Source organism: Nonomuraea sp. NPDC050786 (assembly GCF_040654115.1).
Lineage (GTDB): Bacteria > Actinomycetota > Actinomycetes > Streptosporangiales > Streptosporangiaceae > Nonomuraea.
In genome coordinates this window covers 1-47,138 of record NZ_JBFAHJ010000052.1, presented here as the reverse complement: position 1 = coordinate 47,138, position 47,138 = coordinate 1, and the positions used below count along the sequence as shown (strand labels likewise).

49 protein-coding genes and 1 pseudogene are annotated in these 47,138 nt (G+C 68.9%); 22 read left to right on the top strand and 28 right to left on the bottom strand.

Features of this window, described 5'->3' with window-relative positions:
* Positions 1-291: 291 nt before the first annotated feature.
* Complete coding sequence (locus AB0H84_RS51075) at positions 292-1,368, bottom strand: winged helix DNA-binding domain-containing protein (protein ID WP_357621347.1); 1,077 nt, start codon at positions 1,366-1,368, stop codon at positions 292-294.
* A complete protein-coding gene (locus AB0H84_RS51070) occupies positions 1,365-2,489 on the bottom strand; it encodes an epoxide hydrolase family protein (protein ID WP_357621344.1) in 1,125 nt (374 codons plus the stop codon). Before AB0H84_RS51070 ends, AB0H84_RS51075 begins: the two co-directional genes overlap by 4 nt.
* A gap of 95 nt (positions 2,490-2,584) precedes the next feature.
* On the opposite strand from AB0H84_RS51070, the gene AB0H84_RS51065 reads away from it, so the two are divergent.
* On the top strand, positions 2,585-3,607 hold the full coding sequence (locus AB0H84_RS51065; protein WP_357621342.1) for a YafY family protein: 1,023 nt from the start codon (positions 2,585-2,587) through the stop codon (positions 3,605-3,607).
* Between the two features lie 458 nt (positions 3,608-4,065).
* Here AB0H84_RS51065 and AB0H84_RS51060 read toward each other — a convergent pair whose 3' ends face one another.
* Positions 4,066-5,118 carry an alpha/beta hydrolase gene (locus AB0H84_RS51060; protein ID WP_357621339.1) on the bottom strand — a complete coding sequence of 351 codons (1,053 nt, stop codon included), beginning with the start codon at positions 5,116-5,118 and terminating at the stop codon, positions 4,066-4,068.
* 92 nt (positions 5,119-5,210) lie between these two features.
* Between AB0H84_RS51060 and AB0H84_RS51055 the strand changes: the two genes are divergently transcribed.
* On the top strand, positions 5,211-5,807 hold the full coding sequence (locus AB0H84_RS51055; protein ID WP_357621336.1) for a TetR family transcriptional regulator: 597 nt from the start codon (positions 5,211-5,213) through the stop codon (positions 5,805-5,807).
* 594 nt (positions 5,808-6,401) lie between these two features.
* On the opposite strand, the gene AB0H84_RS51050 is transcribed toward AB0H84_RS51055, so the two are convergent.
* From AB0H84_RS51050 to AB0H84_RS51040, 3 genes are read right to left on the bottom strand one after another with little or no spacing between them, the layout of a single operon-like run.
* Entirely contained in the window at positions 6,402-7,154 is a 753-nt protein-coding gene (locus AB0H84_RS51050; protein ID WP_357621333.1) for an ABC transporter permease subunit, read from the bottom strand.
* Positions 7,151-8,110, bottom strand: a complete 960-nt coding sequence (locus AB0H84_RS51045; protein WP_357621330.1) for an ATP-binding cassette domain-containing protein — start codon at positions 8,108-8,110, stop codon at positions 7,151-7,153. The genes AB0H84_RS51050 and AB0H84_RS51045 overlap by 4 nt, the downstream gene beginning before the upstream one ends.
* Entirely contained in the window at positions 8,107-9,573 is a 1,467-nt protein-coding gene (locus AB0H84_RS51040) for an alpha/beta fold hydrolase (RefSeq protein ID WP_357621327.1), read from the bottom strand. The genes AB0H84_RS51045 and AB0H84_RS51040 overlap by 4 nt, the downstream gene beginning before the upstream one ends.
* 165 nt (positions 9,574-9,738) lie before the next feature.
* Between AB0H84_RS51040 and AB0H84_RS51035 the strand changes: the two genes are divergently transcribed.
* The 4 genes from AB0H84_RS51035 to AB0H84_RS51020 all read left to right on the top strand — a co-directional run bounded on the left by AB0H84_RS51035 (position 9,739) and on the right by AB0H84_RS51020 (position 14,059).
* On the top strand, positions 9,739-10,866 hold the full coding sequence (locus tag AB0H84_RS51035) for a sensor histidine kinase (RefSeq protein ID WP_357621324.1): 1,128 nt from the start codon (positions 9,739-9,741) through the stop codon (positions 10,864-10,866).
* A gap of 294 nt (positions 10,867-11,160) precedes the next feature.
* Positions 11,161-11,799: a response regulator transcription factor gene (locus tag AB0H84_RS51030; RefSeq protein WP_357621321.1), complete on the top strand. Its 639-nt coding sequence runs from the start codon at positions 11,161-11,163 to the stop codon at positions 11,797-11,799.
* A 223-nt stretch (positions 11,800-12,022) separates the two neighbouring features.
* Entirely contained in the window at positions 12,023-12,175 is a 153-nt protein-coding gene (locus AB0H84_RS51025; protein WP_357621318.1) for a hypothetical protein, read from the top strand.
* Positions 12,176-12,349: 174 nt separating this feature from the next.
* Complete coding sequence (locus AB0H84_RS51020; protein ID WP_357621315.1) at positions 12,350-14,059, top strand: lectin; 1,710 nt, start codon at positions 12,350-12,352, stop codon at positions 14,057-14,059.
* Between the two features lie 40 nt (positions 14,060-14,099).
* On the opposite strand, the gene AB0H84_RS51015 is transcribed toward AB0H84_RS51020, so the two are convergent.
* Complete coding sequence (locus AB0H84_RS51015; RefSeq protein ID WP_357621312.1) at positions 14,100-14,261, bottom strand: hypothetical protein; 162 nt, start codon at positions 14,259-14,261, stop codon at positions 14,100-14,102.
* A gap of 44 nt (positions 14,262-14,305) precedes the next feature.
* Positions 14,306-14,569 (bottom strand): annotated as a pseudogene (locus tag AB0H84_RS51010) (alpha-galactosidase); the annotation flags it as partial.
* A 133-nt stretch (positions 14,570-14,702) separates the two neighbouring features.
* Here AB0H84_RS51010 and AB0H84_RS51005 point away from each other — a divergent pair.
* Positions 14,703-15,614 carry a site-specific integrase gene (locus tag AB0H84_RS51005; protein WP_357621309.1) on the top strand — a complete coding sequence of 304 codons (912 nt, stop codon included), beginning with the start codon at positions 14,703-14,705 and terminating at the stop codon, positions 15,612-15,614.
* Between the two features lie 436 nt (positions 15,615-16,050).
* Here AB0H84_RS51005 and AB0H84_RS51000 read toward each other — a convergent pair whose 3' ends face one another.
* The 6 genes from AB0H84_RS51000 to AB0H84_RS50975 all read right to left on the bottom strand — a co-directional run bounded on the left by AB0H84_RS51000 (position 16,051) and on the right by AB0H84_RS50975 (position 21,686).
* A complete protein-coding gene (locus tag AB0H84_RS51000; protein WP_357621306.1) occupies positions 16,051-16,434 on the bottom strand; it encodes a VOC family protein in 384 nt (127 codons plus the stop codon).
* A complete protein-coding gene (locus AB0H84_RS50995; RefSeq protein ID WP_357621303.1) occupies positions 16,431-16,757 on the bottom strand; it encodes a metalloregulator ArsR/SmtB family transcription factor in 327 nt (108 codons plus the stop codon). Before AB0H84_RS50995 ends, AB0H84_RS51000 begins: the two co-directional genes overlap by 4 nt.
* 22 nt (positions 16,758-16,779) lie before the next feature.
* A complete protein-coding gene (locus AB0H84_RS50990) occupies positions 16,780-17,214 on the bottom strand; it encodes an SRPBCC domain-containing protein (protein WP_357621300.1) in 435 nt (144 codons plus the stop codon).
* A 434-nt stretch (positions 17,215-17,648) separates the two neighbouring features.
* A complete protein-coding gene (locus AB0H84_RS50985; RefSeq protein WP_357621297.1) occupies positions 17,649-18,701 on the bottom strand; it encodes a LacI family DNA-binding transcriptional regulator in 1,053 nt (350 codons plus the stop codon).
* A gap of 563 nt (positions 18,702-19,264) precedes the next feature.
* On the bottom strand, positions 19,265-20,473 hold the full coding sequence (locus tag AB0H84_RS50980; protein WP_357621294.1) for an MFS transporter: 1,209 nt from the start codon (positions 20,471-20,473) through the stop codon (positions 19,265-19,267).
* Between the two features lie 274 nt (positions 20,474-20,747).
* Positions 20,748-21,686 carry a hypothetical protein gene (locus AB0H84_RS50975; protein WP_357621291.1) on the bottom strand — a complete coding sequence of 313 codons (939 nt, stop codon included), beginning with the start codon at positions 21,684-21,686 and terminating at the stop codon, positions 20,748-20,750.
* A gap of 443 nt (positions 21,687-22,129) precedes the next feature.
* Here AB0H84_RS50975 and AB0H84_RS50970 point away from each other — a divergent pair, with 443 nt between their 5' ends.
* The 5 genes from AB0H84_RS50970 (at position 22,130) to AB0H84_RS50950 (ending at position 25,930) form a co-directional block, all read left to right on the top strand.
* Entirely contained in the window at positions 22,130-23,110 is a 981-nt protein-coding gene (locus AB0H84_RS50970) for a site-specific integrase (RefSeq protein WP_357621288.1), read from the top strand.
* The gene (locus AB0H84_RS50965; RefSeq protein WP_357621285.1) at positions 23,107-23,430 is read left to right on the top strand and encodes a helix-turn-helix transcriptional regulator; all 324 of its coding nucleotides are present in this window, start codon (positions 23,107-23,109) and stop codon (positions 23,428-23,430) included. The genes AB0H84_RS50970 and AB0H84_RS50965 overlap by 4 nt, the downstream gene beginning before the upstream one ends.
* Positions 23,431-23,684: 254 nt before the next feature.
* The gene (locus AB0H84_RS50960; protein ID WP_357621283.1) at positions 23,685-24,695 is read left to right on the top strand and encodes a hypothetical protein; all 1,011 of its coding nucleotides are present in this window, start codon (positions 23,685-23,687) and stop codon (positions 24,693-24,695) included.
* 156 nt (positions 24,696-24,851) lie between these two features.
* Complete coding sequence (locus AB0H84_RS50955; RefSeq protein ID WP_357621280.1) at positions 24,852-25,070, top strand: hypothetical protein; 219 nt, start codon at positions 24,852-24,854, stop codon at positions 25,068-25,070.
* Positions 25,071-25,174: 104 nt separating this feature from the next.
* Positions 25,175-25,930, top strand: coding sequence for a methyltransferase domain-containing protein (locus AB0H84_RS50950; RefSeq protein WP_357621277.1), 756 nt, complete (start codon positions 25,175-25,177; stop codon positions 25,928-25,930).
* Between the two features lie 433 nt (positions 25,931-26,363).
* Here AB0H84_RS50950 and AB0H84_RS50945 read toward each other — a convergent pair whose 3' ends face one another.
* Entirely contained in the window at positions 26,364-26,969 is a 606-nt protein-coding gene (locus AB0H84_RS50945) for a hypothetical protein (RefSeq protein ID WP_357621274.1), read from the bottom strand.
* 105 nt (positions 26,970-27,074) lie between these two features.
* On the opposite strand from AB0H84_RS50945, the gene AB0H84_RS50940 reads away from it, so the two are divergent.
* Positions 27,075-27,275 carry a site-specific integrase gene (locus AB0H84_RS50940; protein WP_357621271.1) on the top strand — a complete coding sequence of 67 codons (201 nt, stop codon included), beginning with the start codon at positions 27,075-27,077 and terminating at the stop codon, positions 27,273-27,275.
* Positions 27,272-27,754 carry a DUF6461 domain-containing protein gene (locus AB0H84_RS50935; RefSeq protein WP_357621268.1) on the top strand — a complete coding sequence of 161 codons (483 nt, stop codon included), beginning with the start codon at positions 27,272-27,274 and terminating at the stop codon, positions 27,752-27,754. Before AB0H84_RS50940 ends, AB0H84_RS50935 begins: the two co-directional genes overlap by 4 nt.
* A 140-nt stretch (positions 27,755-27,894) precedes the next feature.
* Here the strand turns inward: AB0H84_RS50935 and AB0H84_RS50930 are convergent, their stop codons facing one another.
* Complete coding sequence (locus AB0H84_RS50930) at positions 27,895-28,272, bottom strand: hypothetical protein (RefSeq protein ID WP_357621265.1); 378 nt, start codon at positions 28,270-28,272, stop codon at positions 27,895-27,897.
* Positions 28,273-28,682: 410 nt separating this feature from the next.
* Between AB0H84_RS50930 and AB0H84_RS50925 the strand changes: the two genes are divergently transcribed.
* Entirely contained in the window at positions 28,683-29,198 is a 516-nt protein-coding gene (locus AB0H84_RS50925) for a hypothetical protein (protein ID WP_357621263.1), read from the top strand.
* 187 nt (positions 29,199-29,385) lie between these two features.
* Here the strand turns inward: AB0H84_RS50925 and AB0H84_RS50920 are convergent, their stop codons facing one another.
* Positions 29,386-30,555, bottom strand: a complete 1,170-nt coding sequence (locus AB0H84_RS50920; RefSeq protein ID WP_357621260.1) for a tyrosine-type recombinase/integrase — start codon at positions 30,553-30,555, stop codon at positions 29,386-29,388.
* Between the two features lie 354 nt (positions 30,556-30,909).
* On the opposite strand from AB0H84_RS50920, the gene AB0H84_RS50915 reads away from it, so the two are divergent.
* On the top strand, positions 30,910-32,829 hold the full coding sequence (locus AB0H84_RS50915; protein WP_357621257.1) for a hypothetical protein: 1,920 nt from the start codon (positions 30,910-30,912) through the stop codon (positions 32,827-32,829).
* Between the two features lie 66 nt (positions 32,830-32,895).
* Positions 32,896-33,348 (top strand): hypothetical protein, encoded by a 453-nt coding sequence (locus AB0H84_RS50910; RefSeq protein WP_357621254.1) that lies wholly within the window; start codon positions 32,896-32,898, stop codon positions 33,346-33,348.
* On the opposite strand, the gene AB0H84_RS50905 is transcribed toward AB0H84_RS50910, so the two are convergent.
* From AB0H84_RS50905 to AB0H84_RS50880, 6 genes are all read right to left on the bottom strand, one after another.
* The gene (locus AB0H84_RS50905) at positions 33,343-33,720 is read right to left on the bottom strand and encodes a hypothetical protein (RefSeq protein WP_357621252.1); all 378 of its coding nucleotides are present in this window, start codon (positions 33,718-33,720) and stop codon (positions 33,343-33,345) included. The genes AB0H84_RS50910 and AB0H84_RS50905 overlap by 6 nt on opposite strands.
* The gene (locus AB0H84_RS50900; protein ID WP_357621249.1) at positions 33,693-34,133 is read right to left on the bottom strand and encodes a hypothetical protein; all 441 of its coding nucleotides are present in this window, start codon (positions 34,131-34,133) and stop codon (positions 33,693-33,695) included. The genes AB0H84_RS50905 and AB0H84_RS50900 overlap by 28 nt, the downstream gene beginning before the upstream one ends.
* Before the next feature lie 176 nt (positions 34,134-34,309).
* On the bottom strand, positions 34,310-34,954 hold the full coding sequence (locus AB0H84_RS50895; RefSeq protein ID WP_357621247.1) for a vWA domain-containing protein: 645 nt from the start codon (positions 34,952-34,954) through the stop codon (positions 34,310-34,312).
* Between the two features lie 135 nt (positions 34,955-35,089).
* On the bottom strand, positions 35,090-35,599 hold the full coding sequence (locus tag AB0H84_RS50890; protein ID WP_357621244.1) for a single-stranded DNA-binding protein: 510 nt from the start codon (positions 35,597-35,599) through the stop codon (positions 35,090-35,092).
* A 93-nt stretch (positions 35,600-35,692) separates the two neighbouring features.
* Positions 35,693-35,881 (bottom strand): hypothetical protein, encoded by a 189-nt coding sequence (locus tag AB0H84_RS50885; protein WP_357621241.1) that lies wholly within the window; start codon positions 35,879-35,881, stop codon positions 35,693-35,695.
* A gap of 632 nt (positions 35,882-36,513) precedes the next feature.
* Positions 36,514-36,915 (bottom strand): hypothetical protein, encoded by a 402-nt coding sequence (locus AB0H84_RS50880; RefSeq protein WP_357621238.1) that lies wholly within the window; start codon positions 36,913-36,915, stop codon positions 36,514-36,516.
* 167 nt (positions 36,916-37,082) lie between these two features.
* On the opposite strand from AB0H84_RS50880, the gene AB0H84_RS50875 reads away from it, so the two are divergent.
* Entirely contained in the window at positions 37,083-38,294 is a 1,212-nt protein-coding gene (locus AB0H84_RS50875) for a transcriptional regulator (protein WP_357621235.1), read from the top strand.
* 313 nt (positions 38,295-38,607) lie between these two features.
* A complete protein-coding gene (locus AB0H84_RS50870; RefSeq protein WP_357621232.1) occupies positions 38,608-40,827 on the top strand; it encodes an NACHT domain-containing protein in 2,220 nt (739 codons plus the stop codon).
* 93 nt (positions 40,828-40,920) lie between these two features.
* Here the strand turns inward: AB0H84_RS50870 and AB0H84_RS50865 are convergent, their stop codons facing one another.
* The 3 genes from AB0H84_RS50865 to AB0H84_RS50855 all read right to left on the bottom strand — a co-directional run bounded on the left by AB0H84_RS50865 (position 40,921) and on the right by AB0H84_RS50855 (position 44,059).
* Positions 40,921-41,691 carry a hypothetical protein gene (locus AB0H84_RS50865; protein ID WP_357621229.1) on the bottom strand — a complete coding sequence of 257 codons (771 nt, stop codon included), beginning with the start codon at positions 41,689-41,691 and terminating at the stop codon, positions 40,921-40,923.
* A 230-nt stretch (positions 41,692-41,921) separates the two neighbouring features.
* A complete protein-coding gene (locus AB0H84_RS50860; protein ID WP_357621226.1) occupies positions 41,922-42,527 on the bottom strand; it encodes a hypothetical protein in 606 nt (201 codons plus the stop codon).
* Between the two features lie 122 nt (positions 42,528-42,649).
* Complete coding sequence (locus AB0H84_RS50855) at positions 42,650-44,059, bottom strand: competence protein CoiA family protein (protein WP_357621223.1); 1,410 nt, start codon at positions 44,057-44,059, stop codon at positions 42,650-42,652.
* A 169-nt stretch (positions 44,060-44,228) separates the two neighbouring features.
* Here AB0H84_RS50855 and AB0H84_RS50850 point away from each other — a divergent pair, with 169 nt between their 5' ends.
* Entirely contained in the window at positions 44,229-44,690 is a 462-nt protein-coding gene (locus tag AB0H84_RS50850; RefSeq protein ID WP_357621220.1) for a hypothetical protein, read from the top strand.
* A 12-nt stretch (positions 44,691-44,702) separates the two neighbouring features.
* The gene (locus AB0H84_RS50845; protein WP_357621217.1) at positions 44,703-45,116 is read left to right on the top strand and encodes a hypothetical protein; all 414 of its coding nucleotides are present in this window, start codon (positions 44,703-44,705) and stop codon (positions 45,114-45,116) included.
* A gap of 455 nt (positions 45,117-45,571) precedes the next feature.
* On the opposite strand, the gene AB0H84_RS50840 is transcribed toward AB0H84_RS50845, so the two are convergent.
* Both AB0H84_RS50840 and AB0H84_RS50835 read right to left on the bottom strand, forming a co-directional pair.
* On the bottom strand, positions 45,572-45,838 hold the full coding sequence (locus tag AB0H84_RS50840) for a hypothetical protein (RefSeq protein WP_357621215.1): 267 nt from the start codon (positions 45,836-45,838) through the stop codon (positions 45,572-45,574).
* A gap of 238 nt (positions 45,839-46,076) precedes the next feature.
* Positions 46,077-46,262, bottom strand: a complete 186-nt coding sequence (locus AB0H84_RS50835) for a hypothetical protein (RefSeq protein WP_357621213.1) — start codon at positions 46,260-46,262, stop codon at positions 46,077-46,079.
* A gap of 104 nt (positions 46,263-46,366) precedes the next feature.
* Here AB0H84_RS50835 and AB0H84_RS50830 point away from each other — a divergent pair, with 104 nt between their 5' ends.
* Positions 46,367-47,020 carry a hypothetical protein gene (locus tag AB0H84_RS50830; protein WP_357621211.1) on the top strand — a complete coding sequence of 218 codons (654 nt, stop codon included), beginning with the start codon at positions 46,367-46,369 and terminating at the stop codon, positions 47,018-47,020.
* Positions 47,021-47,138 lie beyond the last annotated feature (118 nt).

The following is a 47,138-nucleotide window of genomic DNA, read 5'->3' as shown; positions in this document are numbered from 1 at the left end:
GGTCACATCGAAGCGTGCCACATCCGAGTTCTACCAGCCACGGCCAGCCCACCACCGACCCTCACCAAGATCCGAACCCCAAACAGCTCCTAGGGCGCCCTCTGAGGCACCCATGCGAATGCTTCCTGATCGGCGAGACATGCCTCAGGTCGAATGAGACCGAACACTCTGTCAGCGCGCCGAGCACCGCATGGCGGCAGCTCTGCACGGCCGTCCCGAAAACGGTGACTCTCGTTCTGATGCGTCCCGAGCTCCGGCACGGAGGGTGGTCCACGGCCACCGAGGAACCGATCAACGATCTACGTTTTCGAGGACTATGTCGTGCGTCGTTTGAGGCGCAAGGAACGCGCACAGCTGTGCGGCCTCGGTCAATAGCCCGTCGCAGTCCTCTCGGCGTAGCTTGGTGAACGGCTGGATGCGCAGTGATTGGTCGCGGATCTGCCAGGTGCCCTGCCACATGCCGTCGACCAGGAAGGTGCCGGTGGTCGCGCCGTTGCCCGGCGGGAGCGGCACCGGGCGGTTGCCGAGGATCACTCGGGTGCGGTCCTTGTGCGACAGCAGCAGGTTGTCGTACTCGGGCAGGAACCGTGGCGGGGCAGGCGTGTCCTCGGAAGGCCGGGGCGCCTCTGGCAGGTCGTACAGCGTCTGCCCTTCCGGTCCGCGGAACGTCCGCAAGGGCAGCCGCTCTACCACCTCGCGCAGCCGGGTCAGCCCGGACCACACCTGGATGTCCGCGACCTGCGCCGGACCGAACGCGCCGAGATAGCGCAGTACCAGCGCATCCACCGGTACGGATCGCAGCGGCGCGCCCAGCCAGCTCTGCACCGGTGCCCATGCCGCGGGACCGTTCTTGCCCCAGACGCCCCGCGGTGGCACCTGGCACAGCGCGATGTGATGCGTCGCCGCGTACGCCAGCGCGTTCGGATCGGCATCCGGCCAACGTTCCGCAAGCAGCTTGCCGAGCTCGGCGCGGGTGCGCGGCTGCTCCTCCAGCAGCCGCTCCGCCTGCCTGAGCAGCGCGTCCCGGTTCGTTCCATCGATGCGAAAGCGCGTGCTGAACTCGGCGGCGTGCAGCGGGTAGAACAGCGTGCGCCAGTCCAGGCAGTCGCGCGCGCTGACGAGATGCACGGTGTTGCGCATCAAGTGCAGCCGTACCACCTGACGCCGCTCGGTCAGCGTCGAAAGCTCGTCCGCCGCGAAGTCCTGGAGACGGGTCCATAATCCTACGTACGGGGCGAGCGGCGCCTGGGACTGCATCCCGCCCAGGCGCTCGATCACGTCGATCGCCGGTGCCGGCGCGCGTTCCAGCAGGTGCTGGCGAGCCGGCGTGGCCCGGTTGAGAGCACGCCGGCTCAGCACGTCGGTCATTTCAGCGGTCCGAAGAAGGCTTGCAGGTCTGCGGCCAGCTGGGCCGGGGCCTCCATCGCCGGGAAGTGCTTGCCGCGCTGGAACTCGGTCCAGTGCGCGTCGGCGGGTGCGGGGACCAGCTTGCGTACCGTTTCGTCCGCTCCGAAGACCGCGAACCCCTGCGGTACGGCCGACGGCGCGCCCCAGTCCGAGGAGTGCGCCTGCTCATACAGGGTGTGCGCGGCACTGGCGCCGGAGCCGGTGAACCAGTACAGGCTCACCGTGGTGAGCAAATGGTCGCGGTCGACCGGCAGGTCGGTCCACTCGTGGACCTTCTCGGCGATCCAGGCGAGCTGCAGCAGCGGTGAGTCGACCAGACCGTAGCCGATGGTCTGGGGCCGGCTGTTCTGGATCGCCAGGTAGCCGGAACCTTCCTTGGTGAAGGCGTCCATCCGGTCCAGGATCAGCTTGTCGACCGGGTCGTTCTCGTCGAGTCGGTCGGCCATCCCTGGGATGAAGGTGGCGACGTTCGCGGCGGTCAGCGGATCGGTCACCACGTGGACGCCGATGACGTGCTCGCCGTCGAGGCCGGCGACCATGCCGGACACGCCGGCGCCCACATCGCCGCCGTGCACGCCGTACCGCTCGTAGCCGAGCCGGCGCATCAGCTCAGCCCAGGCGCGTGCGGTGCGCCCCATCGCCCAGCCCGTCTCGCCCAGCGGGGTCGAGAAGGCGTACCCGGGCAGGGACGGGGCGACGACATGGAAGGCCTGACCCGTTGCCGGGTTGACCAGCGGCTCGATCAGGTGCAGGAACTCGGCGACGGAGCTGGGGAAGCCGTGGGTGATCAGCAGCGGTTTGGCGTCGGGCTGGTCGGATCTGACGTGCAGGAAGTGGATGCGCTGGCCGTCGATCTCGGTGGTGAACTGCGGGTACTGGTTGAGCCGCGCCTCCTGGGCGCGCCAGTCGTACTGCGTGCCCCAGTGCTCGGCGAGTTCCTTCAGGTAGGGCAGCGGTACGCCGCGATTCCACTCCGTGCCGGGCAGTTCGCCGGGCCAGCGGGCGCCTGCGAGCCGGTCATGCAGGTAGTCGACGTCGGCCTGGGGGATCTCGATGCGGAAGGGCTGGATGCCGTCGCTCACTGCGCTTCTCCTTGTGCGAGCTGTTGTGCTCATGCGGGGAAGACTAGGAACATTAGCGGAAAGGTTCGTTCCTAGATTGTCGTCAGGATCGAAGAATGCTGGAAACTTCGGCGCGGCTGCTGCGCCTGCTCTCCCTGTTCCAGGCCCGGCGCGACTGGACCAGTACCGAGCTCGCCACCCGGCTCGGCGTCACCACCCGCACCATCCGCAATGACATCGGCCGGTTGCGCGAGCTGGGATATCCGGTCGACGCGCGGCCGGGTGTGGCCGGCGGGTACCGGCTCGGCACCAGCAGTGCCCTACCGCCGCTGCTGCTGGACGACGAGGAGGCGGTAGCGGTCGCCGTCGGATTGCGTACCGCCGCGAACGGCTCGATCGCGGGCATCGAAGAGACCTCGGTGCGTGCGCTGGCGAAGCTGCAGCAGGTGCTTCCCTCGCGGTTGCGCCACCGAGTCAGCGCCCTGCAGTCGTACACGCTGCCGATGCCGTCGCGCGGCCCGCAGGTGGATCCGGACGTGCTGACCCTGATCGCGAGCGCGTGCCGGGACCGTGAGCGGCTCCGGTTCGACTATCGGGCGCATTCCGGCGCGGCCAGTCGGCGCTCGGTCGAGCCGTACCGCCTGGTGAACGACCGGCGGCGCTGGTACCTGGTGGCCTGGGACCTGGACCGGGACGACTGGCGTACCTTCCGGGTCGACCGGATCGAGCCGCACGGGCCGACAGGGCCGCGCTTCACGCCCCGCGCGCTACCGCCCGACCAGAAGATCACGGCACAGGTGGCACGCGGAGTCGGCGAGGCGACCTGGCGGTACCGGGCACGGGTGATCGTGCACGCGCCCGCGGCATATGTGCGGGGCCGGCTGCCGATCCCCGTGGAGGTGGACCGGTGCGCGTTCGAGCCAGGCTCGGACCATCCGGAGATGCTCGCCCTCTATCTGGGGTTGCTGGACGCGGACTTCACGATCGTGGACTCGCCGGAACTGGTCGACGCGCTGCAGAACCTGACGCAGCGCTATCAGCGCGCGATCGACGCCAGCCAGCAAACATCTGCCTGCTCCGCGCACAGAAGCCGCCATCACCAGCAGCACGAGTCTCCACCGGAATCGGGACAGAGTTGATCTTGGCCGCACCCGACCACCAGGTGGCGTGTTCAACCTGTCAGACCCTCCGCTCGGGCCCCGTGCGACCAGACATCCGAGCACGTTGGGGCGTCGAGCGGCTGCCACCGCGCGGGGCGGAAACGCGATTGATTCGTTGTAGGTTCGGCGGGTCTGGAGGCAGTGGAACAGGCAGCCGATGAGGCGGTTGAACACACGTCAGCCAGCACAGCACTGGGTCGCCGAACAACCCGGTTGCCGCCGAGGCGTCCCGCTGCCCTTTGCCTGTCCGCTCTCATCTTGGTGATCGAACTGCGATTTCCAGGCTTAGCGGCCCATGACACGCTGGTTAACGGCACCCCGTCATGGACGATGCTGAGGTGGTGGGCCGCATCGCCGGGCGGGTGATCCACTTGCCTCGGACGGCCGAGCGCTGCTTGTTCGAGGTTCGACCCGCAGCGACCGGATCAGCCGGTGGTTCACTCACGGCGGCGGGCCGTCGTCTCTCCTTCAACCGGCCCGCAGAAACCGGCCATCAACGGGTTGGCCTGGTCGGGGCACTCCTCATGGGCGTTGTGTCCGCATCCGGGGAGCACGTCGGCGGTTGCGCCCGGGATCCGCTGCGCCATGTCGGCAGCCTCGGAGGGCTTGTCGAACCGGTCGCTGCCGCCCCACAGGATCAGCGTCGGCGCGTGGACCTGCCCCATGAGGTTCTGGGTGACGGAGTAGTCGAGGTTTCGCTGGGACATCCACAGCGCGCGCCGGTTCTCGGGCCTGCTCATCGGGGCCCAGTCCTCGTCGACGGTCTGCGGGGTGATGCTGCCCGGCTTGGCGAAGGCCTTGCCGAGCACGCCGGCGGCGCTGTCCTTGGTCATCAGCTTGCCGATCAGCTCGCCGACGACGGGGAACTCCAGCGGCCGCCAGTCCCAGGTCGACGGGATGTCCAGACCGGTGGAGTCGATGAGGATCAGGCGGCTGACGCGCTCGGGGTGCCGCTCGGTGAAGTACAGCGACCAGGCGCCGCCCCACGAGTGGCCAACCAGCGCCGACCGCTGCAGCCCGACGGCGTCCAGGAAGGAGCTCAAGGCGCCGGACATGGCGTCCAGACTGTAGTCGAAGCCGCGCTGTTTGAGGGTGGTGTAGCCCTGGCCTGGGAGGTCGACGGCGTAGACGGTGTGGTCCTTTGTGAGGGCTCGGATGTTGTTGCGATAGCTGTACACCCACATGCCGCCGCCGGCGATCAGCACCACCGGGGAGCCCTGGCCGGTCTTGGTGTAGTGGAAGGTCGCGACGGGCGTGTCCACGTACCGGGACTCGATCTGCGCCATGTAGGGCGAGTCGTAGTGCGTCGCAGAGGGCTGCCAGATGTACGCGATGTACAGCGCCGTGCCCGATAGCAGGGTCAGGAACGCGGCTGTGACTGCCAGGGTCCAGCGCAGCCACCTACGGCGCCGCTTCGGCGCCGGGCCGGTGTCCGGGGTCGGTTCTTCGAGGCCGGCGCCCTCGACAGGCTCCACGGGCTTGATGGGCATGGCTACTTCCTTACTTCTGCAATTGTAGAAAATATTTCTACAAACGTAGGGATTTCTCCTGCGATCGTCAATTGGACTGGCATACTCGGCTCATGAGCACCCGGAGCAAGGCGCGGACCCTGCTGCTGGACACGGCGATCACGGTCATCGCCGAACAGGGTCTGCGCGGCCTGACGCACCGCGCGGTCCAGGAGGCCGCGGGGCTGAAGAACGGGTCGGTGACCTACCACTTCAAGAGCTGGGACCTGCTGGTCCTGGCGGTGATCGACCGGATGATCGAGATCGACGCCCAGCGGGCAGCACCGGCCACCCACGAGCTGTTGCGAGTCATGGCCGCGCCCGACGCCCAACCCGACTACGACCACCTCGCCGCCCTGCTGGCCGCCTGGTGGACGGAGAGCAGGCAGTTGCTGCTGGCGCGGTTCGAGCTGGAACTGGCCGGCGCCCGGGATCCGCGGATCCGGGAGGCGATGGCGCGCTGCGGCGCCGAGTTCCGCCGCCTGGCCGAACTGATCACGCTGTCCGCCGGCTCGGCGGACGCGGCGTTCGACGCCGAGGTGCTGATCCGGCTCATCGACGGCTTGATGTTGGACTTCGTCACCCGGCCGCCGCAGGATCCGGCGGTGCTGGCCGCGGGACTGCGGCGGGCTGTGGAGTCCGTGCGGCTGGCGGGGAAGTCAGCAATTTGATCGTCACACACGGTGCGGCCACCGTGCGAGAGCCGTACTTGCTGCGTCTCACACAGAGCCCGAACGCAGGCGGCGCCATCCGCTTCCAATGCCCGGCAGCAGGCACCTCCCCGTCGGTCACCTGCCCCGCTTCGACCGCCTCCACCAGCGCGGGCTCAGCCGATCCAGCGCGGTCGACCTGACGGACGCACGGCAGCGAGCCGCCCACCGACGGCGTGGCCGTCGCGACCTGCGAAGACGCCGTCTCAGATAGGCCGTCCGGTGAACGTTTCACTGAGCCGGGCCCATCCGGACAGGTCGCGCCTGACGCCGTCCCGGAACCCTCCGAATTTCCGCAGGTCGGAGCTATATCCGTTGGATTTTCCGCGATCACTACCGGGACCCCAGCAAGGCCGCCGCGTATGACGCGGCCGTTGCCCGCGCCGTGGAACGCTACCGGGCAGCGCTCGAGGAGAATGATCTTGCGCGACCGACCTCGATATGTGATCGCCCTACCTGGGGGGTTCGCGCAGCCCCGGCCCAAAGCGGAGCGGCGGGCGGCCATGCACGTGATGGCTGTCCTTTCCACGTGCATGGCCGTCCATAAGGGTTCGGTCAGGCGTCGCGGTGGTTGATCGCCAGGGTTGCCAGCAGGAGGGCCACCACGACGTAACCCGCCAGGATGACGGCGGCCGTTGAGGGACCGAAGGCACCTGCGTCGGGTACGGCGGCCAGTTGCCTGGCCAGCGACGGAATCGTCAGGGAGCTGATCCAGTCGTTCCACGGAGCCGGGAGGAAACGCTCGAGCACGGTCGGGGACAGCGGGAGGACGACCAGCGCGATGAGCGCTCCCGGCGTCGACCGTAGGACCGTCGCCAGGCCCAGCCCCAGCACCGCGGCGACGGCGGAGCCGGCGCCGGTGGTCAGCACCTCGGCCAGGGCCGCGGGTTCGGCGAACGAGGCGCCGATCGGACGCCCGGCCACCACGGCCTGTGCGGTGAAGTAGGTGGCGAACGCCAGCACTTGGCCCGCGGCAGCGGCCACGGCGGCCACCACGGCGGCCTTGGCCAGAAGGAGCGTCCACCGGCTCCGGATCGTGGTCAGCGTGAGTCTGATCATGCCGGTGGCGTACTCGCCGGAGATGGCGAACACGCCCAGCATGCCGAACAGCACAGGCGGAATGTCGGCACTGAGGCTGAGACCTGTGCCGACAGGATCGCCGCCGGGGCCGTGGGTGTCGAAGTAGTGCGAGATCGAGTAGGCGGCGAAGCCGGTGAGCGCAAGGGCCGAGAGCGTGGAGGCCAGGGTGTAGTAGGTGGCTCGGAGCGAGCGTAGCTTGAGCCATTCCGATGCGACGAGGTTGATCATTGGGTGATCTCCATGAAGGCCTCCTCCAGTGATGTCCGGCGCGACATCAGCTCGTGAACGGCGCAGCCGTTCGCCAGGGCGATGTCGCCGATGGCGGCTGCGGTCAGGCCGGTCACCAGCAATTCCTCTCCGGCGCCGGCGTCCCGCACGGGGCGCGCATCGACTCCAGCGCCTGCGGGCAGACCGGGCACCGGCTCCTCACCGGCGTTGGCGTCCTGAGCGGGGCGTATGGTTGCGCCGGCCGCTTCGAGTGCGCTGGACAGGCGGGCCGCGTGGGGCGATCGGACCAGTACGCCGCTCTGGAAACGGGCCAGCAGGTCCGCCGTCGAGGCGTCCTCGATCAGCCGGCCCTGGCCGATGATGATGAGCCGGTCAGCGGTGAGGGACATCTCGGTCATCAGGTGGCTCGACAGCAGGACGGTGCGCCCCTCGGCGGCCAGGGATCTGAGCAGTGTCCTGAGCCAGCGGATGCCGTCGGGGTCGAGGCCGTTGACCGGCTCGTCGAGGATGAGCACGCCCGGGTCACCGAGCAGGGCCGCCGCGATGCCGAGGCGCTGGCGCATCCCCTGGGAGAATCCGGCGATCCGCTTGCGGGCCGCCCCGGTCAGGCCGACCTCCTCCAGCACTTCCACGACCCTGCGGCGCCCGATCCCGCCCGCGTACGCCAGCGCCTGGAGGTGAGCGAACGCGCTGCGCCCGCCCTGCACCTCGGTCGCGTCGAGCATGGCGCCGACCTCGCGCATGGGGTCGCGCAGGTCCTGTTTGCGGACGCCGTTGATCAACGCCTGGCCCGATGTGGGTGTGTGGAGGCCGAGGATCATGCGCATGGTGGTGGATTTACCGGCGCCGTTGTGCCCGAGGAAGCCGGTGACCTGCCCGGGCTTGACGCGGAAGGTGAGCCCGGATACCGCGCGGGTGGAGCCGTACAGCTTCGTCAGTTCTGTGACCTCGATCATTTCCCCACCTTCTGGATGATCTCGGCCGGGCAGCGCGTGCCCGGGACAGGCAACTTCCCTGTGGTCAGGTAGGCGCGGACGTGCCGCCGCAGGCAGATGTTTCGCGCCCACGACGCGTGGCCGTCGCCGTGCCACAGGACGCGCGCGGACGGGATCTGCTCGGCCACGTGCGCCTGCCCGAGATAGTTGGTGTTGTTGTCGAGCTTCCCGATCGCGAAGAGGATCGGCGGGGCGTCCTTCACCCGCAATCGATGCGGCGCCCAGGACGCGCCCCCGTTGCGCCCCCAGCATCGCCCGAGCTCGAAGCGTCCCTCGAGCCAGCCCAACCTTGGCGCGATCTCACGCAGTCTGGCCTCGATGCCCTGGAACTCCTCGTACGTGGGCAGCGTCGGCATGAAGTCGTTGCACAAGGAGTCTTGGCTCACGGACGCGCCGCCCTCATCCGGGAGCAGTTCTTCCAGGAAGTCGCTGGCGTCGCCGTCGAGGGCCTTGCGGATGGCGGCGGCGAGCTGGGGCCAGAATGCCGGATTCATGCCTTTGATTGCGCCGGCGTACAGCTGCCCCTCATGCACCGTCCGTCCGGCCGACGCCGGCAGTGGCGCGCGGCGCACCCTGGCGACGAGCTCGTCCCACGCCTTGCCTGCGTCCGTGCCGCGGAGGGCGCAGTCGGTGCGGCGGGCGCACCAGTCGCGGAAGCGGGTGAGATGGCGCTCCTGCGTGAGCGCGTAGTTGCGGATCCAGGGCTCGAACTCCTGCTGGGTGTGATCGGCGGTGCCGTCGAAGTACATGCGGCCGACCCGCTGCGGGAACAGCTCCAGGTAGGCCTGGGCGTAGACGGTGCCGTAGGAGTTGCCCGCGTAAATGAGTTTGTCCAGGCCAAGTGCAGCGCGCAGCGCGTCGATGTCGTGCGCCACATTCCACGCCGTCATCCCACGCCAGGCCGATTTAGCCGCTTTGCGGCAGCTCGCCTCATGGGCCGCGTTCTTGGCAGCGTGGGTGTCCCAGTCCTGCTTCGTCCTGGCCAGGAGCAGTCCGTAGATGGAGGGCTCGGGCTCCGCGCAGCTCACTCTCTTGCCGCTCGCGGGCTCAGCCAGGCCGCGCGGATCGATGGCGATGACGTCGAAGGTCCTCTGCAACTCATCGAGCAGGCTCGGCAGCTCCGGCTGAGCGTCGGGCTGGTTTTTCCGCCTGAGCATCGACGTGCTGGTGCCGGGCCCTCCGAAGTTGATGATCAGAGGCCCGATGCTCTTGCCCGTCGCGGGCAGTTTGGCCACGTGCACCGAGGTTCTGGGCCCGCCTGGATCGGCCCAGTCCACGGGAACGACCAGCTCGGCGCAGCGCAGGCCGTCACCACAGTCCTTCCACACGAGGCCGTGGGCCTGCGCATAGGCCAGCGCGATACCGCCAAGCGGCACGGCGAGACAGGCCGCCAGGCACAGGGCGATGAGTCTGCGTCGGTTCATGGCGGCAACGATGCTGTACGGCGGCGGGCCGCACATCGGAGTCGGATCCGATCTTTGGGATCGGACCAGGGTCATACGGTACGGGCGTACGTGCGCGGAGTAGGACCTTGGTCTGACGGCCCGTGCTCCGATTCGCTCCCAGCCGTTCCTCGATAACGTCGGGTTGTGAATCTGCTCGCCCGGTGGCCTCCGCCCTGGCTGCTCATCCTGGCCGACACCGTGGTCGCGGTGCTGCTCGCGCTGGCGTCCACGGCGAGTCCGCCAGAGCTGGCCACGAACGCCGTGGCGATGGCGCTCTGCTGGCTGCTCGCGGTGCCCGTGGCGGTGCGGCGGGTATGGCCGGAGCCCGCCTTCTACGGTGCGCTCCTGATCGGCCTTGCCGTGCTGGCGCTGCAGGCCAATCGGCTGATGCCGACGGCCGTGGCCGCCCTGGCCATCTACCCGGTGGCGACCGGCCGGCCGGTGCGGCGATCGGCGATCGCCCTGGTGTCGGGCCTGCTCGTCGACGGAGGAGCGCTGCTGCTCTCGATGCCGAGCTCGGCAGGCTATGCGAACGGCTGGCCCGACCCCGTCTCCATCGTCGGTGCGGCCTGGCTGGTCCTCGCGGCGAGCTGGAGCCTCGGCACGGCGGCGCGCACCCGCCGCGAATTCGCCGCCCGCGAGGCCAGGAGGCAGGCCGAGCAGGCGGCGGCCGACGAACGCCTGCGGATCGCGCGCGAGTTGCACGACGTCGTCGCCCATTCGATGAGCCTGATCACCGTCAAGGCGGGGGTGGCGGCCAAGGTCCTGGACAAGCATCCGGAGGAAGGGCGCAAGGCATTACGGGCCATCGAGGAGATCGGGCGCGGCTCGCTCGGGGAGATGCGCCATCTTCTCGGCGTGCTGCGCGCACCCGGCAGCGCGCCCGAGAACACGCCGCCCCCCAGACTGGCCGACCTGCCGTCCCTGGCGCACCGAGCGGCGGAAGCCGGCGTGCGAGTCGACCTGTCGGTGGACGGAACCGTACCCGACAGCATGGCGCCGGCCGTTTACCGCATCGTCCAGGAGGCGATCACCAACGTCGTCAAGCACGCCGCTCCCGCCCACTGCCGGGTCAGCGTGTCGGTCGCCGAAGGGAGGTTGCGGATCTCCGTGGTCGACGACGGGCCCGGGCAGCGGGTGCTGCCGGGGCGGCCGGGTGGGCACGGGCTGGCGGGAATGCGCGAACGAGCCCTGCTGTACGGCGGCACCTTCGAGGCCGGCCCGCTCCCGGGAACGGGGTTCGGCGTGCACGCGTCATGGGAGATCCCTTGACCCGCCTGAGACTTCAACGGAGGGACAGGGCACAGCGCCGGGCGTTCCGGCAGGGCGCGGGCGTGCGCGAACGGCAGGCCATTCGACACAGCGCCGCAGTGGCGCACGAAGGTACGTACGGCCGGCGTCCGAACAGCATCGACGTAGCGGGAGCGATAGGCACGGATCGGCCATGATGGACGTGATGACGAGGATCTTGAGCGTGAGCCGGAGAAAGCGGAGCCGGCGGGTCCGGAGAGGACGTCCGAGGACCGGCCCGGACCTGGTCAGGATGGGTGCGGCAGGGGGAAGCTCGTGATTCGGGTGCTCATCGCCGACGATCAGGCGCTCCTGCGCGGCAGTTTCCGCTTGCTGATCGACTCGGAGGACGACCTCACCGTGGTCGGAGAGGCGGGCAACGGGCGGGAGGCGGTGGCGCTCGCACGTACAGAGTCACCCGACGTGGTGCTCATGGACGTCAGAATGCCCGAGATGGACGGCATCACCGCGACCAGGGAGATCGCCAGGGACACCCGGGTGCTCATCCTGACCACCTTCGACCTCGACGAGTACGTTTATTCGGCGCTGCGCGCGGGTGCCAGCGGATTCCTGCTCAAGGACGCGCCTCCGGACGACCTGTTGAAGGGGATCCGAGTGGTGGCGTCGGGTGAGACGCTGCTCGCACCGACCGTCACCACCAGGCTGATCGCGGAGTTCGTACGGCAGCCCCTCCAGCAGCGCTTTCGCGGGCTCGACACGCTGACGGACCGGGAACGCGAAGTGCTCACCCTCGTCGCCCACGGACTGTCCAACGCCGAGCTCAGCGCGCAGCTCCAGGTGAGCCCCGGGACCGTGAAGACGCATATCGGCCGCCTGCTGGCCAAGCTCAACGCCCGCGACCGCGCCCAGCTCGTCATCGCCGCCTACGAGGCCCGCCTGGTCACGCCGCGTTAGCCGACCGCGCGCCGTGACCGCAGGCCGTGTCACCGCATCACCAGGCCGGCCCGCACACCGGGCATGCGAGGAAAGCATCGGGATCAGGACGCTTGTCGTGGCCCGCAAGCCCGGGGGTCCCATCGTTATCTAGGGTTGGAGGACCCTTCCAGCAGGTCAGAGGACGATGATCTCTTCTTTCACGTAGGCGAAAGTTGTCAGTGGCCGGCCGTAGCCTGGCGCGATGATCCGTAATCCGTGGGAGCAGCGCTCGTTGGATGCTGCCGTCTTCGATGCCCAGGCCGCGGTGCTGGAGTTCGATCAGGCCCGTTCCTGGCTGCGCTCGGCGCTGGCCCGAGCCGATTACGGCTCGGCTTCGATACCCGCAAGCAGGTGACGTCCCGGGAGTTCCGCACGCCGTGGCGCTGATCTTTGTTATCGATAACCTTTGATCGCCACAGCGTGAAGGCGGGCAGCTCACGCTTGGGTCTTGACATGGCGCGGGACACGATCAACGGTGATGTTATCGATAACTCACATTCCGCCGCCCGCACGTGCAAGGAGTACAACCATGCATGCACCCGCCCGGTTATCCGTCCACGTGAGGGGCCGGCGCCGTCGTCCTCCCGCGGTCGTGGCCGCGTGCCTGCTGACGGCGGTCGTCACCGCCCTGTCGTGGGCGGTGGCGCTGCCGGCCTCGGCGGCGCCCGCCCCGCTGGTCAGCGCCTCCTCCCAGCGATGCCTCGACGTGAAGGGCAACGTCGACACGCTGGGCACGGCACTCGACATCTGGGACTGCAACGGCCAGCCCAACCAGGGATTCGAGTTCACCTCGGCCGGTGAGCTGCGCACCCTGAACGGCACCCGCTGCGTCGATGCGGACAGAGGCCAGACCACCCCGGGAACCATCGTGCTCATCTGGTCCTGCAACGGGCAGGCGAACCAGAAGTGGCGCAAGAACACCGACGGCTCCATCACCGGCACCCAGTCCGGGCTCTGCCTCGACGTCAACATGGCCGGCACCGCCAACGGCACCGCGGTCATCCTGTGGACCTGCAACGGCCAGAGCAACCAGAAGTGGAACGGCACGACCGGCGGCGGCAGCACGCTCGTGGTGGACGCCGCCACTGCCGTACGGCCGGTCACGCGCGTCGGCTCCGGCACCCTGTACGGGCTGTCCGACGCCAACACCCCACCCGTCTCGATCATGCAGCCGCTGAAGCTGCACCAGCTCCGGCAGCCGCCCCCGCTGCACCAGCACCGGCCCAACGGCTCCCCCGTCCCGATCGGCGACACGCTGGACATCGCGGCCAACGCCAAGGCCATCGGCGCGGTGATCACCGTCGACATGGCCGACAGCTTCGACGGCTTCCCCTACAACTGGACGAACTGGGATGACTGGTACAGCCGCATCGACAAGATGATCGCGGCGGTCAAGGCGCGCCCGGACATCACCAACATCGACGCCTGGGAACCGTGGAACGAACCCGACTGGACCTGGCCGTCCTCGGCGGGCAGCTTCAACGACGGGTGGGTCCGCACGTACCGGCGCATCCGCCAGAGCGAGCCCAATACGGCAATCATGGGCCCGAGCGAATCGCACTGGGACGTCAACCGGATGCGCTCGTTCCTGACCAACGCCAAGGCGACCGGCACCCTGCCGCAGATCGTGTCGTGGCACGAGCTCAGCGGATGGCAGCAGGTCACCGCCAACGTCCAGGCCTACCGGGCGCTGGAGCGCGAGCTCGGCATCTCCGCCCTGCCGATCTCCATCAACGAGTACGCCACCCGTGACGAGATCGACGTGCCGAGCAGCGCGAACCACTACGTTGCCCAGTTCGAACGCTCGGGCGTGCGCGACGCCGAGCGGGCGTTCTGGTTCGAGGCCGGCACGCTCAACGGCCTGCTGTACAACGGCCGGCCGACCGCGTCGTACTGGATGTACAAGTGGTACGCCGACCAGAGCGGCAGCATCGTCAAGGTCACCCCGGCCGCCTCCAACGACGGCGTGGCCGCCTACGACGCCGGCACGCGCACCTTCAGCCTCGTCTTCGGCGGCCAGTCGGGCAACAGCACGATCCGGGTCGACGGGCTCGGCGCGCTGGGCTCCTCCGTCACCGGCACGCTGGAGTACGTGCCCGGCTCGGGACGCACCACGAACGTCTCCGGCGCGACCCAGCTCTCGTCGGCCGCCTACACCGTGACCAACGGCAGCGTCACCGTTCCGGTCAACGGCCAGGACGCCAACGGCGCGTACCGCCTCACGCTGACGCCCCGGTAGGCACCCCGTGAGACCGCCGGCGTCCGGGGCGCCGGCGGTCTCACCCGCCGTCAGGGCTCTTCGCGGACCAGGTGGACTGCACGGCCGACAGCTCGCCGTCCGGCGGCAGCAGGCGGTACTGCCGGCCGTGCTGGACCAGCGGGCGGATCCGCTTGTAGGCCGCGACCAGCTTGGCGGCCGGTCCAGATCGGCCTGGCTCCACTCGGCCAGGTCCCCGCCGACGGCCAGCACGCCTGCCATGGCCACATGGAAGCGGAAGTCGAGCGGGATCTGGCGCCCGGTGCAGGGGTTGGGGCTGTCGGTGCCCCAGGCGCCCATGACCCGGGCCGGGTAGAGCTGCGAGAAGCCGTGCTGGATGTCCAGCCGGTCGAGGGCGTCGGTGTTGTCGGAGGTCCACACCTGGTCGGTACGCCGCAGGATGCCCAGGTCCACCCGCCCGCCGCCGCTGCTGCACGACTCGATCCGGACGTGGGGGTGGGCGGCGCGCAGCCGGTCGAGCACGTCGTACAGGATGCGGACGTGGCCGAGCCACAGCCGCTCGTCCGGGCCGGCCTCGGTGAAGGGCAGTGTCGACCCGCCCGCCCGGGGCATGGCGTGCCTCTTCTGCCTTATTTGGAATCTGGGCGATCTACCTTGGTCGTCCATGGTGGAGATCATCTGGGACAAGTTCCCCCTGGTCGCTGGGCAGGAGCAAGCACGGCGATGGCTGCAGTTCACGGCCAACATCGGACGCGCACCGAACACGGTCACGGCGTACGGCCGGGCCCTTGAGGATCATCTGCGGTTCTGCGTCTTGGTCGGTGCCGATCCGCTGACGATACGGGCCGATGTGATCGCCGCCTGGATCGGCGACTTGCACGAACGGCCGAACCCTCGTACCGCCAAGCTCGTGCATCTCGATTCGGGTACGGGCCTGGCCAACGCCACGATTCAGCAGTACGTGATCGCGGCCCGATCGTTTTACGAGTTCCTCGTCGAAGACGGGCTGCGCGAGCGCACCCAGTGCGCCCCGGCCAGTCCGGACGGCGGGGCCGTCGCCCCCGGCAAGGCCTGGTGCGCCGAGTGGAGAAAGCGCCGTGGATCCCCAATGAGTGGGATTGGCAGAAGATCCTCCAGGCCACCGGCGCCGAGCCGCTACGCAACCGGCTCATGCTCGCCCTGGCCTACGACGGCGCGCTGCGCCGTGAACCCGTCCGGTGGCGGCCAGCCGTGGAAGTACTACGACCTGGGCGACGGCTACTGCAGCTACGACTTCTTCGCCAAATGCCCGCACCGCCTGGCCTGCGCGCGCTGCCCGTTTTACCTGCCTAAGGACAGCCACCGCGGCCAGCTCCTGGAGGTCAAGAACGGCATCGAGCAGATGCTGGAACAGCTCGACCTTACTGACGAGGAACGTCAGGCACTTGAAGGAGACAGGGAAGCTGTCACCGCGCTCGCCGAACGCCTCGCCAACATCCCCACCCCGGCCGGCCCCACGCCTGAGGAACTCGGTGGCCAACCGGCCTTCATCCCGCTCACGGTTCTGCGAGATAGCCTGCCTGGAGGTTCAGCATGAGCGACCAGGTCACCCACCCACTCGCCAGGCAGGGACCTCAAATATCACCAAGGACCACTGTCTCTGTTGATGTGAAGGAGCAGCGTCTGTCGGCTATCGCGGCCCGCTGGCAATGCAGGCATCCCTGCGGATTTGGTGCCGCTTCGACACCCACCCGTCAGCGAGCTCCTTGCGAGATGTCGGCGAGAAGCGGGGCAAAGTAGCCACCGTATTGACTTGGCCAGGGCCTGAACCGCCCCGCGCCGTTGGTGCTGCTATCTCTCACCGACATTTGGCCCGCATCAGTCGCTGAGCGCCGCAAGAAGGTGTCCTGCGACAGCGAACCTTGGGCTTGTGTCATCGAAGCTTGAGCGACTCGGGAAGCCGGGCGTTCGGCTCCGCTCTACGCCGGGGGTGGCTGCTCACCTCACTGGGATGCCTCACTGGGAGATCAGGATCAGCCGGACTCCGCGAGCAGATGTACGACACCGGCCGGATTCTTGATCCAGTGGGTTCTGGAATCGAGGTTCTCCAGGGGCTCCACCTCGTCACACGGGTGGATACCGATGCCGGCCAGTTTGCTCGTCGCCGCGTCCAGGTCATCGGTGTGGAGCTGCAGCCACAGGTCGGGCTGGCTGTAGTTGTCGACGCAGTCGAGCCACAGCGTATTGGGACCGAACCGCACCGAATGGGTTCTCGAGACGGTCGGAGCGTAGGAGACGTCGTCCTCCTTGACGTCGAAGCCCAGAGTGTCGCGGTAGAAGGCCACGGTGGCCTCGTACTGTGCCTTGGGGATCTTCATGGCGATGTTCAGGCCGGCCGTGAATTCAGGCTTGCTCATCGTTGCGTGACTCCTTGGTTCGTGTCAGTGGCGTCCAGTGCACGTTCCAGCGCAGCCAGCCGGTCATCCCACCGGTTGGCGAGCCCGGCCAGCCACACCTGGGCCGTGCGAATGGCAGCTGGTTCCAACCGGTAGGGGTGGCGGCGGCCGGCTGGTTCGCCGGTGCTGATCAGGCCCGCTTCGGCGAGTTGGCCGAGGTGCTTGGCGACCGCCTGGCGGCTGATCGGCAACCGTCGCGCCAGATCAGTGACGGTTGCGGGCCCGGCGCGGGCGAGCTCCTCCAGCAGCGCCCGCCGCGTCGGATCGGTGAGCGCCGCGAACACCGCGACGGCCTGCCCTTCTGAATCAGGCGGCCGCATCGAGGTAGGTCTCCAGGTCGACGAGCTCCGTGTCCCATCCCTGACTGTTGGCCTTGTGGGCGGACCGGGCCACGTCGTCGGCGGCTCGGGCGAATCCGCTCTCCACGAGGCGCAGCCGAGTGCCGTCCGGTACCGGCTCCAGGGTGAAGTCCACAAGCGTCTGGGGTGCGTCATCCTCCGGCAGGCCCTCGATTCCCCACCTGAACGCGAAACGGTGTGGTGGGTCGACCACCGCGATCGTGGCGACGGATTCCTCCCCGAGGTCGTCCCAACGGAAGAACGCTCGCCCGCCGGGCCGCAGATCTATCTCCGCTACCGAGCCGAACCACCGCGAGAGCCCTTCCGCGGTGGTCAGCGCGGCCCACACCCGCTCGATGGGGTGCCGCAGCACCGCCACACGTTCGATCGCGTCCGAAACCATGCCCCACCCTCCTTCGCAACCTGTAGGTTGCCATTAATTGGCAACCTACAGGTTGCAATCGTTGCCCACAAGCCCCGGCTCGAAGAGCGGCTTACTACGCACCCGCAAATGCGGTACCCCTCACCAGCCTGGACGGCCACCTGCACGACCGAACCGGAGCCACGATCGGGGCACGCCCTCACCAGGGTCGCCGGCCGGGATCGATGCCGTCCTGACCGACGCCGATGTCCACGATCACACGGTGTCCTAAGTCGCTCAATCTTCGATGACACAAGCTCAAGGTTCGCTGTCACAGGGCAGAAGGCGTCAAGGCTCCGTGCAGCCCGCGTTGCGATCTCACGGTCTAGGCCTCCTGAACCCAGCGATCGTTACCTCAGATTCGCAATAACGTGCCCCTCCCGGATCAGGCACGGGAGGGGCCGGGAAAGGGGGTTTCAGAAGGTGGAGCCGGGCGCGGGGGCGCTGCTCTCCCTGACGATGAGTTCGGGCTCGCTCCAGGCGGGTACGGCCGGGGCGTTCTGCGGGTCCAGCCTGCGGTGCAGCAGGCCGAAGCAGGCCCGGCCGAGCCCTTCGAAGTCGAGCCGTACGGTGGTGAGCGAGGGGTTGAGGTAGGCCGCGGGAGGCGAGTCGTCGAAGCCGACGACGCTGAGGTCGCCGGGGATGTGCCGGCCGGCCTCGCGGGCGGCCCGCATCACGCCCAGCGCGAGGTCGTCGTTGCCGCACAGGATCGCGGTGACCGAGGGGTCGGCCACCAGGGGGCGGACGGCCAGGTAGCCCGAGCGCGGGCTCCAGCCGCCGTGCAGCGGTTCGGGCAGCGGCCGTCCCGCGGCGCGCAGCGCGTCCGCCCAGCCCTGGGTGCGCTGGGGCAGATCGCTGGTGGAGGAGGGGATGGCCACGTAGTGCACGGTCCGGTGACCGAGGCTGAGCAGGTAGCGGGTGGCGTGCGCGGCCGCCGCCCGGTCGTCCAGCCACACCTGCCAGGGGTCGGGCGCCTCGGCGCCGGGACGGCGCTCCACGGCCGCTGCCATCGGGACGTCCGGTGGCAGCGACGCGAGCGCCCGCACCCCGGCGTCGTCGTAGGCGATCACCATGACCGCCTCTCCCGGCCGGTTGAGCCGTTCGGCGACGTCCCGCTGGCCGGATCCGGGCTCCAGCACGCTGATCCCGACCGAGAACCCGGCCGTCCTGGCCGCCTCCTCCATCCCGCGCAGCGTGGCGGCCGCGCCGTACAGGGAGGTGTCGGAGGTCAGCACGGTGACCGAGCGCACCGGGCCGCCGGCCAGCATCCGGGCCAGCTTGTTGGGCCGGTAGCCCAGTTCCTCGATGACCCGCAGGACCTTGGCCCGCGTCTCCGCGCTGACCCGGCCCTTGCCGTTGATCACGCGGGAGACGGTCTGCTGGGAGACACCGGCCACCCGGGCGACGTCCCAGATGCTCGCGGAGCGGCGGGGGACGTCCTCGCCGGAGATGTGACCGGTAACTTCCACAGGAGGGACCTTACTTGATGGCGACATTGGCCTCATTGGTGATCTTAGTCGCGGCGTCCTGCGGGGGACGTCTGCCCCAGCCAGACCTGGTTGACGAGGTCGAGTGCTTTGACGTTGTAGGTTGTCCGGATCGCCGAGAGAGCTGCTGCGGCTCTTGAGAAGCGAAAAGGGCCGAGCCAGAGGCGATGAGGTGAGAGTTACCGATAACATCCCTCGCGTCAAGGGCTTGGAGCTGTACATGGGGTGGCGCCGGAGTACGGCAGACATGGGCCGCGCCGGGGGCCTGCGCCGTTCCCGGAACGGCGCACTCGCAGGTCAGCGCTGTGGGGCAACCGTGAGAGGCAATCTGGCCCACGCCGGGGCACGGTCATCCACAGCCGAAACCCTGGCCTTCGGAACCCTCGGCTGACGTGTAGTTTTCGATGGCTGTGGCCCGTTCCAGCCATACTCCGGTTGCACCCGCTCAACCGGCGTTCATCCCTCTCACCGTGCTTCGCGACAGCCTTCCCGGAGACCGTGCGTGAGGATCGCCGCTGGCCACGGTCTATCTGATGACGGCCAGGTTAACGTTCTCGGGCCTCTCCCGACCGCCGAGCAGCAAGTGAGAGGACGAGCGCAAGGACGAGGAGGACCAGCCCGGCTGCGGAGGCCTGCGCCAGGGCAGCGGAGGCCCCCCATACGTCGGTGGCGCGCCCGGCGAGGGAGGCCGCCAGTGCCGAACCGGCCGCACTGGCGGAGTTGTTCCAGGAGAAGGCCTGGGTGAGGACGGCTGGGTGGACGGCCTTTTCCGTGAGGACGTTCAGCAGGACGAGCGTGGGCGGTACCGCGGCCTCCGTGAGTACCACAGCCACTCCGAGCCAGGTGGTGGACGGCGCGAGGGGAAGCAGCAGCGCCGCGCCCGTCAGATAGGCGGTGGCGATGACGAGTTGGCGGCGCGCCGGGGTGAGGTGCCGTCGCAGCCCGTAGAGCCAGCCGGAGAGCAGTCCGCTGAGGCTGGCGGCGGCGATGATCGGCGGGGCCGCGCCGGGAATCCCGTGGCTGATGGCGAAGGAGCTCACGGAGACCCCCATGGTTCCGAAGTACAGGCCGATGGCCAGGTTGAGCAGGGCGAGGAGGAGGAAGATGGGCTGCAGCAGGGTCCGCCCAGTGCGGGCACGTTCGGCGTGCTCGCGGGCGGGCGGAGGCGCGGTGCGGCCCTGGGCGGCCAGCGCTCCTCCGCCGCCGAGGATCAGGGCCACGGCAATGGTGCTGGCCAGGGCCGCGTTGCCGACCGCGCCGAGCGAGGTGGCCAGCACCGGCCCGAGGAGGAAGGCGGTGGCGTTGGCCAGGGATTCCAGGGAGAAGGCGGTGGGCAACTCGCCGGCCCGTTCGCCGCGCAGCAGGTGGGCCCAGCGGGCTGCGGACAGGGCGCCGAGCGGGGGGACTACCGCGCCGGCGCAGGTGGCGGCGATGATCGCGGCGGTGGGGGTGGTGGATGCAAGGACGCCGGTGATGGCGGCACCGTGGGCGAGGAGGGAGAACGGCAGGACGCGGGTCTGGCCGAGCCGGTCGACCAAGCGGGCCAGTTGCGGGCCGATCAGGGCCTCGGCGAGGGCGAATCCGGCGGTGGCGAGGCCGGCGGTGCCGTAGGAGCCGGTGCGGGCGTGCAGCAACCAGACCAGGCCGACGCCGGTCATGGCGATGCCGACGCGGCCGGCAGCGGCGGTGAGGAAGAAGGCGGCGGCGCCGGGGGCGCGCAGCAGGGAGCGGTAGCCGGTGGCGGCGTGGGGCATGAGGGTGTCCTTCATCGCCGCCCGGCAGGGCGAGCCACCTGGGGTCGCCGGCGCCTGAGTGATGTAGAAAGGTGCGGCCCCTGGCCCGCCGAGGGACGTCCAAGACTGCGGTGAGACGGGACACGCGCCCTCACCGCCGCCCCGACACCGGGCGGAGGAGAAACTTCGAGCCCAGACCAAGGCGGATCCGGGCGACTGGGGCAATGCTAGCAGGACGGACTTCCTCGACGACGCCCACCGCCTGGGGCTGCGCCTCCGTGGACAATGGCCTTCTTCAACGCTGGCTCGCAGCCATAGCCCTCAAGATCGTCACCTCATATTCGCAATAACGTGCCCCTTCGGCGAAAGGCCCCCGGCGGTGCCGGGCCTTTCGCCATTCCGTGAAGGCGCCCAGGACGTCGCCGTACTCGAGGTCGCCCGCGTCCAGGTCACGGGTCTTCCCGGTGCACACGTCCACGGCAGCCAGGTAGACCTCGTCGGCCTCGTCCGAGAGGCGCACCATCACCTCGTTGGCGTTGAGCCAGCGCTCCACGGTGTCGATCTCTTGGGCACCGTCCTCGTCCACCAGGCGCCGTAGTTTGGTGACGTGTCCGGTGCGCGTATCCAGCGTGATCACGCGCTCGTCGTCGTCGGCCACGGCGAGCGTCCGGCCGTCGGGTGAGAGCGCCGCGCCGCTGATGCCCACCTCGGCGTCGACGCGGAAGCGGCGTCCGGCCAGCTTGATCTTCGTGTCCGACGAGGCCTCGCTCGCCATGGACTCGTCGATCACGCGCTTGCCGTCGTCCGTGATGGCCATGGTCCAGGCGCCGTAGGTCGTCCTGCCCTTGGTGAAGTCAAGCATCGGGCTGTCGGCGCCGCTCTGGAGGAAGTTGACCGCGAAGTAGCGGCCGTTGCGCGAGGAGACGAACTCGGGATCGGAGCCGTGCAGCTGGATCGCGAACGTCTTGTACTTGCCGGTGGCCAGGTCGCGGACCACGTAGTCGTTCTGGGTGTCCAGGTAGGTGACGCGCCGGCCGTCCTGGCTGACGGCCACGTCCGGCACCGGCGTGGTCTGCTTGGCGGCCTGGGAGGCGTCCAGCCGCCACTCAGTGCCCGACTTGCCCACCAGCCGCCACTGGGCGCACTCCGGGGGCTTGCGCGTGTCGTAGGGGGCGTCGCTGTTGCAGAAGCCTTGATAGGCACGACTGATCGGCTCGTCCAGGCGCTCCGGCAACGGGTCGGGCTGCGGCTCCTCGGCGGTGGGCGTGGGGTCGAGCTCTGTGGGTGTGAGGTCGGGCTCGGAGATCGGGGCGTCGGCCCGCTGGGCGTGTGGCCGATTTGAAGCTGTCGCTACATGGCAATATTGCCACGTCTGTCACCGCAGCCAAGCTAGTCGGGTAAGCAACAGTTCTTGAGTTGAGGGCGCTGGATCCTCCTCACCCTGCACGCTCACTGCCTGCGAACTGCGTCTTCTCCCGTTTGCCAGATCGATCACCGCACACCGAAGTAACTTCACTCTCCGTGAAGATTCTGTCACGGGAGTGATGGGACGGCAGCGCCGATGAAGTCGGGAGGTGTGGGTTGGCGCTGGGAGTCGTACGAGATCTACGCGATCATCGAGCCCCAGGCGGCGAAGAAGATCTTGTCGCCTTCGAGACGGACGTCCTGGCAGGGTTCGTGCTGGCTCGCGCGTCGGCCGGGCTGACCGACAGCACCATCCGCAACGACACCAATCATCTGGAGCTGATCCGGGACTGGTTCGGCCGGCCGCTGTGGGAGATGCAGCCCGAAGACGGCGACGTCTACTTCGGCAAGGTGCTGCGAGAGGCCAAGCCCTCCACCCGCACCGGCCGAGCAGCCGCTCTGACGGTGTTCTTCCGGTTTCTGGAGCTCAGACACAAGGTTGAGCTGCACAACCTCACCGGCCGAGTCGTCGAGTGCCCGCTCGATGAGGTCAACCGTCCACGGCTGTCGGTGGATCCGCAACTGCGCATCCCACCGACCGCCGAGGAGATCGAGCAGCTGTTCGCCGGATGGCGCGAAGAGCTGCTGAGCTGCCGCAAGTTCGCCCCGGCGACCCGCAACTACGCCGTGGCCCGGCTGGTCGCCGATGTCGGACTACGGATCAACGAAGCCCGGATGCTGGACCTGGAGGACGTGCGCTGGGAACTGGGCCGGTTCGGCAAGCTGAACGTCCGCCACGGGAAGGGATCTCGCCGCAAAGGGCCCAAGCCACGGCTGGTACCCCTGATCAACGGCGCCGATCGCAGCCTGCGCTGGTTCGTCGAGGACGTCCTCGGGCTGTTCGAACTCGACCTGTCCAGCCACCGCACCCCGCTGTTCCCCTCCGAGAGGAAGAACGCCGAGGGCACCTGCACCCGCGCCACGGCGGACGTGTTTCGCCGCGCCTTGATCGACGCCGTCGACCGCCACCTGCCGACCTGGTCGGGACGACTAACACCGCACGTGCTGCGGCACTTTTGCGCCTCCCAGCTCTACCTGGCCGGGATGAACCTGTTCGCAATCCAGGAGTTGCTCGGCCACGCCTGGACCGGCACCACGGCCAGATACATCCACGTCCATGCCACCCATGTCGAAGACGCCTGGGTCACCGGACAGCGCCGCGTCGCCGACCGATGGAAAGGACTCACCCGATGAAATGGAACCTGCGCCTGGCGGCCGCCAACCGCGGGATCTGGAAGGCCAGCGAGTTCCAGCGGATGCTCGCCGAGCGTGGCCTGGTCATCAGCGCCGGCAAGATGTCGGGGCTGTGGTCGGGAAGCCCCAACGTGGTCAAGCTCGATGAGCTTGATGTCATCTGCACCGTGCTGGATTGTGGCGTCGACGAACTGCTGATCCCCGAACCCGAGGCTGTCGCCGAGCCGCGGCACCACAACGATGACCAGACCACGGCGGTCGGCCAAGATCGGCCGGTCACCCCGCGCACCGGAGCCGGACGGTCGCTTCCCCCTCGATGAACTGCGCACACTGCAGCACCCCGTTGCCAGAGAAGCGACGCCGGAATCAGGTCTACTGCAGCAACGCATGCTCGGCGCGAGCGTCAGAGCGTCGGCGCAAGGACGGCCAGCCGGTCCCGCCGCGCTGGCAGCACCCAGCGTTGACGGCAAATGATCCGGTGCTGCGCGCAGCGGCGCGTCACGCTCAGGAACTCGGCCAAGTTGGCGGCTGGAACCCCTCGACCACCAGATGCGTGCTGGATGGGCTCGTCACGGTGCTGACTGACCTCCCCCCAGGTGAGCGCGTCCCACTCAGCGAGGTCCGAGCCCGGCCGCACCGCTGGGTGTCGCGCCCTCGGCTCGTCGAAGTGCTCACCGATCTGGGCCTGCTCCACGATGACTCCGCTCCGGCGATTAGATCCTGGATCGACCGCGTCACAAGTTCTTACGCTCCCGGCTTCATCAATCCCGTTCGTCAGTGGCTGCTGGTCCTGCTCAACGGCGACACCAGGTCACGACCCCGGTCCGCATCCAGCATCTATGTCTACTTCGGATGCATCCGGCCGTTCCTCGACGACTGGGCGGCGCGCTACGACCACCTACGGGAGGTCACCCGCTCCGACGTCCGCACGGCGCTTGGACTGCTCAGCGGCTCACAACGCGCCACCACGACCAGTGCCCTGCGATCGCTCTTCAGATTCGCCAAGAAGCGCGGCCTGATCTTCTCCAACCCGACGACCGGGCTGAAGGGTCGCCCGGCGGACTTCGCCCTACTCCCAATGGCTGATGAGGAGATTCGAGCCATCGAGCAACTGGCCGACGACCTCGCCGGACGAGTCATCATCGCCCTGGCAGCCGACAACGCCGCTCGCACCGGAGCCATCCGAGGCCTGACGCTCGACGACCTCGACCTGGCCAACCGGCGAATCACACTCGCCGGCCGCCGCCAACGACTAGGCGACCTCAGCCATCGAGCGCTCCGCCGCTGGCTCCGCCACCGCCGCACCACTTGGCCGCACACCTCCAACCCCCACGTCCTCATCAGCGACAAGACCGCACACGGCACAGGCCCCATCAGCCAGCAATTCGTGTCGCTGCGGATGAACCGCACCGGATGCAGCGTCGACCGGATACGCAAGGACCGCATCCTCCACGAAGCCCTCGCCGCGAGGGCGGACCCGCTCCACCTGTCGTTGGTCTTCGGGATCTCCCACAGCACCGCCGCCAGATACTCCGCCGTCGCCGAGCACCTACTCGCCGACGAACTCGACCACGCGCCTCAGTAGTGATCTTTCCTTGGACTGTGACACCTGGGGGTCTGGTCCGGGGCCGAGGAACAGCGGTACAGCCGATATCGGTGAGATTGATCTTGGTGGTGGCGCTGCTCGCCGCCGGTGTGTCATCTGCCCCGAACGAGGCATCTTCCCCGAGGTCAGGATCTCTTGATAGGGGTCGTCGTGTGCTGTCCTGAGCGGAGCGCCCGGGTGCTCGGCGACCCGGCCGCACCCGCCGCCGTACGCGACGGCCTAGAGGACGGGCGCGCTACGGCTGACGCCGCCGAGCGGCTGCTGGCCCCGGGAGGCCGGCACGAGTACGCCCCCGTCCGCGTGGTCGACGTCGCCACGGCCGACGTCCTGGTGATGGACGGCGCCCCACGATGATCAAAGCCACTCAGCTACGAGCTGACCAGAGTCCGGCCAAGCTCGACGATACGCTCAAAGATCTCCCCGACACTTGATCGGCCAGTGCCGCGTATCGTCGCTGTGTGAGGCGTGATGAGGTCTATCGGGATCGGGCGCGAGCCGGGTCCTTCGGTTCGGTGGCTCAGCAGTACGACCGTTACCGTCCGAGCTACCCGGAAGCATTGCTGGATGATCTGGCGGCCAGCCGTCCCGCACGCGTGCTGGACGTGGGATGTGGCACCGGCAAGGTGGCCGTGGCTCTGGCCGGGCGGGGCCTGTCGGTGCTTGGAGTCGAGGCGGACGAGCGCATGGCGCAAGTTGCGCGGGGCCACGGCATTGAGGTGGAGGTTGCCCGCTTCGAAACGTGGAACGACGCAGAACGACGCTTTGATCTCATCGCCTGCGGCGACGCATGGCACTGGATCGACCCGGAGCTTGGCATCGCGAAAGCGGCACGGGTGCTGCGCCCAGGCGGAGTCATCGCCTGGTTCTGGACCTCCTGCGAGGTGGACGAACCTGTGGCAGAGGCCTTCGACGCCGTGTACTCCGCCCATGCACCAGAAGTTGCACGGATTTGGCGGCACCCCTCCGGTCATCACCGTGACCTGTTGGCAGGGAGTGACGCATTCTCCGCGATCGAGGAGAGGACCTACCCTTCGCAGCGCGCGCTGACCACGGACGAGTGGATCGGGCTAGTCGCGACAGTCAGCGATCATCTCCGGCTCGGAAACGAGCGGCTCACCGCGCTGCTGAGGGAGCTGCGCGTAGCGCTCGAATCCCTTGGCGGCTGGGTGCACGCGCGCCACGAGACTACTGCTCTGTTCACAGATCGTCTCTGATCCTTGATCAAGTGCTTAAGTCCGAGGACGCGGTGATCGAACCGATGCCGGGCCGGATCGGTCCAACCAAAAACAAGATCAATCTCGCCGATAACGGCTGTACCGCTGTTCCTCAGCCCCGTGGTCGAACTCTCCGCGTTTTCAGACCTCACCGACCGAACGGGCGGCTGTTCTCGATGAAAGTCCTTCAGTCCGGCTGAACTCACGGCGGACGTATCGGTAAGAGTCGTGCAACCAGGTACACCCGTACACCCGAGCCGACGACGTCGTCTCAGTGCTGACCGGCGCCAACGGCGCGTTCCGCGACGAGCCGTTCTCCTTCCTGTTCCGCGACTCCCGTGCGGGGCGACCGCGAAACACGCGGTCGCCCCGCCGTCGTAACCGGGCCTATCGCCGATCAGCGGGAACAGGGGCGCGCCGGTGCCCTCGCCGCCTAAATGACCTCACCCCACTTGCCCGGTTCGATGCCGCTCGGTTCGTAGATGCCCTTCCTGCGAACGGGAACGGATTCGCCGGGCAGTTCGGTCTCCTCGAAGCGCCACTGCTGGTTGGAGGAGCTTCCGAGGGGCGCCAAGACGGCCCTGTAGCGGCCGTCGTCGGCGGGCAGGAGGGTGGCGACCATGTTGTCGTGTGTGGTGGGCCAGAACGTGCCGTCGCCGGCCTTCCACTGGGTCTGGTCGGTCCTGCCCCAGCCGTACAGGCCCAGCTCGACCGCCTGGGTGCCGTCCAGGGAGCCGACGTGGAGGGCGAAGGAGCTGCGAATGTCCTTGTTGACGTTGACCAGGTGCCACTCAGGGTCGCCGTAGGTGTTGGGGACGTCGTTGAACCACCAGACCTCGGCCCGGTCGTGCTTGGGCTTGCGCACGGTCAGGACCTGGTCGTTGGTGTGGGAGTAGGGGATGAAGCCCACCTCGCCGGTCAGGCGGTCGTAGGCCTTTTGGGCGCCATGGGTAGTGCCCCCGTGCGCGGCGGCCAGGCACAGCCCGGTGTCGGCGTTGATGATGCGGAAGAACTTCGCGGTCGGAAAACCGTTGCCCATGTCACTCCTTGAAGTTGTCGACGACAACAGCGCCTCAGTAACTACTTGCTGTCACTGATTATTGACGGTAAGTAGTTGCATGCCCGATTCGGGGTGGCGGCAACCTTGAGGCCCTGGCGGCCTCGCTGGCCACGCCTTTGGCGCCGACCTGGTCCGCGCTGCGGCGACCTCGCGACCGAGCTGGTCGACGTGGTGCTGGTGGCCGAGTTGACGGGACAGGTCGACCTCAACCCCACCCGCCGCTACGCCCTACCTGGCGGCGCCTACAAGGCCCGCGCCCTGGAAGGGCTCACCACCGGCCGGTGAACAGGCCGTTGCCCCTTTCGGCCTTACTTGGCCTGCCCCCGTGGGATGGACACTTCTTCGGGGCCGTGTCGATCGGAGATTGGTGTCTCATTGTCGAGCCCAACGGCTTTATGGGAGTCACTCCGGAGATCATCAAGCCGTTGTCCGCTGACACGCGATTGGTGTCTCACTTCCGCAATGTCAACGCGGTCAAGGACTTCTACTGGGCGGAGGACGGTGACATTCGACTCATGTTCGAGCCACCCTTCGCGGCCGACCGGTATGGCAGCGATCCAGACGGAGCAGTGGACGCCATACGGCGTGCGGGGTTTGACCTGGAGTGCGGCGTCCAATCGGGGAAGATCTTCTTCCCCGAAGATGTAGCGGCTCGCACTGGGGCTGTCTTCGCACTGGCTGAGAATCTGACCGGGGTCAGGCTGACCGCGCAACTGCTGACGGAATCGACCTATCTGTGCGCGGTGGCCCCAAGCCCAAAGTAACCCGACCATGAGGCTTCGGGCGACAACGCCCTTGCGGTGTCAGGGCTGGGGTCGGTCGGCATGCGCTCTCCAAGGGCGAGGGTCGTGGGCGATGACCGGCCCCCGCCGGGGAAGGGTGGCGGAGGCCGGGGCGGAGACGGTTAGAAGGGGGCGGCGAGGCCGCTGCCGTGGCAGTGCTCGCACTGGCCGTTGCCGCCGGGCCGGGCGTTGCGGTGGGTGGCCAGCTCGGCGGCAACGAGGCGGTGCAGCCAGGTGGTGCGGCCGGGCCCGAGGGGGAAGACGTAGCGGCGGGCCGCCACGGTGTCGTCGATGACGAGCTCGTCGGCGGCGTCGAAGGAGCCGTCGGCGGGGTAGGTGGGCAGTCCTTGCAGCAGAGCTCGGACGAGGACGTCGGCGTGGGCCGCGTCGGCGCGGCGGGCAAGCGGCCGGGCACGCCAGGCGCGGCCGAGGTAGGCCGCCACCTTGAACGGCCACTGGCGTGACGCGGCGGAACGAAGGGGAAGGTTGTCGAGGTGCATGGCCGCTCCTTAGGCGGTGCGGGCGCCCTGGCTGGGGCGCCCTGTCCGGTGTTCCGATGAGGGAGGACCCGCGGCCGGAGGGAGGGAGCGCAACCTTGGGGATCCCGCCTCGGCCAAGATGTTTTGGCGTCTTCACAGGCCGGCAGCGACGATGGCGTGGCGCCAAAAGATCTTTGGCGGAGGTGGGTGAGCCGGGTTGCGTGGACGAGCTCGGCTGCGAGGCTTGACCGAGTTGGAACACCGAGGGGGGCGGCCGCCCGTCAGGGGCCTCAGCCGGACAAGACGGAGGACCGACCGCGTGGCCAGCCGCCGCAGGGCGCAATGTCGTGACCGGCTGGTCAGCTCTTTGTCGCGCGGAGCGCCCTTGCCGGGCAGGTGGGCGAGGCGATGGCATGGGCGGCATGAGCGAAATGAGCAGGCCAGCCCCGCGACGGGTGCGCGACGAAGCGCGCGAGCTCGCGACCGACATCGCGCAGGCGGCCACTGGCCAGCCCGCCCCCGTCGTCCTGGCGCATGCCCGTCGCGGGTTCGTCGTGGCTGGCGTCCTCAGCGGCGTCCTGGACGAGACCGCAGTGCCGCGCCGTCCGTCGTACGCGGTGTGCGAGTCGGCCTGCCAGCGCGCGAGCGAGCTGCTCGGCCATGCTCTCGGCGAGCACCTGGTGCGCCGCTACAGCGGTGGGACCCGGCGCCAGGACCTGGAGCAGCTGATCGCGCTCGCTCAGGCGGAGCTCGACTTCGCCGTGGTGGGGGAGGCGGGCCCGTTCGACGACGTGATGATCGCGATGGGTGCGGTGCTGCGGGAGGTCCTGGACCGGGTGGCCGGTGAGGGGGCCGTGCCGCCGAAGCTTCGGGACGCGGCGCGCAAGGCTCGACTGCAGGCCGATGTGCTGTGGAGTCACTACGGCGGGGACGCCGGCGGCACCTGAGCTCCCGAGGAATTGGTGGCGTTTTCCGTACGAAGGCCCGTCTCTGCCGTGCCGCTCAGCGGGCGCGGCGACCGCCGCCCCTCAGACACCTTCCCTCGCGGCTGGTGAAGTGCCGGCCCGGGAGGACATGGCCAGCGGCGCCGCCCTCGTGCTCGAGTGGATGCGCGCCCTCGGCCGACGCCCTCACCTATATATAAGGAGCGGTCTGCGGTTGGGAGTGGCGGCTGCCAGCGAGGTGTTCGAGGATGCGGCCAGCGGGATGGCGGGCCAGGCGGTGCCGGTTGCGGTCGTAAGCGCTCGTGGTGTCGGCGCTGGCGTGCCCAGCGGCGTCCCGCACATCACGAAGGGCGGCACCAGCATCCAGGGACAGGGTGATGAACGTGTGTCGCAGGGAATGCGGGGTGAGCTTCCGCCAGGCGGCCTCAGGGATGCCCGCGGCTTTGGCAACGCGGCGGATCAGCTTGCCGAGCGCCCAGCGGTCCTGGCGGTTGCCGCCGGGCTTGTCGCCCTGCGGAACGGTGATGAACAACGGCTGGTCGGGGGCGAGGGGAGCGCGGGCGGCCCGCTGGGCCAGGTAGTCGTCAATGAGGCGCTTGACAGGCGGCTCCAGACGAAGCGGCTGCCGCTTGCCGCCTTTGCGGCGCACCCACAGCACGTCGTAGCCCTCGGTGTGACCGACGTCGCCGATGTCCGCGCCGGTCAGCTCGCTCACCCGAGCGCCGGTTGTAAGGAACAGGGCCAACTCGGTGGCGGTGCGGCAGCGCACCTCCTCGGCGTAGACGGGAGCGACCCGGGCGCCGGTGTCGATTGCGGCCTGTTTGAGGAAGGCGTCGGCCTGGGTCGCGGACAGCGCCGTGGCGGTGGAGGACTGGGCCGGGGTCTGCGGGCGGCCGCGTTTCGGGACCGGGTTACGGGCGCAGTCCTCGGCCTCGTTGTCCAGCAACCACTCATACCAGCTCGACAGGCTGGCCAGGCGGCGAGCCACAGTGCTCGGCGCGTATCTCTCGGTCAGGTCGGTGGCATACAGCCGGACGTCGGCGCGGCGCACCCGCAGCGCCTGCCAGCCCTTCTCCTCGCAGTAGGCCAGCCATTGGCGCAGGTCGGCGGCGTAGCTGTCGGCGGTGTGGGCGGAGCGGCCGGCGTAGTAGTCGAGCCAGAGCGCGGTGAGCCGGTGCACGCCGTAGGGGTCGTCCAGGTCGACCGAGCCCAGCGCGGGAAGTGCGGCCACCCAGGCGGACAGGGCCGGGCGGCGCTCGGCAGCCGGCCGTTGGAAGAACGCCAGCCCGGCCAGCGCCGGTGGGGAGGCCGCCGGGAGGTCACCAACGTCGGGGGCTTGTCGCGCAAGGAGGTCGGTCACGTGGGCCTCTTTGTCCATTAAGCGAGGTATGGAGATATTTAGTACATAATTGGCACGGTATGCACAGTATGCACTCTTTGTGATTCTGCGCGGCGATTCAAGTCGTCGGTGCGTTTCGAGAAGATATATGGGATTTTGCAGGATTTCTCCTCTGATGTCCTATTCGCAGGGCGGCGCGCATCGACGGAGACAACCGTACGACATAACCCCGATTATGGGGTACGGATTTCCTTGATCGATCCGGCTGTCCAGACGGACGTGTCCGCGTTGCAAGCGCGAGCGCTCGAAAGAACCCGACATACCGATTCGCTATTTAGTCCGAGCGGAACCGCTCGGGCGTTGTAGCATTGACGCATGAGCCGACGAGCACAAGCAGAGCTGTACACCTTGGCCCAGTTCGCCCGCCGGGTGGGCATCTCCGAGGGCCGGGCCCGCGCGCTGTGGGCGGAGCGCGACCGGCTGCCCCGCCCCGACGGCACCGACGCCGACGGCCGTCCCCTGTGGCTGGCCGCCACCATCGACCGCTGGTGCCACCGGGCCGGCCGGCCCGTCGCCGGCGACGCGCCCGGGCCGTGGTCCTGGCCGGACGCCACGTCCCCCGCGCCGGTGGTCTTCACCGGCGAGGTGGTCGCGCACGGCTGGCATGGGCCCTACCGCGTCCATCTCATCGTCTGGGACACCCCGTCCGGTCACCTGGTCCAGGCCACCCGCTTCGACAACGCCTGGGTCGAGACCGAGGACGCCGCGCGGGCCGCCGCACAGGTGCTGCAGCCCGCGTTCTGGCAGGACGCGATCGTCATCGTCCCACCCACCGCCACCTTCGGGGCATCGGACGGCTACGACTACTACAACCTCGACGCCTACCGCCTGCAGGCCGACCCCGTTCCCGGCACCGACGCCGGCCGCGCCGGCCCGCCGCCGCGCCGCGGCCTGTTGGCGCTGCTGAAGAGCGACAGCGCCGCCGAGACCGGCCCGGCGGATCCGGACGCCGTGCAGGTCGAAGCGATCGGCCTGCCGCTGCCCGAGGACATCCAGCGCGTGATCGGCCGCCCCATCCCGCTGTGGCCCGACGGCTCCTTCACCCCCGAGACAGCCCACCGGCTGCAGGCATTCGGCCCCGAGGCCCCCTTCACCGTCCCCGACGCCACCACCCGCTGGCCGCTCACCCGCGACCGGCTCGCCACGGCCCGGGACTGGGGACTGCCCGACCGCTTCCCCCAGGCCTACGCCCTGCTCGCCCGGGAAGCCTGCGCCACGCTGGCCGACGTCGAGCGCGACCACGCTCAGCAGAAGGACCGCGGCCAGGGATGGTACCTGGCCGCCCGGCCGGCCCGCCCGGACTGGCCGGTGGCCCTGGAGCAGTCCGCCCGCGCCGCCGCCCAGACACCGCCCGACCCGGACGCGGCCGCCGAGGAACTCCTCCAGCTGCGCGCCCTCGAGGCGCCGATGCCCTACCAGGACCCGGTGGCCGAAGCGCTGTACGAGGCGAGCCGGGAACTGGCCTCCCTGCTGCGCACCGAGCGGCCCGAGGTAGTCTTCACCGCCCCGGTCCGCCACTCCTTCACCGCCGCCGGCGCCGTGGTCGAGCAATGGCAGCACACCCTGACCCCGCTCACCCCTGAGGAAGCCGCCGCCGTCCGCGGCACCCGCCGCTTCGCCCGCCTCCTGACCAGCGACCCCTCGCCCCGCACCGAGGAGAAGTTCAGCTTCGTCCGGCAAGCCGACGAGCAGGTCGCCCACCTCTGGCGCGACCACGCCGGACGGCTCGTCGTCGAATTCCGCCCAGACGACAGCCGCGCGCCCCGCCGGATCGCCGCCGAATGGCCCACCGACCATCCGACAGGATGGACCGACGCCACGGTCATCGCCGCCGACCCCCAAGCGAGCACCTCCGCCTTCGCCCTGACACCACTGCCGGAGGGCACGGTCCGGGCCGACCCGCTGCCCAACCCCGGCGGTGAGCCCGGCTACACCTGGGGCTACCGCGGCGCCGGCCCGCGGACCCTCTACCAGGCCCTGGTGCGGTGCGCGCTGGGTATGTGGGCCTCGCACGAGGACTGGCTGTTTCGCATGTTCCTCAACGGCGTGGCCGAGCGCAGCGAACTATGGAAGGTCATCACCACGGCCGAGAAGGGCGCCCCCCTGCGGCTGGCCTGGCCGCGGGTGCGTGCCTGGGCCGAGCAGGACCGCGCGTATGCGCTGTCCCGGTCGGACGATCAATCGGCTGACCGGAGCCGCCCGGCCACGCCCGCCTCGACACCACCGCGCGCTTGAGCGCGCCATCGAGCAGTGGTCCCGCCAGCGACAGTCCCCGTGAACCCCAGACGAAGGGAGAGCCCCGTGCCCGTATCCCAGGTACGCCTGCACGCCGACCAGGACGGCCGCCACTACGACCTGACCGTGCAGGCCGTCGACGGCGGCCACCAGGTGGAGCTGATCGGCAGCGACGCCGACGGCCAGGTGCTGGCCGAGTGGCGCGGCACGCTGCCCGCCGCCGGCGACCTGACAGCGATCGCCCAGTTGCTGGCCTCCGGCGCCGCGGCGCTGACCGGCGCGCCGGCGCCGCGCCCGGCCGCCTCCCTGGAGCAGCAGCGGGCCAAGCACGCCAACGCGGCCCGGCCATGGACCGCCGAGGACGATGCGCGGCTGGCCGAGCTCGCGGCCGCGCCCGAGGCCTCCATCGAGAGCTTGATGCGTGAGCTCGGGCGCAGCCGGGGCGCCATCCGGTCCCGGCTGGAGAAGCGGGTGCCCACGAGCGCGCTCCTGCGCCGCGCTCCGGCCGCGAGCTCATGAGTCGTCACGCGTGACGAAGATGCTGACCTGGGCGAAGTGCGCGGCGGGCGACCAGATGTAGGGGTCGAGGTCGCAGCTGCTGGCCAGCAGGGTGCGGCCGGTAGTGACACCGTCGCGCTCCTGCCCCTCCCACTGGACGAACAGCTCCCAGCCGCCGCCCGCGGCCTGGCGCACGCCGTAGACCCCGTAGAGCTCGAACCCGCCCGCGCGCCGGTTGGCGATTTTCGCCCGGCCGATGCGTTGGTGGACGCTGTAGGACCAGCCGGTGCCGCCAGGCCGGGGAGCGATCGGAAACAGCGCGGAGGTGCCCGGATCCTCTTCACGCGCCGGCGGTGGCTCGGTGCTCAGCGGGTGCTCTCCAATCCGGTGCACACCGAGACACGCAACGCTTGACCACGGTGGAATTGCCAGAAGTAGCGGACGTGCTTCTTCACCCGGTCGTCCAGGTTGTCGAGCTGGCGGTCGAAGTAGGCCGTCATGTCGTGGCCGTTTCGTACGATCGCCGGAGTGGTCGGCGCGCTCCACAGCCGCTCGCATGCGTATCTCACCCAGGCGAGACCCTGCCAGCAGGCGCGTGTCGCGCGTGGCCGCTCGCTCACGTCGTGCACGGTTACCGGCCCGGCGGCGAGGTGTTGGTAGAAGTCCGGGCCGATCGTCCACAGGATGTCGGCCCACCGTTTCTGCTCGCACCAGGTGGATTGGAGACGTAGGTATCGGGGCTGGTCCACGTGGTGCGAGCACAGGAGCCCCCGCGTGAGATTGAGGTAGTGGACTCCGTCATCCACGTTCGGGTCCTTTCCATGGTGGGGAAGTGCGTAGCGTGGTCGGAACTGTCTGGCCGTTCGACGTTGCGTGCGGGGTCCGGGACATGGGTCGTCCCCTCTGTCCAGGAGAAGGAAGGGGCCTCCGGCGCCGAATGCCGGAGGCCGATTGCGCGAGACGGGGGCACGCGTGCGGCCCGTCAGAGGGATGGGTGCCGGGTAACCCTGCGCTCCTGGTCGGTGAAGCCGTAGCGGCCGGACTCGGTGCCCCGGCGGATCATCCGGCCCGCCGCCGACAGAACGCCCTCGCTGAGGTCGTGGTCGTACTGGATGGCGGCGTCCGCGTCGATGCCGAGAATCCTGGCCAGCGCGTGCACGGCCTCGTCGGCGCCCAGGAGCACGAACTGCCAGCTGCGCTTCTTGCTCCGCTGCTCTGCGATCATTTCGCGGACCATGTCGTGGGTGAAGGACACTGAGGCGTTCTCGTGTCCGTCGGTCAGGATGACGACGATGATCTCGTCTGGCCGTTCCGCCCGGGACCTGCCCCGCACGAAACGGCGTGCCCGGGCGATGGTCTCCCCGATCGCGTCCAGCAGAGCGGTACGCCCGCGAGGCTCCAGCGTGATCTCGGGCACCTGGCCAAGGTCACAGTTGGCCAGCTGCAGCTCGACGCTGTGGTTGAAGAGAGTCAGCGACACCGTGGTACGGCCGCCCACCTGCCGCTGTTCGGCCAGGAAGGCACGCACTCCTGCCTCGGTCTGGGCCTTGATCGGATGCATGGAGGAGGAGCGATCGAGGACGAGCTCGATGTGGCGCCAGCGCTCGGTAGGGGTGATCGACGTCATGGGGCTCTCCTAAGGTCATGGTGGTGCTCATCAACGGATCAGCGCGGCGGCGCATCATGCCCGCCACGCGGCGCGGGTGCGCGCAGGAACCGCCGCGGCGGCCACTCCGGGAGGGAGCGGCCGCCGCCTCGGCGGCTAGAAGTTCGGCACGTCGTCGGCCCCGGCTCCGACTCCGGCCATGGCGGGCACCGGCTCGCCGCCGGCCTGGCCGACGTCCTGGCCCTCGGCGGGCACACCGGCCCAAGGGCTCTGCGGGGGAGTGTTGGCGGTACGGCTGCCGCGCTGCTTGACCACCTTGGCGGTGGCGTAGCGCAGGGATGGGCCGATCTCGTCGACCTCGACCTCGTAGACGGTGCGCTTGTCGCCGTCCTGGGTCTCGTAGGTGCGCTGCTTGAGCCGCCCCTGCAGGATGACGCGCATGCCGCGCTGGAGACTTTCGGCGGCGTTCTCACCCGGCTGCCGCCACACGTTGCAGGTCAGGAAGAGGCTGTCGCCGTCCTTCCACTCGTTGCTCTCGCGGTCCATGAAGCGCGGGGTGGAGGCGAGGCGGAAGCGGGTCACCGCCTGGCCGGTCGGGGTGAAGCGCAGCTCGGGGTCGTCGACGAGGTTGCCGATGAGGGTGATGACGGTGTCGCCTGCTGCCATGGTGTCCTCCAGGGACGTAGATGGGGATGAGCGGTTGCCGAAACGGGACGGGGAGCGGACAGGGCGGGGGCCGCAGCCCCCGCCGCGCGGGAGCTAGAAGGGGATCTCGCGGTCGGCGACCGTCGTGAGCCGGTACGCCTCGACCTGCTCGCCCACGCACCCCGCGCAGATGCGGCCGCCGTCCAGCGTCTTCCAGCTGTGCTCGAAGGTGACCGCCTTGGCGCAGCGGCTGCAGGCGGTCACGTCTGTGCGGTAGAGGGGGAGGTCGAGGGTGAGGCTCATGGTGCGTGGCTCCTTCCGTACGGTGCCCCTGCTGGGCGTCCGTTCCGTGTTTCGGTGAGGGAGGACACGCAGGCGGAAGCGACGGAGGGCAACGCGGCGGCCCCGGCCAACAAGATGTTTTGGCGCCCCAGCAGCTATCGGTGAAGCCCGTCCACGCGCCAAAAGATCTTGGCTGGGCGGGGTGAGCGCAGCGAAAGCCGGGTTGCCTGCAGGAGTGTGCCTGCGAGGCTGACTGAGCCGGAATGCGGGGCGGGTGACCGGCAGGGACTTACGGCAGGTGAGCCCCGTCCTGAGGTCAGGCCCCGTCCATGCGATCGGGCACGGCCCTCGGCGCCTGGTTCGCTACGGCGCCAAGGTCATCCGCGCTCACGGCGTGAGCGCCAGACGGCGGGGTCTGCGCTCGCCTCAGGGGAGGGCTGAGGCGCAGGAGGAGAGTGGCTGGTCTGACGCCGGTGGGCGTGTGCGCGCCGGGAAAGGCGCACGCACGGCGGCCCCACCCCTGGATCTCGCGTCCGAGGGTGGGCCGTTCTTATGGGGACCATGAGCCCCGGGGGCGGAGCCGCGGGTGTGGGCTCCGGTCTCCGCCTCGTGCTACCCCTCCGTAGCCGCGCGACGGGAGAAGACCCGGGGGCTCATGGCCGCTCGCGGGCCGCCAGGTGCTGGGCGGCGGCGGCTTCCATCGACCACTGCGGCGGACCCGCCAGCTCGGTGCTGGGCGGCTGGTCCAGCACCGAGTCCGCAGGGCGCACGGCGGCCGCGTAGAGCTGGGCCAGGCGGGCGGCCGCCGTGACAGGGGACCAGGCGAACGTCAAGACCGCGCGGTTCCCGCGCCAGTAGGTCCACCAGATCCGCCCGCCGGCGCATCGGGCGGTCAGGCCGTACCAGAGCGATACGACCGTGTGGTCTCCCAGGGCCACCTGGTAGGCGGGGATCTGGTGGCCCTGGGCCAGGGCTGCGCACAGCTGCTCGGCGAGCTGGTCGTGGTCCGGTGCCGGCAGTGCTGTGGCGGGGTGCGGGCCCTGGGGGGAAGGCATGTCCCCACTGAAGCGCGGGACGCGGAGCGCGAGTAGAGGTCAGACTGGCACACAGGCGGATATCCCCAGTCTGACCTGGAGTGAGAGCGATGAGCGAGGTACCCGCGTGGGCCGCGAGGCTGCGAACCGAGCGGCTCCGACCGGACCGGATGTGGAGCCTGTCTCGCATGGCACGGGAGCTGCGGACAGCTGCCGGCGACCGGGCCCCGGTGGCTCACCCGGAGAGCCTGCGCCGCCAGATCCGAGGGTGGGAGCACGGTGAGCACCGACCGGACGAGCGCTACCGCACCCTGTACGCCGTGGTGTTCGACGTCCCGGAGCATGAGCTGTTCGCCGGCACTGACGCAGCGCCGACCCTGGCTGTGGAGGAGTCGGCCAAGCTGGCGAGCCTGGCCGACGTGCCGCGGGTCGAGGACGTACTGGCTCGGGTGGTCTCCGGCACGGGGCGCCGGGTCGGTGCTGGCACCGTGGTGGCGCTTGAGTCGCGGGTCCATGCTCTTCGCCTGGCCGACGACGTCGTCCCCGGCGGCGAGCTGGTCGAGCCTGCGTTCCGCCAACTGGACCAGGCCGTCAGTCTCTATCGCGACAGCAGCCACCGGGAGGACGTGGGTCGCGCGATGCTGGGAGTCCTGGCCGAACTCGCCCAGGTGGCCGGTTGGATTGCGGCCGACGCCGGGCAGGCCGCGCGAGCTGCGAGCACCTACCGGCTCGGACTCAGCGCTGCCCGCGAGGCGGGCGACCCAGCTCTGGAGTCCAACCTGATCGGATCGTTGGCCTACCTCACGACTAACGGCCCCACGCCGGACGCAGCACTGGACCTCGCCCAGGCGGCCGTTGAGCTGGCGAACAGATCAGCCTCGCCACGGGCCCGGGCGCTGGCGTGGGATCGCATGGCATGGGCTCAGGCCCGCGTCGGGGTCACCGGGCTGGCGACTCGTGCGTTGGGCGAAGCGGCCACCGCGTTGACGGAAGCCGGGCCTGCACCCGAGCGGCCCTGGCTGTACTGGGTCAGTGCCGGCGAGTCGCAGGTGATGGAGGCTCGCGCCTACACCGAGCTTCGTCGGCCCCTCCGAGCCATCCCCGTTCTGGCCCGCGTCCTGGACGCCTACGACACATCTCACGCCCGCGAGCTGGCGCTGTACCTGTCCTGGCTCGCAGTCGCGTTTGCAGACGCTCGTGAGCCCGAGGCCGCCGCAGCCACGGCCGGGCGCATGTTCGATCTGTCGGACGGGATGGCCAGCCACCGAACCGCTGAGCGCGCCCGCACCGTCCTCTCTCGCCTGAGCCCGTACCGGGCCGATGTGCCTGAAGTGGCCGAGTTGTGGGAGAGGCACCGCGCGTCAACAACGGAGCACACGCCTACCGCTCCTTCCGCGTGACGCTGACCAGGGGAGATGCTTTACGCCACGGCGGGCGCGACGACCTCACTGGCGATGAGCTCAGCGCCGACGAACGCGGCCGCCGACGCGTCGATGGAGGCGAGGTTGCTGCGGCGGATAGTTGCTCAGCACAGCAGGCTCTCCTGCTTCCGAAACCTCTGTAAAGACCCGTGCAATGAAGATCGCTCTCAAATGCCATAGGTGTGGTCGCGGGAGAGGGTTGACATCAAAGGAGGCCAGCTGGGAGGCGGAGCCCGACGCTCTTGCCGAGCGTCTCTAAGCCGCGCCGCGAAGACCGAAGGAGGTGAGGGGCGTGCCCCTTACCGAGGAACGTCGGCGACGCTGGCGGATCGTTGTGGCTCTCGCTGTGTACGTGGCTTTTGTCGCCGTGATCGCCATAGTGGTGCGTATCGGGATCGATTGGAAAAAGCCTGAACTCAACGATCTTCTGGGCATGCTGACGGCCGTTGTCACCTTGGCTGGAGCTGCGATCCTCTTGACCAAGTGGGCCCTGCACCGGCAACCACCTCCTGCCGCGCCAACCGATACGATGATCACCACGGCCAAGGCGGCGCTAGCGGAGCTGGTGCAGCGGCAATGGAAGGAAGAGGCGCGCATCCGCTCGCTGGGCGATCCTCAACCGATCCCGGTCGCCTGGCACCTGACAGGCAAACACGCCCTGATGGACCATCCACAGCTGATCGCGGCACATGAACTGGCCTTCAGCGGCAACGCCGCTGACATCCGCATGCTGGCCGGACAGTTTCGCAGCCTGCGCAACCGCCGCCTGATCATCACCGGCGGCCCCGGCACCGGCAAGACGACCCTGGCGGTGCAACTGCTGCTGGAACTGATCGCCAGCCGTAGCAGCGACGAACCGGTACCCGTGATGCTGTCGATCGCCAGCTGGGACACCGCTCGTCATCGGCGCCTGGACGAGTGGCTGGCGGAACAGCTCGCCACCAACTATCCAACGTTGCGCGCTGCTGAGTACGGCGGCGACGCCGCCCCCACAACGCTCGCCGAGCAAGGGCATATCCTGCCCATCCTCGATGGTCTGGACGAACTGCCCGCGCCGTCCCGAGCACAGATCATCCGGGCGTTGAACGATTCGCTGATCGAGGGTGATCAGCTGATCCTCACCAGCCGCACCACCGAGTTCGCCGCCGCCGTCCAGAGCGCAGGAGACGTGGTGACGGCTGCGGCCGTCATCGCTCCGGCCGCGCTCACCCCGCCCATTGCCGCCGCCTATCTGCAAACGTGCCTGCCGCCCGCGCCCCGCTACGACTGGGAAGCAACGCTGGCGGCCCTCCGCTCGGGATCGGCTCCGGCGCTGGCCTCAGTGACCGCCACCCCGCTGGGACTGTGGCTGGTCCGCATGGTCTACATCCTGCCCAACGCCGACCCTACGCCGCTGCTCGGCCGCCTCGGCCAGGACCCGAAGACCTTGCGCTCCCACCTGCTGGACCATCTCATCGACGCCCTCATCCGCGCCCGGCCACCAACCAGCGACCGCAGTGACCCCTTCCGGCCCTACCAATCGTGGGACCCTGACCAAGTACACACCTGGCTCAGCCACCTGGCCGAAGCACTGACCCGCTACCACACCCGGGACTTGGCCTGGTGGAACATCGCCCGCTACACCACCTCTCCCGCAAGGCGACGCCTTCTGCCGGCGGCGATCGGGGGCACGATCGGGCTCGCGGCGATCCCGGCCGCCGGCGTAATTTTTCGGCAGCTCCAGGGCTTGCAATTCCTGTTGGCAGTAGCCCTACTCAGCTTCAGCGCCGGCATCTGGCCTTGGGCCAGGGCCAGACGCTGGTTCGACGAGGTCCCGGGATTCACCCACCGATGGCTTGCCCTATTTCGCTGGCCATCCACCCAGGACCTCAGGCTCGGACTCGCGAGCGGACTCCTGAGCGTGCTTTTGCTCGTCATCATGCAACTGGCGTCCAACAACGTGCCTCAGTGGCTTTCTGCTGTTCTGTCCGTGATGCAACTGCTTTGTCTCGCTGGCGTGGGCCTGATCATCTTCTCCCCGTGGGTTAGGCAGATGGAACAGCCCACCCCCCTCACGGCCTCGACCAGTGCTTGGTCGGCATGGCGAGCCGACCGGAACCTCACCCTGGCTCGTATTCTCGCGGCCGCGTACACGTTCGGTGGCACGACCTTCATGCTCACATTCGGGCTCACGCACCTTTGGGATGGCTCGCTTAGCATCGGACTTACGTTGGGGCTCAGCGGCGCGTTCCTTGGCGGGCTCGTCGGCGGGCTTGCGTCTGGGCATCACCACACGTGGCTGGCCTGCACTATCACTCTCTTGACCCAACGCCGCCTGCCCCGCAGGCTGATCCCGTTCCTCGATGACATGCACCGCCTCGGGCTACTACGCACCGTCGGCCCGCTCTACCAGTTCCGCCACTCCGAACTACACGATCACCTCGCCGCGCCAGCCTCCCTGCACATAGACAGGTCGGCACATGACGGAGATGGCCGCCACGACGGCGACGGAGATGCCGGTCACATACGATGACCCGGGCGATGCCGTTCATTTGGGATGTGTGACGCGATTCTTACCCCAGGCCCAGGATTGGACAGGCAGGCCTGTCAATTGCCACGCCAGGGGTCAGAGGTCATGGAGGATCATGTCTGCGGGGTCGCCAAAGAGCGGGCCGGGAGTGGCGAGCAGCCGGTCGACGGCCTCGGTACGGGACTCGGCGCGATGCACGACGACGCGCCCGTCCGGGGCCAGGGCCTGCCAGCGGCGGCCGGAGCGGAAGACGCGACCCAACTCGGTGTCGTCGTAGCCGTCGTGGATGTGCACGCGGTAGGGGCCATCGGGTAGGCGCGGCAGGTTGTCGGCGAGCGCGGCGGCGGCCAACTGCGCCGGAGAGTACGGGCTGATCGGCCGCTCCCGGGGCGAGCGAGCGCGCGGCCGCCGCGGTGTACGGGCCTCAGGTCCGAGCTCGGGCAACGGCGCGGGGCAGACCAGCGCGGCCAGCAGCGCCATCACGGCCTGCACCCGATTGGTGCTGGCCGATCCGGGCACCGGGCCGTCGATGGTGCAGGCGACGTCGCGGCCGCGGGCGTCGCGTTGGAGCCAGCCGACGCAGCGGAAGCGCACGATGACGTCGGTGCGGCCGGGGACGCGGCCTTTGAGCAGGCTCCAGGACGCCAGCGCCGCCGGCGAGGTGTCGATTGTTCGGCCTCGGTCGTCTTCGAGCGGGCCGACCGTCACCGCGGCGTGCTCGGCACCGGGGATGCCCAGCGCGGCCGCCGCGAGCCCGGCGACGATCACCACGTTGTGCCCGTGCGTGTCGTCGGCCAGCGTGGTGACGAGCCGCCTGCCTGCGTCGTGGACCCGCCAGCCGCCGGGTATGGCGTGCAGCCATCCCACCCGTGCCTCGTCGGCCAGCAGGATGCAGTTCTCCTGGTCGGGGTGCCGTTGACCAACATGACACCAGCCGCCATATAGGCCGATGCGCAGGTGCGGTTCGGCGCACGCCTGGCCACTGTGCTCGACGCCGAGCGCGGCCCCGTTTGGGGCACGTGAAGACCCGTCCCTAAAACGAGGTAGCCGACGCCTACGAGCGTATCCACCAACGTCACATCACCATCGAAAGCCGGTCAGGGGACGTCGACTTCGATGGCGAAGTCGTTCATCGGGACCTCGGCTGCATTGTTTTCGTTGGATGCCCAGTACCCCCCGCGCTTGGTTACGGCAGCCTCCACACGCCAGCGCCTGCTGTCTACGTTGAAGGTGTGCGAGGCGAACACGTAGCCACTGCCCTCGGGGTGTTCGAGGATGGGGGACCATTCCTCGAAGGCGCCATTGCCCTTGCGCAGGATGAAGCGTCCCGACACCGTGCACTGCTTCTGGCAGTCGGAGTGCCAGACACCTCCCCAGGAGTAGAAGAGGTCGGCGTCGTAACTGACGTAGAGGGCCTTGCTGCCGTCGGCGCGCTGCTGGACCTCTACGCACAAGATCGCGTTGGCCTTCGACCACTTGCCGGGGGAGTAGTAGGTGCGCGTGCCGTTGACAGGGTCACAGGTCTTGGACAGGATCTGGGGCTCGGCCCGGCGGGCGGATGCGATGGCCGGTGTGGGGAGGGCTGTGGTGGCGGTGAGTGCCAGGGCCGCCGCCGTCAAGGCCTTGGTGACCTTCTGGCGAGGGATGGGCGTGGGGCGACGTCGAGAGGCATCCGGAAGACCACCGTTGCCATGTGTAGTCATACGATGACTTTAAGTCACCATGGGGCAGCTTCCGGGAATCGACATTCTCGGAAGTCAGAATCGGCAGTGGTGGGCGGCCGGGAAGGGGCGCGCTGTTGTCGGCCCATCCGCCATGGCGTGTGTCAGAGCAGAGCGGTTTGCTCATGGTCGGGCAGGTTGAAGTGGGTGACCAGGTCGGCGTCGACCAGATCCATTGCGGTGATCAGCGCCTTCTCGCGGGCGTTGCGCACGAAGATCCGCGTTGAGGTGGGGAGCCGGCCCAGCGAGTGCGGGCAGGGTCTGACCACCCCGTAGAGAAGACGACCGGTGTGGACGGCGATGCCGTACCCGTGCTCGCGATCGACTTGACCGGAGACAGGCAGCGCTCGTGCGGTGCGCTCACTCACAGCCAGCGCCGCGACATGGTCCAGAAGCTCGGTGAGCTGAGCTGTGGACACCCCGCTCCACCACTGCTGTGCGGCCGCTTGCTCCCGGCGGTCGCGTTCACGGCGTGCCAGCTCTTCCCGCCGGGCCTGTTCCTCCTGCTGACGCTGCTGTTCACGGCGTTCTGCCTCCCGGACCGCGCGCTGACGTTCCCACGCGATCATCGTCTGGCGGTGCCGTTCCTGGGCCTCGGCGCGGCGCTGCTCTTCTTCCCGACGTTGGCGCTCACGCTCGGCCTGCTTGCGGCGCTCCTCAGCCTCACGTGCGCGCTCCTCGGCCTCACGGGCACGCTCTTCCCGGGCACGCTTGGCGGCTTCCTGCTGCTGGCGCATGGTTTCGTGCCGACTCTCCGCCTCGGCGGAGCGCGGCGTGGTCCATGACGCCGAACGCCGCATGGTGGCGTTGCTGCCCGGTAGGTGGATTCGCCGGTAACGGCGCCCGATGGTGTGGAAGACCAGGCCGCCGGCCAATGCCCATCGGACGAAGGTGGTGAGGGTGACGTCGTCGACCCGGGCCCACCCGCCGCGGCCGTAGTCGAACCTCGCCAGACCGTCGTGCACCTTCCACCGTTCGGCGTCTGTCGGTTGGCTCGCCGGGGTCACAGCGATCGCGGGGACCGTGCACAGCCACGGCACGCGGTCGCGGGAACTGACCCAGCACACAGTGACCTGGTTGGCGGCATAACGGTCGGTGCGCATCTGGATGTCGTCGTCGGTGATCGGGGAGAGCTGCGCCTCCCACGCCATTCGGTGGCCGCCCGCGGGAGAGGTCGCCATCACGTCGGCCCGCCAGGCCCCGTCAGGCGCTGGCACTTCAAGCTCAGCCGACCAGCCCGCACGGCGGATTGCCTCGGCCAGCACGAGCTTCAGTAGATGATGATCGGCCGATTCCACCGACAACTCGCAGTGCGGCGAACGGCCGGGGTCGTGCGCGAAGTACCGCATCCGCCGTGGTGACAGCTTGGCATGCACGCCGTGACCACACTCGGGGCATGTGAGCCGGGTCCGGGGTCGGGTTCGGTAGATGCCCTCCCACTCCAGACCCTGACCGAGATCAGCGAGCGTGGCATCGATACGTCCGCGCTCGGGATGAACAGCCGTGAACGCCATCTGACCCCCGTCGCAGCTGATGTCCAAGGGGGAAGTGAGCCGACGGTACGCGCCGACACTGACATTTCTCGGCGCCCACATCGTCCGTCGCGCGTTGACAGGCGGCTTGACCGGCACCCTTTACAGGCTGTGCTTGTCATGCTCTGCAGGGTGCGCGCATCATGCTGGGATGGGCAAAGTGGGATCTTGGTTACAAACGTGGTGGCGAGGCGGCGACCGGCCTGCCCGGGATGAAACCCCTGACGGGCCGCTGAAGGTGTTCGCGGTGCAGAGGCTGTACGACCGCTACGGCCACGAGATCTACGCGCGCGCGGCCGCCGACCCGGTCTTCAGCGCGGAGGTCAGCGATCTGGCAGCATCGTTTCGGGAGGAGCTGGAACAGGAGGCGCCACGGGCGGCCAAGTTGCTCGCCCACAAGACAACCCTGCACTTCTACCTGCTGGGCCATGCGCATGCCGTCCTCGACCTCCTGCTGGAGGCGGCGATACGTCCCGATGACCCCACCTCGCCCGCCGCGACCGACCCCGACTTCGCGGCGAAACGCCTGGGCGCTCTGTTTCATCTGGCCTTCGACGGCGGCCTGCTGCAGCTGCCCGCCCAAGGCGACGGCCCGAACGCTTCTCGATCTTGAGAGGTGATGGACATGACCGCCGGCCAATACGACACCCAGACCCGGCTGTGCCCGACCTGCCGGGCCACCGGCCCGGGGACCGGCGACATGGTGACCCAGTTGTGGGCCGAAGACGGCGTCGCGGTCACTCAGGTCCACGCCGCCGACTGCGCCGACTTCCTCGCCCAGGAAAGGCGGATCAGGGAGGGCGCCGAGCTGGTGCGCCAGGAGGAGGAGCGGGCCCAGCAGCTGTTCCCGGACGCCCACGCCCGTTTCCAAGCCGCCCTGCAGGCGCTGCCCGCCGAGCGCGCCGTCAGCCCGTTCGCCGCGGCGCTCGCCGAGCTGGTCGCCGTTCAGGCCGACCGGTTCCATGACGGCGGCGGTTTCGTCGTCCTGCGGCACTGGGCCGACATCCTGGACCGGCACTTCCCGGCCGCCGACCGATAGCTCAGACCTGGACCCGTAGCGGACCTGCAGGGCCGCCGCGGCCCGCTGGCACCGCCGCTTCCTCAAGGCCGTGAATGTACGCGCCGCCATCCTCTCCGGCAGAATGGCCGACGTCGCACACCACCGCCCGCAATGCGGGCGGTGGTTCGCCCCGGGCTTCGGCCTCCGCCGTGATGCCAAGTACGACAGCCCGCCTGCCGAACCGCCGCCTACAGGGCGCGACGCCGAGCCACTCGGTGACGCCTTCGCCTACGGGTCTCGAAGGGCCATCGGATGCAATACCTAGGTGTGCTTGATCGTCTGGGGGCAAGGGCCGGGGCGCGTGTGATCCAGCTCCACACCCACGTCGTCCACGGCGACAACATCCTGCTTCACCGTGTCATCAGCGGCTTCTCGCTGCGAAATGCTACAGATGGCGGCTGGTGGGGCCCGTCTTACCGACAGGCCGAAACGGCCTAAAGGGAACTGGCAGGAGGGTCGGCCGGCTGCTCCGTAGGCGCCAGTTGCATCACGACGGCGGTCCCGTACACGCGAGCCGCCTCGAACAGGGCGTTGAGGACCTCGGTGGCGTGCTCGGCGCGTGAACTGCTGAGCCGTACCCGCCATGTCCGGGTGACCGGATCCCAGTCCATGTGCGGTTTGATCATCGCCACCTGACGCTCGAACTCCTTCTGCTCCAGGGGGTTGGAGTGAGCCGTCACGATCATGTCGAAGCTGTCCATGGTGTCGTTGTACGCCGCAGCGCCGACAGAATCGCGGCGATGACCTGGCTACCTGCCTCATTTCCGGTCGAAAAACAGGAACCAGGCCATGGCCGGGTTCCGGAGCAGCGTGTGACCCCACTCCGTGGTGGTCGTGACCAACTCATCGCGGGCTTCCACGTGGGCCAGCGCGTTCGGCCACTGGTTTGGGACAGTACGCTCTGGCGCCGCCACCTTCCCTGCTCGAGGAGAAGGCCACCTACGCGCGGATAGTCAGGCCACAGCTGGCGCACCGGTAGTGCCCCCGCCACAGGCGATTGTTGTAAGTGAGGTTGGTCTCCCAGCCCCACGGGGTGCAAGGGTAAAACCCCTCCTTGTGGGGGGCGTTGCCACAGATACAGGCGATGATCTCGCCCCACTGGTCGATCTCGACCAGCACTGTCATCACCGGCTCCTCACGGAAAGATTGATGGCGGAGCGTCCCGGTGTCCCGGTTGAGTCCTTCAGTGACAATATTCTCGAAGACGTGTTCGGTCAGGGAGGCGATGGATGGCGGTGACTGAGCCCGCGCCGCAGCCTGTCGTCGTGCTGCCGAATGAAGCCGGGTGGCTGCATCGGCTCCGGGAACGGCCCGATGGGACACGTGAGGGGCTGGTGTCCTGGTCCGAAACTGTTCAGGGCTTCAGAGGTGGCTTAAAGGAGCACGAGCCGCAGTGGCGGCCAGTCGACCAGATTCGGCGTCTGAAGGGGGTGGACTACACCGCGCTGGAACGGAGCATCGAACGGGTCGACGTGGCCACAGTCGGCGATGCGGAGACGTCCGCGCCAACACCCCAGGGGTGGCCGCCGGGCGTGCCCGCCCCCGGCGAGGCTGGCTGGATGACCGCGGCCACAACGTGGCTCGTGGAGACTCTGCCTCCGGACTACCGGGCGCACGAGGTGGTCCACAACCCGCACGTCTTGATCTGGATGGCCGCCTGCCACTCCGAGCATGCGCTCGCAGCATTGCGCGCGGGGTATCGGAGTGCGAGCGTCCAACTCAAGCCGCACCTTCAACCTCACGTTCTCTCGCAGGTGCTGGCCACCTACCAGAAGGAAGGGGCCCGGTTGAAAGCCGTGGCCCACTCCATCCAGGTCGTCGGCCGGTTCCTGCGCAGGCCGGATACGGGCAACGAGGTAGCCAGTCACGCTGATCCGGGGTGAGCGCCAGCCCAACTCGACACCGTCCTCAGAGCTGCCCAGGGCCGGGGTGGCGGACGGTCGTACCCGAGACCTACACCGGCACGCTCGGCGAGTCCAGGCGCGTGGTGACCCCCGTCAT

What these genes read in the sequence shown, in the direction of transcription:
- AB0H84_RS51000 (WP_357621306.1), bottom strand. Translation starts at nt 16,434, where the DNA reads ATGAGCAAGCCTGAATTCACGGCCGGCCTGAACATCGCCATGAAGATC.
- AB0H84_RS50880 (WP_357621238.1), bottom strand. Translation starts at nt 36,915, where the DNA reads ATGCCTTCCCCCCAGGGCCCGCACCCCGCCACAGCACTGCCGGCACCG.
- AB0H84_RS50945 (WP_357621274.1), bottom strand. Translation starts at nt 26,969, where the DNA reads ATGGGCAACGGTTTTCCGACCGCGAAGTTCTTCCGCATCATCAACGCC.
- AB0H84_RS50845 (WP_357621217.1), top strand. Translation starts at nt 44,703, where the DNA reads ATGACCGCCGGCCAATACGACACCCAGACCCGGCTGTGCCCGACCTGC.
- AB0H84_RS51040 (WP_357621327.1), bottom strand. Translation starts at nt 9,573, where the DNA reads ATGAACCGACGCAGACTCATCGCCCTGTGCCTGGCGGCCTGTCTCGCC.
- AB0H84_RS50840 (WP_357621215.1), bottom strand. Translation starts at nt 45,838, where the DNA reads ATGGACAGCTTCGACATGATCGTGACGGCTCACTCCAACCCCCTGGAG.
- AB0H84_RS51065 (WP_357621342.1), top strand. Translation starts at nt 2,585, where the DNA reads ATGCTGGAAACTTCGGCGCGGCTGCTGCGCCTGCTCTCCCTGTTCCAG.
- AB0H84_RS50980 (WP_357621294.1), bottom strand. Translation starts at nt 20,473, where the DNA reads ATGCCCCACGCCGCCACCGGCTACCGCTCCCTGCTGCGCGCCCCCGGC.
- AB0H84_RS50860 (WP_357621226.1), bottom strand. Translation starts at nt 42,527, where the DNA reads ATGACTACACATGGCAACGGTGGTCTTCCGGATGCCTCTCGACGTCGC.
- AB0H84_RS51020 (WP_357621315.1), top strand. Translation starts at nt 12,350, where the DNA reads ATGCATGCACCCGCCCGGTTATCCGTCCACGTGAGGGGCCGGCGCCGT.
- AB0H84_RS50990 (WP_357621300.1), bottom strand. Translation starts at nt 17,214, where the DNA reads ATGGTTTCGGACGCGATCGAACGTGTGGCGGTGCTGCGGCACCCCATC.
- AB0H84_RS50855 (WP_357621223.1), bottom strand. Translation starts at nt 44,059, where the DNA reads ATGGCGTTCACGGCTGTTCATCCCGAGCGCGGACGTATCGATGCCACG.
- AB0H84_RS50885 (WP_357621241.1), bottom strand. Translation starts at nt 35,881, where the DNA reads ATGAGCCTCACCCTCGACCTCCCCCTCTACCGCACAGACGTGACCGCC.
- AB0H84_RS50915 (WP_357621257.1), top strand. Translation starts at nt 30,910, where the DNA reads ATGAGCCGACGAGCACAAGCAGAGCTGTACACCTTGGCCCAGTTCGCC.
- AB0H84_RS51075 (WP_357621347.1), bottom strand. Translation starts at nt 1,368, where the DNA reads ATGACCGACGTGCTGAGCCGGCGTGCTCTCAACCGGGCCACGCCGGCT.
- AB0H84_RS50925 (WP_357621263.1), top strand. Translation starts at nt 28,683, where the DNA reads ATGAGCAGGCCAGCCCCGCGACGGGTGCGCGACGAAGCGCGCGAGCTC.
- AB0H84_RS50895 (WP_357621247.1), bottom strand. Translation starts at nt 34,954, where the DNA reads ATGACGTCGATCACCCCTACCGAGCGCTGGCGCCACATCGAGCTCGTC.
- AB0H84_RS51055 (WP_357621336.1), top strand. Translation starts at nt 5,211, where the DNA reads ATGAGCACCCGGAGCAAGGCGCGGACCCTGCTGCTGGACACGGCGATC.
- AB0H84_RS50835 (WP_357621213.1), bottom strand. Translation starts at nt 46,262, where the DNA reads ATGACAGTGCTGGTCGAGATCGACCAGTGGGGCGAGATCATCGCCTGT.
- AB0H84_RS50830 (WP_357621211.1), top strand. Translation starts at nt 46,367, where the DNA reads ATGGCGGTGACTGAGCCCGCGCCGCAGCCTGTCGTCGTGCTGCCGAAT.
- AB0H84_RS50850 (WP_357621220.1), top strand. Translation starts at nt 44,229, where the DNA reads ATGGGCAAAGTGGGATCTTGGTTACAAACGTGGTGGCGAGGCGGCGAC.
- AB0H84_RS51050 (WP_357621333.1), bottom strand. Translation starts at nt 7,154, where the DNA reads ATGATCAACCTCGTCGCATCGGAATGGCTCAAGCTACGCTCGCTCCGA.
- AB0H84_RS51045 (WP_357621330.1), bottom strand. Translation starts at nt 8,110, where the DNA reads ATGATCGAGGTCACAGAACTGACGAAGCTGTACGGCTCCACCCGCGCG.
- AB0H84_RS50875 (WP_357621235.1), top strand. Translation starts at nt 37,083, where the DNA reads ATGGCACGGGAGCTGCGGACAGCTGCCGGCGACCGGGCCCCGGTGGCT.
- AB0H84_RS50930 (WP_357621265.1), bottom strand. Translation starts at nt 28,272, where the DNA reads ATGCACCTCGACAACCTTCCCCTTCGTTCCGCCGCGTCACGCCAGTGG.
- AB0H84_RS51005 (WP_357621309.1), top strand. Translation starts at nt 14,703, where the DNA reads ATGGTGGAGATCATCTGGGACAAGTTCCCCCTGGTCGCTGGGCAGGAG.
- AB0H84_RS50965 (WP_357621285.1), top strand. Translation starts at nt 23,107, where the DNA reads ATGAAATGGAACCTGCGCCTGGCGGCCGCCAACCGCGGGATCTGGAAG.
- AB0H84_RS50890 (WP_357621244.1), bottom strand. Translation starts at nt 35,599, where the DNA reads ATGGCAGCAGGCGACACCGTCATCACCCTCATCGGCAACCTCGTCGAC.
- AB0H84_RS51060 (WP_357621339.1), bottom strand. Translation starts at nt 5,118, where the DNA reads ATGCCCATCAAGCCCGTGGAGCCTGTCGAGGGCGCCGGCCTCGAAGAA.
- AB0H84_RS51025 (WP_357621318.1), top strand. Translation starts at nt 12,023, where the DNA reads ATGATCCGTAATCCGTGGGAGCAGCGCTCGTTGGATGCTGCCGTCTTC.